This window comes from Janthinobacterium sp. GW823-FHT03B06 (assembly GCF_058796955.1).
In genome coordinates this window covers 1-56,955 of sequence record NZ_JBXAJE010000001.1, presented here as the reverse complement: position 1 = coordinate 56,955, position 56,955 = coordinate 1, and the positions used below count along the sequence as shown (strand labels likewise).

The following is a 56,955-nucleotide window of genomic DNA, read 5'->3' as shown; positions in this document are numbered from 1 at the left end:
TCGGCCACCAGTTCTTCCAGGTGATGGCGGTGGCGCAGCAGTTCCAGTTCCGCCTCGCGGTGCGCCGTGATGTCGTAGTTCGAGCCCACCAGGCGCATGGGGCGGCCCTGGCCGTCGCGGAAGATCACGGCATCGGCCTTGATGTAGCGGATGGCGCCATCGGGCCACAGGATGCGGTATTCGTGCGTGAACGCCTGGCCGGCACCCAGCGCGGCGCGCAGGGCCTCCTTGGCGGCGGGCACGTCGTCCGGCACCAGCGCCCTGCGCCAGATCGCCGCCGGCGCCATGCCGCTTTCCGCGTCGGCCTTGAACTGCGCATACATCTGCTCATCCCACTGCAAGGCATCGCTGCTGACGTTCCAGTCCCAGATGCCGATGCTGGCCGCGCCGGTGGCCATCTGCACGCGCTCCTCGCTGCGCTGCAGGGCGCGGTAGCGGCTGTCGAGCAGCGCCACCATGTCGCGGATGGAACGGTACAAGGTGCGCAGCTCGCCCAGGAACCACGCTTTCGGCGGCGTGCCGGGCGCTTCGCCCTGCCCCGCCTGGATGCCGGCCGCATACTGGCCGATCGCCTTCAGGGGCTTGAGCATCAGACACCACATCAGCAGCCAGATGCTGGCCACGAGGATCACGTCGAGCGCCACGATCATGGCGCCGATGCCCAGCGCGCGCTGGCGCAGCTGCGCGTGCAGCAGGGCCGGCGTCGCATACACGGCCACGCTGCCGATGACCTGTCCGCCCATCGTCACGGGGCGCCGCTGCACCAGCCAGCCGGGTTCCGCGGACAGCGAAGAAAAGCTGCCGATGGCGCCGGACGCAGTGCGGCGCAGGACCAGCGCTTCCTTGCCGATGCCCGGCGTGAGGGAACTGGCCACCAGGTCGCGCTTGCCCAGCATGCTGCGCATGATGGCCTGCATCTGCTTTTCATCGAGATTCCACAATGGCAGTTCGATGGCCACGGCCAGCTGGTCCGCGCTCACGGACAGGCTGCCCTGCAGCTGCTGCCAGCGCTGCTCGCGTTCGGACTGGTAAAACAGCACGGCAAACACCAGCAGCAGCGCGGTGACGACAAAGGTCAGCGCTACGCTGACGGCCAGCACGATGGAGACGCCGCCCAGGCGCGCATCTTTGGGGGCGTATGGCGTCATGCGCCTTCGCCCTGCGGCTCGCTGGTTGGCTGCGCCAGCAGGGCGCACAGCGGCTGGTACTGGTGCTGCTCCAGCATGGCGGCGATGTGCGCGGTCAGCTGCGGCAGGCTGGTCGCCACGCCGGCCAGCACGATGGCGCTGCGCCGCAAATCGAGGGCTTGCACGGATTCGAGCAGCGCCTGCCGCTGGGCGGCGCTCAGCTGGCCCAGCGCCTGTTGCAGGTCGAAGGCGGCGGCCGGCACGCGCGGCGCTTGGGCGGCAGTGCGCTGGAAGCGCAGGCCCAGTTGCTGCTCCAGCATGGCGAACAGATGTTCCTGCTCGATCGGTTTGCGCAGGAAGCCGTCGGCGCCGGCCGCCAGCGCCTCCTGCTTTTCTTCCTCGAAGGCTGAGGCGGTCATGATCACCAGGCGCGGCTGCACCAGCGCCGGCTGCGCGCGCAGCCAGCGCGTCAGCGCCAAACCGTCCAGGTCCGGCATGCGCCAGTCGCTGAGCACGATGTCGTAGCGCTGCGCCGCCAGCATCGCTTGCGCCTGCACGCCGCCCGCCGCTTCTTGGAGCTGAAAGCCCAGCGGCGCCAGCAAGCCGGCCAGCAGCTTGCGGCAGTTGTCGTCATCGTCGACCAGCAGCACCATGCGCCCGCGCTGGGATGGCGGCAGGCGCGCCACGCGGCCCGGCGCCTGCACTGCGAGGGCCGGCTGCCGCAGCGCGGGCGCGTGCAGCTCGAAACTGAAGCGGGAACCGGCGCCCAAGGTCGATTCGACGCGCAACTCGCCGCCCATCAGGCGCACGAATTCGCGCGAAATGGTCAGCCCCAGTCCCGTGCCCGCCTGCGCCACGGCGCTGTCGGCCTGCACGAACGGTTCAAAGATGCGTTCCAGGTCCTCTTCCGCGATGCCGCTGCCCGTATCGCGCACGGCAAACGCCAGCGCCATCTGCCCGTCGCCGTCCGCCTGGCAGCTCAGCGACAGGGTCACGCTGCCCTGCTCGATGAACTTGAGCGCGTTCGACAGCAAATTGAGCAGCACCTGGCGCAGCTTGGCGCCGTCGAGGCGCACCAGCGGGGGCACGCCGTCGCGCTCGAGCCGCAGCGCGATGCCCTGGTCGCCCGAGCGCATGCGCACCATCTCGAGCACCTCGTCGAGCAAGCCATTCAAGTCCACGGGCCCCGCCTGCAGCTGCATGCGGCCCGCCTCGATTTTCGACAATTCCAGGATATCGTTGATCAAAGTCAGCAAATGGTGGCCGGCGCGGTTGATGATGGCCAGGTTGTGTTTTTCTTCCTCGAACATGCTGCTCGAATCGGCCATCATCTGCGAAAAGCCGATCACGGAATTCAAGGGCGTGCGCAATTCGTGGCTCATGTTGGCGAGAAAAACGCTTTTCGCGCGGTTCGCCGATTCGGCCTCGGTGACGGCCACCGACAGGGCGGCCGTGCGCTGCTGCACCAGTTCTTCCAGGTGGTCGCGGTAGCCGAGCAGCTCCTGCTCGCTTTGCTTGCGCTCGGAAATGTCGACGATGCCGCTGCGCACCAGGCGCCGCCCTTCCATCGGCAAGCGCACCAGCCGCACTTCGCAGGGAAAGACGCTGCCGTCGGCGCGCCGCACATGGCGCTCGACCAGGATGGGTTCACCGAGCATGGCGCGGCGCAGATGCTCTTCCATCATCAGGCCCAAAGGCATGCCGTCGGGCTGCTCCGTGCTATACAGGTCGAACGGCCCGCGCGCCAGCAGCGCTTCGCGCGACATGCCCAGCATGCGTTGCGCGCTGCTGTTGGCGTCGATGAAGCGGTCCTGGTCCAGGTCATACACGACGATCGCTTCAGGCGCATGCTCGACGAGGATGCGGAAGCGCTGTTCGCTTTCGCGCGCCTCGCTCTCTGCGCGGCGCAAACGCCGCCGCTGCAGCAGCAGTGCGCTCAGCAAGCCGGCCATCACGATGAAGACGCCGGCCGCCAGCAGCACGGCGGCGCGGTGTTCGTGCCACAGCTGCGGCGGGCGGTTGAAGAACAGCGTGTCCGGCGGCAGCTGGCTGCTGTCGGCATCCCAGCGCTGCAGCTGCTCCCAGTCGTACATGGGCACGGGGCGGACCGGCGGCAGCAAGGCACCCGGCGCGGCAGGCGCCTTGCCGGCCAACACGGCCAGCGACATCTGCGCCACCTGCTGCGCAGCCCCTTCGATGTGCAGGAGGGAGCCGCCCAGGATGCCCTTGCCCACGTTCGTGTTATACATGCCGAAGGCGGGCACGTTCGCCAGCCGCGCCAGTTCGCCGGCAAACTGCACGGGTGTGGCGATGGCGCCGGCCACGTCGCGGTTGACATTGCCGGCCACCAGCAACGTATCGGCGGGCAGGTGCGCCACCTTCACGCGCATCTGCTCCAGGGTCAGGCCGTCGAGATACTCGATGTAAACCCTGCCCTGCCACGCCTGCGCCGCCTGCTGCAGGCTGCGCTTCAAGGCCTGGTCGGCCTCGCTGACGCCAACGGCCATGACGATGGTTTTGGTCTCCGGGAACAGCGCCATCGCTTGCGCCAGGGTGCCGGGAAAATCGACGTTCGCCTTTTGCTGCCAGATGGCCAGCGGACTGCCGGCCGGCAAGGCCTTGCCCGAGGTGTTAATCGCCAGCACGGGCACGCCGCGCGCCAGCGGCGCCAGGTCGGACAACAAAAAATCGAGCGCCGGCTGCTGCATGGCGATGATCAGGTCGGCCTTGCGCCCCATCATCTGGGTGTATCTTAAAAGCAACAAATCACGCATCTCGTTGCGCAGCGCCGGGTCGCCCTGGGTATTGAGGTTCAGGTGCTCGACCATGATGTCTTCGCTGGCCAGGCCCGCGGCGGCCATGGCGGCCACGTAGGTGCGCGTGTACGATTCCACGCCGGCGCGGCCGTAATCGTAGGCGTTGAGGACCAGCACGCGCTGGCCCTGGTGCGGCGGCGCAGCGGCTGGCGCCGCTGCCGGCACGGCGGCCGGGGCCGCGGCGACACAGAATGCCAGCAGCAATGCGCGGCCGCAGCGGTACACCGCTGCCCTGCTCGTCCCGCCGCCAGGCACATCACGCATCATTCGCCATGCCCATGCTCACCCTCGCCTGTCACCATGTTTCAACTATGCGCCGGCCATTCAGCCACCGACACTTACAAAAACATGATAACGTCAACTGCCGGGGCAAGTCTATTCCTTAGGGCAATCTTTTGACAATACCCCGGCGCGTCAGGCCAAGCATCATTACGCGGCGGCGCTACTGATACCGAACAATTCCAGCTTCAGCCCTTTTATGCCAGACGGCACATAAATCGCAATCGCCTGGGCCTTGATCATGCTGTCATAGATACTGCCCTTGTTATCGATCGAAAAGTAATACGTATTGGGCCGTACTGGCACCTCGGCGGGAACCTGGGCCATATGGCGCAACTCGGCACCCGGCAGCGCCCTGCCCAGTAGCAGTTCGATATTGTCCGGAGATGAAATCTTGAACTGCAACGGCACCGTGGCGACCAGTTCCAGCGCCGGCATATCGGCGTTTACCGCAAGACAGAGTTCGGTCTGACGGTCAATCCGCTTGGCATCGAGCAAGCCGTAATAGTGGGTGTTCTGTTGCGCGTCGTTCGATAGCGCGATCGGGAAATAGCGCGACAGGAGCACAGTATCGATCAGGTCACGAATGATGCCATCGAGCTTGCCGAAGCCGGCAGCCGCGTCATCGTGACAATAAGCGGGCAAGTCGCTCAGTGTGTATTTCTTCGAAAACGTCATCAAGCCACCGGCCAACGCCATCAATTTTTCAAACAAATACACGGGATGGTGGCGCCGGTAACTGGCGCAATGACTGAGCGTGGCGCTGGCCATGCTCAAAGTATGGAGCATCCAGAACGAGGCAACATCTCCGCTATGAAATTCCACCGTATTGTTACCAGGCTGACGGTGGCGGCTGTACAGCGCCTCAATTTTCGCCCCCACGCGATCGATCAGCGAATCGAGCATTTTCTGCAGCGAGGACTCTGCACTGATGGTCAGGCCAGGTGGGATGAAGGAGGCATCGATGTCAAAGCCGCCATTGCCAGCGCGGTACAAACGGATCACCGGGATGGCAAGGTAATCATTCAGAGGGTCCAGTTGGGACAGCAGATACACGCGTTTCTTCAGGTAAGCCACGTCTATGCTGACTGCCTCGCTGTACAGATCCGGTGTTTCGATATCCGCCTGGACATAGCGCGCACCGGCAGAGCTCACATTGCCGCCATGTGCCTGCAGCGCGGGCAGCGCGGCATAAAAAGTAAAACTATGTTCGCTGGAAGGGAGTTTGGACAGGTCAACCGCACTGGGCAATACATCGCCCAGCGGCGCTTCAAACAGCTCTCCATCCTGAAAGACGAGCGACATGGCATCTGCCCGCAGGCTATTGTTGGCCAGCGCATCCGCATTCCAGCTGACGCCATGCACGCCCCATAAATGTGGATTGATGAGTGAGGCCAGGCGTTGCAGGCGCGCTTCATGGTAGCGGTCCAGTTGCTGGAATTGCTGGGGACCGATGGCCAGCCCCTCGGACCAAAGTAATTTGGATGGCAATGTCATTGCATTCTCCATATTGGCTGTTGAAATCTTGCTTCCTTGCCAGTCTGATGTTGCCAGTTTGAAAGTCCTTGATGTTGCGCAGCATCCCTGTTCAATTATTTGCGCAAACGCAATTTTCCTTGGAGCAAACGCTCGGATACTGGCCATTCCGCCGCGAAGACACAGGAAAAGAAAGATGGAAGACTTGCTGCCGTATTTCGAACGCGAACTGGTGATGCTGCGGCGACATTGCCGTGAATTCTCCGAGCGCTATCCGAGAATCGCCGGCAAATTGCATATGTCCGGCGAGTCTTGCGAAGATCCGCATGTGGAACATTTGATCGAATCGGTGGCCATGCTGGCGGCACGCATCTCAAAACGGCTCGATGACGACTATCCGCAATTTACCGAAGCCTTGTTCGAAGCCCTGTTCCCGCATTACCTGCGTCCTTTTCCATCCTGCAGCATCGTGCGCCAGTGCGCCCCGGCGGCCGGAGCGGGTGCTTTGCAGCTGCCTGCCGGCAGTGAAATGGATACAGCGCCCGTGCGCGGCGTACGCTGCCGCTTCAAGACGGCCTACGATATGACGACCGGCGCATCGTTACTGGACAGCGCCGTTTTCGATGCGATGATCAAGGCGCCACCGGGAGTACGCCTGCCAGCATCGGCCAGCGCCTCGCTGAACATCGGCATCCGGCATCCCGGTGCGGCGCCCGCGTCGCTGCGCGTTTTCATCGATGGCGAGGCTTCTTTTTCCGCCGCATTGCGCGATGCCCTGTTCATGCATGCAATCTGCGCTTTTGTGTCCATCGACGCGATGCAGTGGATGGCATTGCCCGCCGTTCCCTTGACCCCCGTCGGCTTCGCCGACGCGGATGCCTTGATACCGTTCGGTGCCCGTTCGCAGCCGGCATACCGCATCCTGAGCGAGTATTTTGCGTATCCGGAAAAATTCAATTTCTTTGATATCGATATCGCGGCGCTGAGTGCGGCCCTGCCGCCTGGCAGCCAGCGCTTTACCCTGCATCTGTGCATGGCCGGTTTGCGGCCCGATTCCGCTACGGCGCGCATGTTGTCCAGCATTTCCAGCGAAAACTTAAGGCTGGGCTGCAGTCCGGCGGTCAATCTCTTCCGCCAGGAAGGCGTACCGATCTCCGTCACCCGGCAGAAAACCGACTATCCCGTGCTGGCCCATGCCACCCATGCGCATGGTTACGAAGTCGTCTCCATCGACTCCGTGCGTTTGCTGCGCCAACGCGGCGGCGAAAGCACGCTGACCGAATTCCGCCCGCTGTACAGCCTGCGGCATGGCGAGGGTACGTCTCAACAGGGCCATTACTGGATCATGCGCCACGATACGGCGTTGGCCATCAAAAGCCCTGGTCATGAAAAGAAAATCACGCTGGTCGACAGCGACTTCAATCCCCTGATCCATGAAAAGGCCAGCTTGTCGCTGTCGCTGACATGCAGTAACCGCGATCTTCCCCTTGCACTCAAATACGGCCAGCCGCAAGGAGACTTGCAACCGTGCGCTGGCGGACCCGCGCTGCACATGCTGCGACGCCCCAGCCAGCCGCGACGCTTTTCGCCAGGCGCAGGTCTGCACTGGCGCCTGATTTCGCATCTGGCGCTGAATCATCACGCACTGGTCCAGGAGGGACTGCCGGCGCTGCGCGAAATGCTGACGCTGTACGACCTGTCCCAATCGGCAAGTTCGCAACGCCAGATAGGCGGCATCGTCGCGCTGGCGCACTCGCCAACCACGACATGGCTGCGGCACAGGCGCGGCACCTCGCTGGCGCATGGCGTGGAAGTGCGCATCACGCTGGACGAGGAAGCCTTTATCGGCAGCGGCATGCACCTGTTTGTGCAGGTGATCGACCACTTTCTTGGCCTGTATGTGCAAATCAACAGTTTCATCGAACTGGTGGTGCTGTCACTGCAAAGCGGAGAGGAGCTGATCCGATGCAAACCAAGAAGCGGATTGCAGAATCTGGTGTAATGCAACACTTGCTCGCCGAGCCTTACCGCTACCAGTTCGTGCAGGCGGTGCGTATTCTGCTGTGCTGGCTACGTCAGCAGAACGTGTCCCATGCACAAGCCTTCAGCCAGGTGTTGCGCTTCAAGAACAGCCTGTCCTTGAATTTTCCAGCCAGCGAAATCGAGCAGCTCTCGCTCGACGAGCATGAACAACTGATCCTGACACCGACTTTCATGCGTTTTCTGGGCGCCAGCGGCACCTTACCCTTGCATCACTCGGAACGCATCGCCGCCTGCCGTTTGTCGAGCAAGGACGCCGGCGTCTCGGCCTTCCTCGACATCTTTTCGCACCGCATGGTCTCGCTGTATTGCCAGGCATGGGAAAAATATCGCCTGGAGTCCGCACGCGAGACCCATGCAAAAGATGCGCAACTGCCCTTGCTGACGGCGCTCGCTGGCGTACCGCGCGATGCGCTGCCATCGAACGGCGAGGCCGGCGCCGTGACGCAGGACGTCGCAGCCTGGTACGCTGGCCTGCTGCGCTGCCGCCCCGTTTCAGCTCAGGCGATAGGCCCCGTGCTGGCCGAATACTGCGGCGTACCTGTCACCCTGCAACAATTTGTCGGGGGCTGGGACTATCTGGAAAAAAACCGGCGCAGCCTGCTGGGCAGTGTCAACTTCGTTCTGGCGCGCGGCGCAACGCTTGGCCTGCGGCTGTGGCGCCAGGACATGCGCGTCTGCCTGCATATCGGCCCGCTGGATACTGCCGGCCTGCAACGCTTCCTGCCGCACAGCGCAGGTGCGGCGGCACTGGCAAAGATGCTGGCGCTGTTTGGCGTGCCGGATGTGCAATATGAAGTGCGGCTGATACTGAGTCCGCCATGCATCCGGCCCCTGCTCCTGAGTTCCAAGCCTTCGGAAAGAAGGCGCCTTGGCTGGACGACGTTCTTGCAGACGGCACAGGGCAAGGTACGCGGCGCGCAGGTGCGTTATTTGCTGCAACTGGCTTGAGCAGTTTATCCCTGAAAGCGAGGCAAGCATGAAACATGCGGGACGCGGCGTCATCCGGCTAGGAGACGCAACCGATCACGGCGGCAAGGTCACCAGTGCATCGTCGGGCAGCACCGTGATGGGGAAGACGGCGGCGCTGGCCGACGACATGACTTTCTGCCCCAAGTGCAAGGGCAGCTTTCCCATCACGCCAGACGGCGCCGGCGCAAAGCACATGGGCAAGCCGTACGCCTATGACGGCGATGCCACCGCCTGCGGCGCCCGCCTGATCACATCGCTATAAGGGAGGCAGGCCATGCATGCAAGCATACAGGCGGCGTTATCGGCCTTCGACCTCGCCGCGCAAGAGCGGCGCCTGCTGAAGATCGACTTCCCCCATGACGATGGGCCGGCCGGCGCCATCCTGCTGGTCAATTCGCTGACCGCCAGGGAAGAAGTATCGCGCGACTTCCGTTTCGAAGCCGAGCTGCTGTCGGACGACGCACACATCGCGCTCAAGGCCATGATGGGCCGCATGGTCACCATTTCCATGGTGCGCGACGATGGCACGCTGCGCCACTTTAACGGCTATGTGGGCGAATTCTGCCTGCTGCGCGCAGACGGCGGCTTCGCCTGGTACCGGATGGTGCTGCAACCGTGGCTGGCCTTTGCCCGGCTGCGCCAGGACAACGTCTCCTTTCATGGCCAAAGCGTCATACAGCTGACCGAAACAACGTTTGCGCATTACGAGCAGCGCGACTGGAAAACCAGCATCCATGGCGACGATCCACAGATTACCTGCGCCAACCAGCACAATGAAACCGATTACAACCACCTGCACCGGCGCTGGGAAGCCCTCGGCTGGCATTACTGGTACGAGCACCGCGCCGATGGCCACACCTTGTGGCTCGCAGACAACAGCACCCTGGCGGACATGATCGCCACGGTAGCCGGCGACGGCGCCATGCGCTTTCACGCCGAGTCGGGTTCCCTGGAAGACGATGGCCTGCAACAATGGCAAGCCGTGCGCCGGATCGGCTCGGGACAGCTGACCTTGGCCAGTTTCGACTATAAAAATCCGCAGCCACGCCTTGCCAGCGGCTACTCGCTGAATCGCCAGGGCGACGTATTTGCCCACGAGTTGTATGAAGATACGGGCGCCTACGGCTACAGCAATGTTGATGATGGAGAATCTCTGGCACAGCGCCGCATGGAAGAAAGCGACCATCTGCGCCAGTATTTCGAGGCGGCAGGCAATCACCGTGGCGCGCAGCCCGGCCTTTGCTTCCGGCTCGATGGACATTTCAGCGCCGAGGAAAAGCGCTATCAGCCTGGCCAGGAACGCCCGGACAGTATTGCCGAACGCGAGTACCTGATCCTGTCAGCCGAGCATATCGCCAGCAACAATTATCAGGTTGGCCCCAGCGCGCCATCGGATTATGCGAACACGCTGGTGTGCGTGCGGCGGGACATCCGCTGGCGCCCGGGCCGTGGCTACAACAGCACGCCGTGCGTGGTTGCCGGCGTGCAGACGGCACTGGTGGTCGGGCCGGCCGGGGAAGAAATCCATACCGATGCCCTGGGACGCATCCGCCTGCAATTTCACTGGGACCGCCTGGGCAAATTCGATGAGCGCAGCTCGCCATGGATACGGGTCATGATGCCGATGGCGGGAGCGCAAATGGGACAGATCGCCTTGCCCCGCGTGGGACAGGAAGTGGTCGTGCAATTTCAGGACGGCAATATCGACCATCCCATCGTCATCGGCGTCGTCTACAACAGCGCCAATCCGCCGCCGTGGCAATTGCCGCAGCAACGTGCCCTGTCCGGCGTGCGCAGCCGCGAGCTGGGCGCGCGCAGCGCCAACCATCTGGTACTCGACGACACCAAGGGCGCGATCCAGGCACAGCTGCGCAGCGAGCACCAGGACAGCAGGCTTTCATTGGGCAACATCACCCGCATCGACGACAACGCCGGCCGCAAGGAAGCGCGCGGCGCGGGCTTTGAATTGGCCAGCAATGCCTGGGGCGCCCTGCGCGCCGCCAAAGGCATGCTGATCACCACGGAAACATCAGCAGGAACGGGATCGGTCAAACAGCTCGACGAAACACAGTCCCGTCTGGCGCAGGCACGCCAACTGCATGAGGGACTGGCCGGCATGGCCGTCGATGCGGGCGCGCAGGACAGTACCGCACAGCAAGGCGCCGTGGCCGACGCCATCCAACGGCAAAACGCCGCCATCAAAGGCGCCGGCGGCGATTTCCCGGAGCTGTCCGAACCACATTTGCTGCTGGCCAGCCCGGCCGGCATCGAGCTGAGCACGGGCCAGTCCATCCACCTGGCCGCCAGCGAGCATGTGGCACTCAGCAGCAGCAAGCATATTTCACTCGCCAGCGGCGACAGCATGTTTGCCAGCATCGCCAAAACCTTCAGCCTGTTCGTGCACAAGGCCGGCATGAAGCTGATCGCCGCCAGCGGCAAGGTGTCCATCGAGGCCCAGAGCGACGAGGTGGAAATCCTCGCCCGGAAAGTGCTGTCGCTGATCAGCGAAGCGGACTGGGTCAACATCAAGGGCAAGAAAGGCGTGCGCCTGCACGGCGCCAACCACATGCTGGAAATCAGCGACAAGGTGCAGTTCTTCACCTCCTCCCCCGTGCTCTTCAACGGCAACCTGGAAACCCTGGCGCCGAAGAGCGTGTCGCAGGAATTTAATGAACGGCCACACAGCAGTTTTGACCAGGAAGTGTTGCTGGTGAATGTCGACGATACACCGGCCGTTGGCCTTGCTTTTGAAATCCTGCGCGATGACGGCAACATGGCCGGCAAAAGCGCGGAAGACGGTTCCACGCAACTACAAAAATCTACGGGCATGGACAGCTACATCATTCGCTATAAGGGAGAACTGCCATGAGCAAATGTGACGACTTGAATAACCGTGGCAATCATCCTGCAAAATTTAGTCAGGGCGTGGGAGGCTGGGCGGAACTCGCCGTTTCGATGACGGAAACAAAAGATACTGCCCGACACGACGTCACTGTGCCGCCAGGCAAAGTCATTCCTGTCATCTTCCTGCCAGGCGTGATGGGGAGCAATCTAAGGATGAGCAAGGTTCGCCAGGAGGAATTGCGCCGTCCAGACAATCGGGCTTGGCGGCCAGACGATATGATGGGTGCGGGAGGCAAGGCAGCTGTCCTCACAAGCAATGGCCTGGGTGGCTGGTTCAAAGATGCGTCGCCACGGCAGCGTCAATTGGTGTTTGATCCCACTGAAACCGAAGTCGAGTATTACCACTATACCGAGAGCAATAGCCGCTTCGATCCAGATGGTGCGGAAACCAAAGCCGCGGATGCGCGGCATCAAAATGTGCCTGACAGCTTTACGCCCATTCCTCCTCTGATGGGAACGAACAGGATAGCGACAACATCACGCCCGAATCAAGGTAAAGCCTGCTCATATCAAAGCCCAGCACAAATAGCCCGTTGGCGAGGATGGAGTGAAGTGTTATTTGCTGGTGCGTACGGAACAATGTTGCGGGCTGCCGAATTGCATCTCAATAACATGATTTCCGACGGTAAGCCACATCCTGTCTGGCGTCAAACAAGTGGCCTTGGCGCACTGCTTTTGCAAGATCCAGAAAATTTTGGCGCGTCATCTGGGAAAGCCATTACCGTCAGCGATTTAAAGAAAATTTCTCCTTGCTGGTATCCAGTGCATGCGATGGGTTATAACTTTATCAAGAGCAATGGGGTATCCGCCGTCACTATTGCAGAGCGACTACGCGGCCTGGTCAAAGGCTACCAGGAACGCGGATTCAAATGTAACGAAGTCATCATCGTTACCCATAGCATGGGGGGCTTGCTGGCCCGTGCATTAATACACCCCAGCTATGGAAATATGTTAGACGATAAAGATGTAAAAATTCTGGGCATTTATCACAACGTGATGCCGACCATTGGCGCCGCAGGAGCGTATAAACGCATGCGTTTTGGATTTCAGGAAAGAGAAGGTTCGATAGCAAAAATAGAGGCCAGCATTCTAGGGATCGACGGTGAATACGCCACCGCCATTCTGGCAAATGCACCAGCGCCACTGGAAATGTTGCCAGGTGCGGCATATGGCCAGAATTGGCTGAAAATTGTAGATGCACAGGATAAAGTTTTATGGAGCTGGCCTCGCGATAAGGCCACTGCACTGGAAAGCATTTACCTTCAACCCGCCAATGCGTGGTGGAGGCTAATCAATCCAAAATGGGTAAACCCCGCAGACCTTCCTTATGAAAAAGGTGGGGGTATAGAAAGAACAATGGAGAGAATAACATCCGCCTCAAAATTTCTATCGTCCATAGAAAAAAAATTCCATCCAAAGACTTATGCAAGCTATTGCGCTTCCCGAAATTTTTTAAGTTACGGCGACGTCGTATTTAAATTAATTGAAGGTCTTCATAGTGGCTCAAATGATCCGTGGAATAAATTCGAGCCGTTACCTGAAAAATGGAAGTTACTTGAAGATGATGCAAAGGGACAACTCCTGGTCCAGGCCGGAGGTAAATTCTTAAAGTTAAGGCTACAAGCAGCTAATGCACGCGGTGATGGAACGGTGCCGTCAGACCGTTCTGCCCAGCATATCACAGGCACACTTTTCGTACATGGCACGGCGGAAGCGAACGGTTATGAACACCAGAACAGCTACGCCGATACAAATGTAATGGCATCCATGCTGTATTCCATCGTACAAATTGCCAAGACGGCAAAATGGGAGTAAGCCATGAACAATAAGATCGAGAAAACAATTTTCCTCACGATTACGGTTATTGCGATGGTATTCCTATCCGCCTACGCGAAAAAAAATTCAGCCAAGGAGATCATAATGCTTGAAAATTTCAAAATCAGCAAACGCCTGGAAACACTATTTTTAAAAACAAAAATAGTATGCTTCGGGCGCTATGCCCTAGAGATTCCGCAAGAAGCACAACTCATATCAGGAGGGACAACAATTCTTTCGGAAATCAAGACCATACCAGGCGGAATACCAGAAAAAAACGAACGCATAGCAGAAGAAATTGAAAAAATAAAAAAAAATGACCCAACCTCTGAAATTACATACAATGGAAAAGGTCCAATAGAAAATAGCTGGCAACTTCAATACTATGATGGAGAATTCTCCAAAAAAGGTGGGCGTTTAATCTTCAAAACCTACATCACAAAAGGAAACCATATATTCATTCTTGACGGATCAACACGAAAAGGTGAAACAATAGCAGATTCCATAGAAAATCAAATGGTTCGCGCTAATAACTTACGTCTGCGCGATGAAAATGAAGTTCCCAAGGAACCTGGCTATTGCGTCAAAAGTAGTTTCATGACCGACAACAAATATGATAGTCAGGAAATGGCAGATGCAGGCCTGTATTTCCCCAGCTTTCCAGACGTGACTTTTTCCATCACATCAAATAAAAATGCCTACGGTGACTATCCTCCTGCCGAATATGATGCAAAAGTACGTGGGAAATTATCATTACTTGCTCGCATCCAGGAAGCGAAAGACCAGCAAGGCAAGAATTATCCCGCTCGCACACTGCTACGCGAAGGCAAGCGTGACGTGCAGCACTGGCACGGCGAGGAATCGTTGATACGGCGTACCGATGGCGTGCATGATTTTGAATGGACGCTGGTCGGTACGCCGCGCGATATCGCCTATCCAGCGGTATTGGAAGCATCCATGTACACCAAAGTCGCCCACAACATGGTCGGCGCCGCCGAAGCCGCGTCGCTGACGGACGAAGAGGCCATCGCCTTGTGGGACAAGCTGCTGTCCGGCCTGAAGTTCCGCGTGAAAGTGCCGGGTGCGCCGCCGGGTTCGTATTACTTCGATCCGGACAAGCCGGCGCAGTGACAATTGACAAACTCATGCTGGCGCCGTGCAAGCCATTGCGCTAGCATGCTCCTTTTACCCGGAAAGCCCCCGTGCCCATCACCCTGCGCCCCGCCCTGCCAGCCGACATCGACGCCCTGTGGGCCCTGCGCACGGTGGCCGTGCGCGTCAGTTGCGCCACGCACTATGCGCCGGAGCAAATTGCTGTTTGGACCGCCTCGCCCGTGCCGGCATCGTATGGCGCCATGCTGGCTGCCGGTGGCGGCATCGTGGCCATGCAGGACGAGGCCATCGCCGGCTATGCCATGCTCGATGCGGACAAGCAGGAAGTCGATGCCGTCTTCGTCGACCCGGCGCGCGCGGGACTCGGTATCGGCAAGCGCCTGCTGGCGGCGCTGGAGCAGCTGGCGCGCCAGCGCGGCATCGTGCGCCTGCACCTGTCCGCCTCGCTCAATGCGGAACCGTTTTACCGGGCCGCCGGTTTTGTTGCCTTGCGCGCGGAAGCCTATGCGCACCCGAGCGGCATCAGCCTGGCCAGCGTGGCGATGGAAAAAGCGCTGGCGGCCGCCTGAATTTTCAGTCAGGCACCGCGCCTGCCTCGGACTCGGCCAGGCATTGCTGCAGCTTGGCGATCAGGGCGCGCACTTCGTCGTCGCCCAGGTCCAGCGGGTCGCCATGCGCGCCAACGGCGATCAGACAGATGGCCGAGCCGTCGTACCAGGCGTCGAGGCGATCCTTGTCTTCACTCATATTGTTCCGCCTCATGTTGCAAATCCCTCCGTAAATCGTCCGGCGCCGCGATGCTGGCGCGGCCTTGCGGCACGGGAAAAACGGACGCCAGCTGGCCGTTGCCCGCCATGCCTGGCAGCCATTTATGCAAAAAATCGCCCAGCGCGATGGCGCGCGGCTGGAAATGTTCCCACTCGCCGCCGGCGCACGCTTGCGCGTATGCCGCTTCCGGCCAGAACGGTATAGCCACCTTGGCGTCGGCTTGCGCCGTGGCCCAGCCCTCACGGTACAAGCCCCACACTTCTTGCGTATCGGCTACCTTGCGCACAAAATAGCCATGGCGTTCGGCGGACGGCAGACCCATCACCTGCTTGAACTTTTCAGGATGCACGGTTTTCCCCTGCCTCGTCCCATACCCGCAGCTGCGGCGCGCACCAGCCCGTCACCAGGTCGAGGGCATCCAGTATCACGTCTTCCCGCGCCTCATCCTGCGCGCCGTCCTGCGCAGACGGGCGCAATTCCTGCAGCAAGCCGGCCACTTGCGCCGCCGTCACGCCGCTGGCCTTGTAGCGCAGCAGGATGGCGCGCAGCGTCAATAAACCTGCCCTGGCGTCGAGTGCGGCCAGCAAGTCTCTGTCGATGTCGGCGATGATGGTGTGCGGCATGTCAATCCGCCTCCCAAGCGATGGCGGCCGGCCGCGCGCCGCCCGTCCTGAAAAATGCGGCAAAGGCACGCTGGCAGTGTTCCACATCAATGCACCAGGCTTCCGGATACTCATCCACCTGGCCATTGGCCAGCAGATAGCTGCAAACGCCGTCTGCCTCCTCGTCGCCCAGCGAGTGAAAACTCAAGTCTTCCTGGCCCGACAGATACATCAGCCAGGCGTTGCCGCCATTGCGCAGCATGCACAGGGCCGGGCCCTGCTCCGCATCGCTCGCCATGGTCAGCCACAGCTCGCACTGGGCCAGGGCGCGCGCTTCCATCAGCGCCTGTTCCAGCGCAGCGATGGTGTCGACGGCGCGCGCCTCCCCATGCAGATTCAATTCCATCGTCATGTTGTGCTCCCGCTCAAATCGTTCGTCGCCAGGGCCGTACTCAGATACAGCTTGCCGCTGAGGTCTTGCAGCAGGCTGCTCTGGCGCAGGCGGTCCATCACGGGGCCCTTTACTTCGGCCAGGTTCAGGCTGATGCCGCGCTTGGCCAGCGTGCTGTTGAGCTCGATCAAGCCCAGCAAGGCGGTGCTGTCGATCTGGTTGACGGCCGACAGCACCAGCACCAGATGGCGCGCCGTCGGGTGGCCGCGCAGCTCGTCTTCCACGCGCTCCGTGACGGCTTCCACGTTGCCAAAGAACAGGCCCGCATCGATGCGCAGCAGCAAGACGTCGGGCAAGGTCTGCGCCTCGTAGCGCTCCACGTTGCGGAAGTGCTCGCTATTCGGAATACGCCCCAGCACCGCGATATGCGGGCGGCTGGCGCGCCAGATCAGCGTCCCCATCGACAGCAGCACGCCGATCACCACGCCCGCTTCCACGCCCAGCACCAGCACGCCGGCCGTCGTCGCCAGCAGGGCCAGCGCATCGCTGCGGTCGTAGCGCCACGACAATTTCAAGGTATCCCAGTCCAGCAAGCTGCTGACGGCAAAGATGATGGTGGCGGCCAGCACGGGCAGCGGCAGCAGGGCCAGCCAGCCCGTGGGCGCCACCAGCGCCAGCGCCAGCAGGCTCGCCGTGATGATGCTGGCCAGGGGCGTGTTGGCGCCCGCCTGGAAATTGACGGCCGAACGCGAAATCGAGCCCGTGACGGGAAAGCCGCCCGACAGTGCGCTGGCCACGTTGGCCGCGCCCAGGCCCAGCAGTTCGCGGTTCGTATGCAGCTTTTCACCGCGCTTTTGCGCCAGGGTCTGGGCGGCGGACATGCTCATCAGAAAGATGATGAAGGCGATCAGCAACGCCGGCGACAGCAAGGTGCGCCAATGGGCGCCCGAGGTGGCCAGATTCAGCCCCGGCAAGCCGCTGGGCACGTGGCCCGTCGTCTGCACGCCCATCGCTTCCAGGCCGCCATAGGCGACGAGCGCGATGCCGGCCAGCACCAGCGCCATAGGCGCCAGGCGCGCGCCCACGTCGGCGGCCACCTTGTTCAGCCCGCAGCGCTGCAGCAGGCGCGATGCGTAGCGCTTGGCCAGCCACAGGAACAGCAGGCCGGACAGCCCCAGCACGAGGCTGGGCGTGTGCCAGTGTGGCCAGGTGGCCCCCAGCAGGGGCGTGATCTGGCCCCAGATGATCAGGATGGCGGCGCCATTGCTGAAACCGCTGATCACGGGACGCGACAAAAAGCTGGCCATGAAGCCCAGCCGCAGCACGCCGCACAGCAACAGGACGAGGCCGCTGATGAAGGCCAGCTGGGCGGCCAGCACGATGTACAGCGAGGAGCCGGGGTCGGCCAGCGGCGCCAGGGCCGCGGCCGTCATTAGCGAGACGATGGCCATGGGGCCCACCGATTGCGTCATGCTGCTGCCGAACAAGGCATACAGCACGGGCGGCAAGATGCTGGCGTAGATGCCGACCACGGGCGGCAAACCGGCCACCAAGGCGTAAGCCATGCCTTGCGGCACCATCATCATGGCGACAACGATACCGGCGGTGATGTCTCCGGCCAACAGAGGACGCCGGTATTGCCTGAGCCAGAGCAGCATGGATGATCCCAAAATCTGAAAACCGAAGCCTATCATGCGACGAGGCCGGCTGACAGGGGGAACGCGATCAGTCTGGCAGCAATTGCGCCTTCACGGCATCGAGGATTTCCGCCGACAGCGCTTCGTCATCGACGGAACGGGCCAGCACCATGGCGCCCACCATGGCGGCAAACGTGGCAATGGCCTGCTGGCGCCGCCGCTCCGGCGCACCATCGGGCGCGCCGTCGGGCAGCAAGCCTTCCAGCAGCGCGAACTGCTGCCGCGTGGCTTGCGTAAACGCGGGGCGCGCGCCGGGCGACATGCGCGCCACGTCGACGCCCATGGCCGCCGCCGGGCAGCCGCCGCCCGGCTGGTCGCGGTGCCGGGCGGTCAGATAGCTGTCGATGATGGCCGGCAGCGCCCGCTGCGGGTCGCTGGCAACCTTCGCCCGCCAGCCTTCCAGCGACTTATTCAAGGCATGCTGGCACGCCTCGATCATCAAGTCTTCCTTGGACGCGAAATGGCCGTAGAAGCCGCCATGCGTGAGGCCCGCGTTCTTCATCAGGTCGGCCACGCCGATGCCGTCATAGCCCTTTTCGCGGAACAATCTTGCCGCCACGTCGACGATGCGCTCGCGGTTCAGCGCCGCCTGCTCCCTGCTCACTTTCATGCTGCCCTCCTACATTTATGTCAATCATCATATAACTTTACGCCCGTTTGCGCCACTCTGTTAGCAAGCGCACCGTTTGATGCCGGCGCCGCGCCGATACTGGGTCTTCGTTTCCAGGGAGGCCAGCATGAACGAAAACAAAGACCAGTCCGCCGGCAACTTGCAGCGCGCCATCCAGCAGGAGCAGGATGGCCGTGATGCCGTAGCAAAAGGCAAACAGGACAGCAAGCCCCCCGTGCAGACGGGCAGCCGCAGCCAGCCAGGCACACCCCTGCCCGCCCAGCACCTGGACAAACCGGGCATCGAGGGGCAAATGCAGTTGAAACCGCGCTTCCTGGCGCCCGATTACTGTGGCAGCGGCAAGCTGGCCGGCATGGTGGCCGTCATCACGGGCGGCGATTCGGGCATCGGGCGCGCCGTGGCCGTGCTGTACGCGCGCGAAGGGGCCGATGTCGCCATCATTTACCTGAACGAACACGCGGACGCCAACGAAACGAAGCGCTACGTGGAAGCGGAAGGCCAAAGCTGTCTTTTGATCCCCGGCGACGTGCGCGACCAGGGCTTTTGCCAGCAAGCCATCAGCCAGGTGCTGGAACGCTTCACGCACATCGATGTGCTGGTGAACAACGCCGCCTTCCAGGAGCACGCCGAATCCTTGCTGGACCTGAGCGAAGAACGCTTCGACCTGACCATGAAAACGAATGTCTACGGCTACTTTCACATGGCCAAGGCCGTGCTGCCCCATTTGCAGCGGGGCGCGTCCATCATCAACACGGGTTCCGTGACGGGTTTGCAGGGCTCGAAACACCTGCTCGACTATTCCACCACCAAAGGCGCCATCCATGCGTTCACTATGGCGCTGGCCGGCAACCTGCTCGACAAGGGCATCCGCGTGAACGCCATCGCACCCGGCCCCGTGTGGACGCCGCTCAATCCGGCCGACAAGTCGCCCGAGGAGATCGAGAAATTCGGCCAAGACACGGACATGCGCCGCCCGGCCCAGCCCGAGGAACTGTCGCCCGCCTACGTCTTCCTGGCCTCGCCCGCCTGTTCCAGCTACATCAGCGGCATCGTCCTGCCCGTCACCGGCAGCGTGGGAGACTAGCCGATGGCGCGCGCACTCTGGAAAGGCGCCATCAGCTTCGGGCTCGTGCACATTCCCGTCGAGCTGATTTCTGCCAGCCTCGACCACGAGCTGGACTTGTCCATGCTGGACCGGCGCGACTTCGCGCCCATCGGCTACAAGCGCTACAACAAGCAGACGGGCAAGGAAGTCGAGTGGGACGACATCGTCAAGGGCTATGAATACAAGACGGACGAGTACGTGGTGCTGTCCGACGAGGATTTAAGGCAGGCGAACGTGAAGGCCACGCAAACCATCGACATCCTCACCTTCGTCGATGCGGCGGAGGTGCCGCTGACCTTTTACGAGCACCCGTATTACCTGCTGCCCGCCAAGGGCGGCGAGAAAGTCTATGCGCTGCTGCGCGAAACCTTGCGCAAGGCTAACAAAGTGGGTATCGCCAGCGTAGTCATGCGCACCAAGCAGCATTTGTGCGCGCTCGTCTGCGTGGGCGACGCCATCGTGCTCAACACCCTGCGCTACGCTGATGAAATCCGCCCCACGGATGACCTGGACTTGCCCGCCAGCACCCTGAAGGCGGCCGGCATTTCCGACAAGGAACTCAAGATGGCCCTGTCGCTCGTGGAAGGCATGAGCGAAGCGTGGGAACCGGAGCAATACCACGACAGCTACCGCGAAGACGTGCTGGCGCTGGTCAAGAAGAAAATCAAGGCGAAACAGACCAAGACCATCACGCCGCCCGCCCCCGAACCGGAAGAGGAACACGCCAGCAATGTGATCGACCTGGTCGCCCTGCTGCAGCAAAGCCTGGGCAAGAAGGCGTCCGCGGCGCCGGTCCGCAAGCGGACGGCCGCGTCCCCTGCGCGCAAAACGGCGTCCGCCAGGCGCAAGGCGGCCTGAGGCACGCCCCACGCCACCGAGAATAGTCAATACTATAAATGCATTGACTTTGATCAAGCTTCTCGCTACGTTATGCACAGGCCTGCCAGCCGGCAAGCCCTGTCTCGCGTGCGGAAAAAAATGGATGCCGAGTTAGATCAGCTTATCCTCAGCGGCGCCCCTGGCGGCGTTGTCATCACGAACGAAGAGCACGCCGTCGTGCGCTGGACGGTGGGTGCCCAGCGCATCTTCGGCTATGGCAGCGACGAAGCGCTGGGCCGCACGCTGTGGGAGCTGATCTCCTTGCCCGGACAAGCCGAGGCGGCACAGCTGATCGACGAACAGCTGACCCTGCATGGCAGCTACGACCGCGAATCGCTGCGGCGGCGCAAGGATGGCGAACTCATCCACGTCGATGTCGCGTGCCAGGTCGCACAGGCCGGGGCGGATGCCCCCCGCTACCTGATTTCCACCATGAAAGACACGACCTTGCTGAAGGCGGCACGCGACGCCCAGTTCGTCGAGGTGCGCTACCGCGTGCTGTTCGAATCGACGCCGGACAGCGTCATCATGGTCAATGCCACGGGCGCCATCGTGCTGGCCAACCAGCAGGCGCAGCGCCTGTTCGGCTACGCGGAAGGCGAATTGAACGGCAGGCAAATCGATAGTCTGCTGCCGCAACGGCTGCGCCATTCGCACGTGGCGCACCGCGCGCGCTATTTCGATCAGCCCCGCACGCGCACCATGGGCGCCGACCTGGAGTTGCTGGGCCTGCGCAAGGACAACATCGAGTTTCCCGTCGAAATCAGCCTGTCGCCCATCCAGACGGAGATCGGCACCTTCGTCATCAGCGCCATCCGCGACGTCAGCGACCGCCGCCGCGCCGAGCAGAAGTTCCGCGGCCTGCTCGAATCGGCGCCGGACGCCATCGTCATCGTCAACGGCGATGGCGAGATGGTGCTCGTCAACTCGCAGACGGAACGCCTGTTCGGCTACTCGCGCGCGGAGTTGCTCGGGCGCAATGTGGAAGTGCTGATCCCGGCCCGCTACGCGATGGACCATCCGCGCCACCGCCATGCGTTTTCCACGGCGCCGCGCGCCCGCTCCATGGGCGCAGGGCTGGAACTGTACGGCTTGCGCCGCGACGGTACCGAATTTCCCGTCGAAATCAGCCTGTCGCCGCTGGAAACAGACGAAGGCGTGCTCGTGTCGTCGGCCATCCGCGACATCTCCGAGCGCAAGCGCATCGAACGCACGCTCAACGAGCAGAAAGTCGAACTCGAGCGGGCCAGCCAGGCGAAGGACCGTTTTCTCACCAGCATGTCGCACGAGCTGCGCACACCGCTGAACGCCATCCTCGGCTTTGCCCAGCTGCTGGCCAACGAAGCCTTGCCCGCCACCGTGCTGCAAAAACGCACCTTCGTGCAAAACATCGTCACCTCGGGACGCCACCTGCTCACCCTGATCAATGAAATCCTCGACCTGGCGAAGATCGAATCAGGCAGCCTGAGCCTGTCGATGGAAGCGGTGACGCTACCCGCGCTGATCGAGGAAGTGCGCGTGATGGTGGAAGAACAGGCGCAGCAGCGCCAGATCCACCTGATCTTTCCCGCCTGCGAAGCGCTGACGCTCAGGGCCGACCATACGCGCCTCAAGCAAGTGCTGCTGAACCTGCTGTCGAACGCCATCAAGTACAACCGCCCGGCCGGCAAGGTGGAGCTGGAAATTTCGCAGCCCGATGCGCTGTGCGTGCGCATCGCCATCCGCGACACGGGCAAGGGGCTGGACGACGCGCAGATGGCCGAACTGTTCCAGCCGTTTAACCGCCTGGGGCAGGAGGCCGGCAGCGAAGAAGGCACGGGCATCGGCCTGGTCGTCACCAAGCGCCTGGTCGAACTGATGGGCGGACGCATGGGCGTGCACAGCTGCCTTGGCGAGGGCAGCGTGTTCTGGATCGAACTCGACACCATGGCCGCGCCGCCCGACAGCATGCCGCTGGATACGGAGGGGTTATCCGAGCCTGCCGGCGACGCCGGGGACGACGCCAGCGGCCAGGCGCTGCTGCTGTACGTGGAAGACAATCCGGCCAGCCTGCGCCTGGTGGAAGACATCGTCAGCTTCCTGCCGCATCTGCGCATGATCTCGGCCACCGATGCGCGCCAGGGCATCGCGCTGGCGCTGGAACGCCAGCCCGATGTCATCCTGATGGATATCAACCTGCCCGGCATGAACGGCAACCAGGCGCAACGCATTCTGCGCAACGATCCGCGCACGGCGCACATTCCCGTCATCGCCCTGACGGCCAACGCCATGAAGGGCGACATCCGGCATGGCCTGGCCGCGGGCTTTTTCCGCTACCTGACCAAACCCGTCGAGATTCCCCAGCTCAACGCCGCCATCGACGAAGCCCTGCAGCTGGCGCGCGCCACCGTGACATTCAAGCCGGAGGCGTAAAGGCCAGCTTTTTCATCGCCGCATCGAGCCCTTTCGCGCTGCGCGCATAGCCAGCCCACGGCGCGTTGCCCACGTCGAGACGGCTGTGGACATTGCCCACGTTCCATTGGTCGCCCGCCTTCAGCTGGTCGAGCTCCTCCCAGGCCAGCGGCACGGAAATGCCCAGCCCCGAACGCGTGCGGGCCGACCACGCGCACACGGTGGTGGCGCCCCGGCCATTGCGCAAATAATCGATGAAGATCTTGCCGACCCGGTTGGAGGGTCCGCTTTTCAGGACGAAACGCTGGGGAATGAGCTGCGCCATGTGCGCCACGATGGCTTGCGAAAACGCCTTGACGGTATCCCAGTCGTGTTTCGGGCGGATCGGCACGACCACGTGCAAGCCCTTGCCGCCGCTGGTTTTCAGCCAGGCGGGCAAGCCCAGTTCCGTCAAAAAGGCGCGCAGCAGCACGGCCGCTTCGCGGATGGCGGGCCAAGCCACGCCCTTGCCCGGGTCCAGGTCGAACACCAGGCGGTTCGGCGTGTCATAGGCGCTGGCCAGTGCGTTTTGCGTATGAAATTCCACCACGTTCCATTGCGCAGCCGACAACAGGCCCTGTACGCTGGCCACTTCCAGCATGCTGGCATGCTCGGGATCGAGGCCGGGATCGAGCTGTTTGACACCGGGCATGGCGGACGTGTCCGCATGCTTCTGGAAAAACAGCTCGCCGCCCACGCCGGACGGCGCGCGCACCAGCGACACGGGCCGGCCCCGCAAATGCACGAGCATCAGCTTGCCCACCAGCGCGTAGTAGCGCACCAGGTCGATCTTCCTGGCGCCGCTGTCCTTGTCGATCACCCTGTCCGCATGGCTGACCTTGAAACTGGCCGGCAAGACGCTGTCCGGCCTGGATTGGTTTGGCATCGTCTTCTCCCTGTCGATTCGCTGTGGCCGCTCGCGCACGATGGCGGCCGGCTGTTTATCCGCACGCAAGCCGTGAAACACGGCGTGGCGCACCGCGCCGCCGCTGGTCCATTGCGCAAAACCGACCTCGGCCACCAGCGCCGGCTTGACCCAGATGGGCTGGCGCACGCCGCCCGCCTTGCCCGCGAACGGACTCGTCTCGATGGTCAGGGCGTCGAGGCGGCGCCGCAAGTCGCGCAAGGCCGCATCGTCAAAGCCGCTGCCCACATTGCCCGCATAGCGCAGCTTGCCCTGGTCATCGTGTACGCCCAGCAGCAGCGAACCGATGCCTTCGCGCGCGCCTTGCGGCGCCGTATAGCCGCCGATGACGAATTCCTGGCGCAGCCCGCATTTGAGCTTGATCCAGTCGCCGGAACGCCGCGTGACGTAGGGCGAGCCGCGCCGCTTGCCAATCACCCCTTCCAGCCCCAGGCGGCAGGCGTGGGCCAGCAATTGCCGGGGCTTGGCGTCGAGCGCTTCGCTGAAGCGCAGCAGCGGCGAAGCGGGCAAGCGCTGCAGCAGCTGTTCCAGCAAGGCCCGGCGCGCTTCGACGGGCTGGCCCCGCAGATCGTGGCCGTCGAAAAACGGCACGTCGAACAGGTAATACACAATCTCGCTGGTGGTGTCCGCCTCGAAGGCGCGCTGCAAGGCGCCAAAATCCGGGTGGCCGCTGGCGTCGTTGACGACGATTTCACCGTCATACCAGCCAGGCGGCAAGCCCAGCTTTTCCAGCGCCTGGCGCAGCTTCGGCAGTTTCGCCGTCCAGTCGTTGCCATTGCGCGTGATCAAACTGACCCGTTCGCCATCGCAACGCGCGAGGATGCGGTAACCGTCGAATTTCACCTCGAACATCCAGTCTTGCGCGTCTGGCGGCGGCGCATCGACGAGCGTGGCCAGCTGCGGCGACAGGGCGGCTGGCAGCTTCGCGGCTGGCGCAGCCGCCTGCTCCGCGCTGTGTTTGCGCCTGGGCATGGCCTTGTGCTTGACGCTGTCGGGGAATTCGTCGACGACAGAAAATTCCAGCGCCGGCCGGGCATATTCATCTTTTTCCTTGATCAGCAGCCAGGCGGGCTGCTTTTCGCCCTTGCCCTTCATGCGCACGAGCACCCACTTGCCGTGCATCTTGTGGCCATGTACGGTGAATTTCAGCTCGCCGGCCGCCAGCGCCTTGCGCGCATCGGGCGTGGCCGGCTGGGGCTGCCACGTGCCCTTGTCCCAGATGATGACCTTGCCCGCGCCATACTGTTTTTCGGGGATCGTGCCTTCAAAGCTGGCGTAGGCAATCGGGTGGTCTTCCACTTGCACGGCCATGCGCTTGTCGCGCGGGTCGTAGCTGGGGCCTTTCGGCACGGCCCAGCTTTTCATCGTGCCGTCCAGTTCCAGGCGAAAGTCATAGTGCAGGCGGCTGGCCCAATGCTTCTGGATGACGAAGCTGAGCCCGCCGCCCGCCGCCTCGCCGCCCTCCGCAGGCTCGGGCGTGACGGCGAAGTTGCGCTTGGCTTGATAGGTTTTCAAGGCGGCTTTCATGGCGGACCCATGCGGTGACGATGGCATCGAGTCTAGGCCGCCAGGGGCCAAGGCGCGGTACGCCAGCTAACAGAGCGCCTGCCCCGGCAAATGTAAGTGTTTGTAATTGAGAGAAAACGTGTCAACGCAATTGCCGCACGGCGCGTTTTTGCCTCAGTGACAGGGGATTGATCTCCTGAACTACAACCCCACTTCTCGAGGAACTGCATCATGAAAAAACGCACTGTCAACATTGTCGCTACTCTGATCGCCGGCTTGTTCGCTACCGCAGCCTTTGCTCAAACCCCAGCACCAGCAGCGCCGGCCAAGGCCGAAGCCAAGCACACCAAGGAAGTGGCTAAAGCAGAAGCAAAAGAAACCAAGGCCGTCGTGAAAGCCGATGCGAAAGAAGCCGCTGTCGCTGCAGATGCCAAAGCCGACGTCGCCAGCGCCAAGGCCGATGCCGCCGTCACCAAAGCCAAAGCCCACAAAAAAGCGAAAAAAGCCAAGGCCAAGGCTGACGAAGCCAAAACTGAAGCGACCGCAGCAGCAGCCAAGTAATCCCCACAGCGCATTTTTTGCGCCACACAAAAAGACAGCTTCGGCTGTCTTTTTTCATTTTAATGCCAGCATCATGCAGCAACATCCTATAAAACACCTGATTGTAAGAAAGTGTAAACAAGGTCAACGGTAAGCTTCCGGGGCGCGTTTTATGCTCAGTGACACGGGAATCATCCCGGCACCAACAGACTTACCAGACAAACCACCACTGAGGACTGCACCATGAAAAAACGCATTTTCAACCTGAGCGCTACCCTGATCGCCGGCCTGTTCGCAACCGCTGCCTTTGCCCAGACGCCCGCAGCCCCAGCAGCTCCGGCAGTGCCCGCCAAAGTCGAAGCGGCCCACACCAAGGCCGTCGTAAAAGCCGATGCCAAGGAAGCGCAAACGGTCGTGAAAGCGGACGCCAAAGAAGCGAAAGCCGTCGTCGCCGCGAAAACGGAAGTCGCCAGCGCCAAAGCGGAAGCGGCCACCACGAAAGCCAAGGCCCACCACAAAGCCAAGAAAACCAAGGCCAAGGCTGACGAAAAGCTGGCATCGGCCACCGCTGAAGCAGCACCGGCAGCAGCCAAGTAATCACCCAGACAATCGCTTACCACTCTCCAGGACAATACAATGAAAAAAGTTATCGCCACCCTCGTCGCCAGCCTGTTCGCTACCGCCGCCTTCGCCCAAACCCCTGCCGCCCCGGCAGCACCGGTTCCCGCCAAGGCGGAAGCGGCCCACACGAAAGCCGTAGCAAAAGCGGAAGCCAAGGAAACCAAGGCCGTCGTGAAAGCCGATGCGAAAGAAGCGGCCGTCGTCGCCGATGCGAAAGCCGACGTGGCCAGCGCCAAGGCCGACGCCAAGGTCAGCAAGGCCAAGGCCCATCACAAAGCCAGCAAAGCCAAGGTAAAAGCGGATGCAACGAAAGCGGCAGAAGCCGTACCGGCAGCACCTGCGCCAGCGCCAGCGAAGTAATCGCGGCGGTAGCCACGGGAGCGCGTCCGCCGGGTCTGCGCTTCCGTGGCGGCTTCGCCCCGAATACCAAGGACAGCTTCGGCTGTCTTTTTTTTTCGCGCCCGGCATCGGCTGCGCATGACCGATACTTACGCTCGGGAGCAGGAGCTTTCCACGTAAAACCGTGTAAAGATGTAAAAAAACAACGCTTTTCAGTCACAAAAAGTCCCCATTCCGGCCCCTCCTCAAATAGAATTGAGAATTATTCTCATTCTCATCCTTGATTCAGGAGCCGTTTCAATGCCAGGTCGCATCACCCCTTCCGCCGCACCGTCCACCCCATCCTCCCCCGCCGCGCTGTCGTTGCGCCCGCTGGCCCTGGCCATTTCACTGGCGCTCGGCGCCGGCATGGCGCATGGCGCCGACGGCGCCCCCGCCGATGACGCTGGCGAAGATACGCCCGTGATGCAAACCATTACCGTCACGGGCAGCAGCGACGCGAACGCCTACACGGCGCGCAAAAGCGCCTCGGCCAGCAAGTTCGACCTGTCGCTGCGCGAGACGCCGCAGGCCGTTTCCGTGGTCACGCGCGCGCAAATGGACGATTTCAGGCTCGATAACGCCAGCAAGGTGCTGGCGCAAACGACGGGCGTGACGGTGGAAGCGGTGGAAACGGACCGCACCTATTACACGGCGCGCGGCTACGACATCACCAACTTCCAGTTCGACGGCGTCGGCATTCCTTTCGTCTTCGGCAATGTGATGGGCGACCTCGATACGGCGCTGTTCGAGCGCGTCGACATCGTGCGCGGCGCGAATGGCCTGATTTCCTCGACCGGCAATCCGTCGGCCACCGTCAACTTCGTGCGCAAGCGCCCGACCCAGGGCCTGGCCGCTGCTGCCGGCGTCACGCTCGGCTCCTGGAACACGCGCCGCGTCGATGCCGACGTCTCGACGCCGCTCGGCAGCGACGGCAAGGTGGCGGCCCGCTTCGTCGCCGCGCACGAGGAAGGCGATTCCCACCTGGACCGCTACTCGCCGCGCAAGGATGTCGCCTACGCCATCGTCGAAGCGAAACTGACGCCGGACACCCGCCTGGCCGTGGGCCACAGCTACCAGAACAACCTGGCCAGGGGCGGCATGTGGGGCGCCCTGCCCGTCGCCTACACGGACGGCATGCCCACCGACTACCCGGTTTCCGCCTCGACGTCGGCCGACTGGTCGCGCTGGAGCATCCTCAACAACAGCACCTTCGCCGAACTGGCGCACCAGTTCAATGCCGACTGGCGCGTGACGGCCACGGCCACCTACAACCGCTCCACCTCGGATTCCAAACTGTTCTACGTCTACGGCACGCCGGACAAGGCCACGGGCAACGGCTTGTTCAGCTACCCTTCGCGCTATGCCTCGGCCAACAAGCAGCGCCTGCTCGATGTCGCCGCCACGGGCACATTCACGCTGGCCGGGCGCCGGCATGACCTCAGCATGGGCCTGGCCTGGTCGAAATCCACGCTCGACGACGTGTCGTATTATGGCCGCGGCATCGGCACGGCCCTGCCGAACGGCACGGCCTTCGACGGCTCCTACCCGGAACCGCTCTTCGACGCCTCCACCGATGGCAGCGCCTACAAGGACGAACGCAAGAATGCCTACCTGGCAGCCCGCTTCAACCTGGCCGACAACGCCAAGCTGCTGGCGGGCGTGAACACCGTCAAGGCCGACAGCACGGGCAGCGCGTATGGCGTCAGCCAGGCCAAGTCGCAGAGCGACACCACGCCCTATCTCGGCCTGGTGTACGACATCGGCCGCCATGTGTCGGCCTACGGCAGCTATACGGAAATCTTCAACCCGCAAAGCAGCATCGACCGCACGGGCCAGACCCTGGCGGCGGCCACCGGCAAGAGCCTGGAAGCAGGCTTGAAAAGCGACTGGTTCGACGGCCGCCTGAACCTGTCCGGCACCCTGTTCAAGACGCGCCAGAAGAACGTGGCCGAAGCGGCCGGCACCACGCCCGACCTCAAGACCTTCTACAAGGGCGTCGATTCGGAGTCGCAGGGTTTTGAACTCGACGCCTCGGGCGAACTGGCGAAAGGCTGGCAGGCGAACGCCGGCTATGCGCAGCTGCGCATCGAAGGCGAAGACGGCCAGGATGCGCGCACCTTCATCCCGCGCAAGCGCTTCCACCTGGCCACCACCTATCACGTGCCGGCCGTGCCGGCGCTGAAGCTGGGCGCCAGCCTGACCTGGCAGGACGCCATCTACAACAAGGTCGATGACAGCACCACCCTGCACCAGGGCGCCTACGCGCAACTGGGACTGATGGCCAGCTATGCCATCAGCCGCAACGTCAGCCTGTCGCTGAACCTGAACAATGTGACGGACAAGAAGCACCTGACCAGCCTGTACTGGACCCAGTCGCTGTACGCGGCAGGCCGCAATGGCAGCGCCACCCTGAGCTGGAAATACTAGGGAGCCACCATGCGACTGCGTCCTCCCATGGTTGTTCTGCACCGCTGGTTCGGCCTGGCGGTGGCGCTCTTCCTGTTCATTTCCGGCCTGACGGGCGCCGTGATCTCGTGGGATCACGAGCTCGATGCCTGGCTCAATCCGCAGCTGTTCCACGCCGCCAGCGCCGCCGATGTCGGCCCCGCAAAATCGGGGCTGGAACTGGCGCGCCAGCTCGAGGCGCAGGACCGGCGCCTGCGCGTGAACTACGCGCTCACGGCGATCGAGCCTGGCCACACGGCGCTGATCGCGGTGGAAGGCCGGCCCGACCCGGCCACCGGCAAGCCGTTCGAGCCGGGCTTCAACCAGGTGGCCGTCGACCCGGCCACGGGCGCCATCCAGGGCACGCGCCAGTGGGGCGCGGTCTCGCTGACGCGCGAAAACCTGCTGCCCTTCCTGTATAAACTGCACTACACCATGCACATTCCCGATGGCTGGGGCATCGAACTGGGCGTGTGGTTCATGGGCATCATCGGCATCGTGTGGGTCCTTGACTGCGGCATCGCCCTGTACCTGTCGTTTCCAAACTGGCGCAGCTGGCGCAAGTCGCTGGCCTTCCGCTGGCGCGAAGGGGGCCACAGGCTGAACTTCGACCTGCACCGCTCGGGCGGCGTGTGGGTCTGGTTGCTGCTGCTGGTGCTGGCCGTCACGTCCGTGTCGATGAATCTGCAAACCCAGGTGATGCGTCCCCTGGTCGCGAAGTTGTCCACGCTCAGCCCGAACGCCTTCGACAGCCGCACGCCGCAGCCCCCCGGGAACCCCATCGAGCCGCTGCTGACGCGCGAAGAGGCCGTGGCGCTGGCGAAGACGGAAGCGGCAAGACGGGGCTGGACGCTGCCGGCCGGCGGCGTGTTCTATTCTTCCGCCTACGGCCTGTATGGCGTCGGTTTCTTCGCGGCGGACAACGACCATGGCGACGGCGGCCTGGGCAATGCATGGCTGTACTTCGACGGGCGCGACGGCAAGCCGGCGGGAGGCGTGGTGCCCGGCACGGGCAGCGCGGGCGACATCTTCCTGCAGGCGCAATTCCCCCTGCATTCGGGCCGCATCCTGGGCCTGCCCGGGCGCATCCTGATTTCCGCCATGGGCCTGGTGGTGGCCATGCTGAGCGCAACGGGCCTGATCATCTGGCTGAGAAAGCGCCGTGCCCGCGCGGCGCAGACCGGCAAGGCGCCGGCGCCGCTGCATGCCAACTTCAGCAAGCAGGTGCAGTAAAACGCCACAAAACGGCGCAACTGGGCGACACTGGCAATCCGACCATCGCCACGAAAGCTGTCCATGCGCCGCCTGTCCTCGTCCTTGCTGACTACCCTCCTCCTGTCCTGCGCCGCCCTGGCGCAGGACAGCGCCCCCGCCGCCATCGCGCAAGTCCTGCAAGCCCAGGACCGCGACAGCCATGGCGACCTGCGCGCCGTCGTCGTGCTGCGCGACGGCGCCATCGTCGCCGAACGCTATTACAACGGCGAGACGGCCGATACCCTGCACGACATCCGCTCGGCCGGCAAGAGCATCACCGCCCTGCTGGCCGGTGCGGCCGTGGCGCGCGGCCAGCTGGCGACGACAAAAACCGTGGGCGACTACTGGCCCGAAGTGGCCGGCAGCCCGGCGGGCAAGGTCGTCCTCGACGACGTGCTGACCATGCGTTCGGGCCTGGCCGCCTTCGATGAAGACGAACAGTCGCCCGGCAATGAAGACAAGCTCGATGCGGCGCCCGACCCCGCCGCCTTCGTGCGCGGCGTGCCGGCCGCAATAAAGCCGGGCAGCGCCTACCGCTACAACTCGCTGGGGGCGTACATCGCCGGCAGGGTGGTGGAAAACGCCAGCGGCGCCGACCTGGAAGACTACGCCGCCAAGGTGCTGTTCGCGCCACTGGGCATCAGGCGCTGGAGCTGGGGCCGCGACGTGGCCAACCATCCGAAGGGACAGGGCAATCTGTCGCTGCGGGCGCGCGACACGGCAAAGATCGGCCAGATGGTGCTCGACGATGGCGTAGTTGGCGGCAAGAGGGTCATCGACGCCGCCTGGCTGCACGCGGCGCTGGCGCCGCGCGTGGCCATCGGCGCCGTCGACCGCTACGCCGACAGCTACGGCTATTTCTGGTACGCGAAGACGCAGGATATCGGGGGACAGCAAATCGCCGTGTATTTCGCCTCGGGCAATGGCGGCAACAAGATCTATGTGATTCCCACGCGCCGCATGGTGGTGAGCGTGGCATCCAGCGCCTACGGCAAGGCGCATGGGCAGCGCCGTTCGGAAGACATCCTGAAAGCCGTCCTGAAAGCCGATGCCACGCAGATGTAAGCGTTTGTAATGACCGTCAACGCAAGCGTCCGGGGCCGCGTTTTATGCTCAGTGACACGGGAATCATCCCGGCACCAACAGACTTACCAGACAAACCACCACTGAGGACTGCACCATGAAAAACGTAATCGCTACCCTGATCGCCGGCCTGTTCGCAACCGCTGCCTTTGCCCAGACGCCTGCAGCTCCTGCAGCCACCCCGGCAGCCTCGGTTCCCGCCAAAGTGGAAGCGGCCCACACCAAGGCCGTCGTAAAAGCCGATGCCAAGGAAGCGCAAACGGTCGTCAAAGCGGACGCGAAAGAAGCGAAAGCCGTCGTCGCCGCCAAGACGGACGTCGCCAGCGCCAAAGCGGAAGCGGCCACCACCAAGGCCAAAGCCCACCACAAAGCCAAGAAAACCAAGGCCAAGGCTGACGAAAAGCTGGCATCGGCCACCGCTGAAGCGGCTCCAGCGAAGTAATTTCTTCCCACTGCATTCACCCGAAAAAACACCAAGGATCTCATCATGAAAAAAGTTATCGCCACCCTGATCGCCAGCCTGTTCGCCACCGCCGCTTTCGCCCAGACGCCAGCCGTCGCGCCAGTCGCTCCAGTGGCACCGATTCCTGTCGTCGCCCCTGTCGTCAAGGCCGAAGCCCCGGCAGCAGCCGTCAAGCCGGCCGCGCACAAGAAAGCCAAGCATCACAAGGCGAAGAAAGCGGCACCAGCAACGCCAGCAACTCCGGCCGCACCAGCAGCTTCCGCACCAGCAGCAGCGCCAGCCAAGTAATCGCGGCCGCGCAAGCCAAAAAGACAGGGTTTTCCCTGTCTTTTTTTTCGTCCGCTTATTGTGGCATCAGCACCGTGTCGATGACATTGATCACGCCATTCGACTGGTACACGTCATAGGTGCCGATGTTGGCGCTGTTGCCGCCTTCATCCATCACCACGATGTTGTGCATGCCGTTCATGGCGAACATCAGCTTGCCACCGCTCGCCGTGGGCAAGCTGGCTTTACCGTCATGCATCTTGATTTCCCTGGCCAGCGCCTTGAAGTCGTATTTGCCGGGCACCACGTGGTAGGTGAGGATTTTCGTCAGGGTCGCCTTGTTTCCGGCTTGACCAGGGTGTCGACCAGGCCAGCCGCCTTCACGGCGGCGACCAGGGTCGTGTGGTCGGCCGAATTGACGGCGTTGTCGACGATGTCCCTGGACGGATACATGCTCTGGCCACCGACCATGGTCGCCATGTCGGCGGCAAAGGGGGCGCTGGCGGCCAGCATGGACGTAATGAACAGGGTATTGTCGGCTTACGCGCTGCGCGCTAAGCCGACCTACAGCGCTGAGCCGACCTGCGCCAACCATAAAAAAACGGCGCCGTGCAATGCACGACGCCGTTCTTGACTGGCTTATCGCCGGGATACTAGTTGGCCGCGACTTGCGGCTCCGTCTCGCCCCAGCCGCCGCCCAGGGCGCGGATCAGCGCCACCGTGGTGACGGCGCGGTTGCCGCGCAGCTGCACGGCATTGCGCTCGATGGCCGCCAGGTTGCGCTGCGCGTCGAGCAGATCAAGGTAGCTGGAACGGCCCGCGTCGTACAGCTTTTGCGCCAGGTCGGCCGAGCGGCGCGCCGAGACGACGGCTTCGTCGATCTGCTGCGTCTGGCCCGACAGGATGCGCAGGCCGGCCAGGTTGTCTTCCACCTCGGCGAAGGCCACCAGCACGCTCTGGCGATACGTCGCCACCGATTCTTCCAGCTGCGCTTCGCTGCGGCTCACGGCCGCCTTGTTGCGGCCACCGTCGATGATGGGCATCGACATCAGGGCGCCCAGCAGCCAGGAGCGGCTGCTCCACTTGAAGATGTCCGAGAAGGTATCGGACGCGCCGCCGCCGGAAGCGTTCAGGCTCAAGGCGGGGAACATGGCCGACTTGGCCACGCCGATGCGCGCATTCGACGCTTCCATGGTGCGCTGCGCCGACGCGATGTCGGGACGGCGTTCCAGCAGGGACGACGGCATGCCGGCCGGGATCACGGGCAGGAAGCCGCTGTCCTGCAGGGGGTTGACGCCGGCCGTGAAGCTGGCGGCAGGTTTGCCCAGCAGGACGGCCAGCGCATGCTCGCTGGTGGCGCGCTGGCGCTGCAGGCCGATGGCTTCGGCGCGCACGGTCGACAGCTCCGTGCGGGCACGGGACAGGTCAAATTCGCCGATGTCGCCCAGGTCGTAACGGCGCTGGTTCACATGCACGCTCTCCTCGCGCAGGCGCACCGTCTGTTCCAGGGTCGCCAGTTCGGCGTCCGTGGCGCGCAGCTGGAAGTAGGTTTGCGCCACGTCGGCCTGCAAGGACAGCAGCACCGAGCGGTAAGTCGCTTCCACGGCCAGCGCATCGCTGCGCGAGGCGCTGACGTTCGATGCCACCCTGCCGAACAGATCGACTTCGTAGCTGGCCGTCAGGTTGGCCTGGTAGACGTTGGTCGCCGCCACCGGCGCGCCGTTCGGCAAGCCGAGCGACACGGCGGAAGCGCGGTTGCGCTGGCCGCCCACGTTCACGCCCACTTGCGGAATGCGGTCCGCTTCGGCGATGCCGGCAATCGCCCTCGCCTGCTTGACGCGGGCGGCGGCGACCGCCAGGTTGGCGTTCGCCTGCGTGGCCTCGTTGATCAGGCCAGTCAAAGCCGGATCATTGAACGCCAGCCACCACTCGCCGCGCGCCTGGCGCTCGGCCGGCACGCCCTGCTTCCAGCGCGTGCCGTCGGCTGCCGTCTGCACGGCAGGCAAGGTTTGTGCTTCCTTGAACGCCGCCGGCGTCTCGATCTGCGGCTGCTTGAACTCGGGCGCCGCGCAGGCGGCCAGCAGGACTGCGGCGGCCATGGCGCTCAAGACGGGCGCCGCGCGCCGGATGATTGCATTGGTTTTCAATATATATCTCCTTCCAGGTCCAGCGCTGGCGCGGCGACAGGCTTGGCGGCAGCGGCGGCTGGTTTTTTCTCAAAACGCTGCGCCAGGGTGCGCAGCAGTACGTAGAACACGGGCGTCAGGAACAGGCCGAAGAAGGTCACGCCCAGCATGCCGGCGAATACCGCCACGCCCATCGCATGGCGCATTTCCGAACCGGCGCCGTGCGAGAACACCAGGGGCACCACGCCCATGATGAAGGCGATCGACGTCATCAGGATCGGACGCAGACGCAGACGGCACGCTTCCAGCGCCGCTTGCACGACGGTGCGGCCATGCTCTTCCAGTTCGCGGGCAAATTCCACGATCAGGATGGCATTTTTTGATGCCAGCCCCACCAGCACGAACAGCGCGATCTGGGTGAACACGTTGTTGTCGCCGCCGGTCAATTTGACGCCCAACAGCGCGCAGAGGATCGACATCGGCACGATCAGGATCACGGCCAGCGGCAGGGTCCAGCTTTCATACTGGGCAGCGAGCACCAGGAACACCAGCAGCACGCACAGCGGGAAGACATAGATCATCGTATTGCCGGACAAGATGTCCTGGTAGGTCAGCTCCGTCCACTCATACGAAATCCCCTGCGGCAGCACTTCCTTGGCGATGCGCTCCAGCGCGACTTGCGCCTGGCCGCTCGATACGCCAGGGGCTGCGCCGCCGTTGAAATCGGCTGCGGCATAGGCGTTGTAGCGCTGCACGCGGTCAGGACCATAGCTGTCCTTGACGCGCATCAGCGACGACAGCGGGATCATCTCGCCCTTGTCATTGCGTACCTTCAGCTGCGCGATGTCCTGCGCATGCGAACGGAATGCCGCATCGGCCTGCACGCGCACCTGGTAGGTGCGGCCAAACTGGTTGAAGTCATTCACGTACAGCGAACCGAGGTTGATCTGCAAGGTCTGGTAAATCGTTTGCAGCTGCACGCCCATCTGCTTGGCTTTCACGCGGTCGACGTCGGCGAACAGCTGCGGCACGTTGATCTGGTAACCCGAGAACACGCCCGCCAGTTCCGGCGTCTGGTACGCTTTCGCGGCCAGTGCCTGGGTGGCGTTGTACAGCGCGTCGTAACCGAGGTTGCCGCGGTCTTCGATCATCATCTTGAAGCCGCCGATGGTACCGAGGCCGTTGACGGGCGGTGGCGGGAAGACCATGATGAAGGCGTCCTGGATACCGCCCAGGCGCTTGTTGATCTCGGCCGCGATGGCGCCGCCGGACAGCTCCTTGGTCGTACGCTCGTCGAACGGCTTCAGGGTGGCGAAGACGATGCCGGCGTTTGGCGCGTTGGTAAAGTCGTTGATCGACAGGCCGGGGAAGGCGATGGTCGATTCGACGCCCGGCACCGACTTGATGACGTCGGACATGCGGCGCACGACATCTTCCGTGCGGTCCAGCGAGGCGGCGTCAGGCAATTGCGCAAAGCCCACCAGGTATTGCTTGTCCTGCGCTGGCACGAAGCCGGCAGGCACAGACTTGAAGGTGAAGATGGCGGCAACGACCAGCAGCGCATACACGCCCAGCGAGGCGCTCTTGCGGCCCAACACGCCCTTCACGCCCGCTTCGTAGCGGTGCGAGGCGCGGCCGAAGAAGCGGTTGAACCAGGCGAAGAAGCGGCCGAAGACCATGTCCATGCCGCGCGTCAGCGCGTCTTTCGGCGCATCGTGCGGTTTCAGCAAAGCGGCCGACAGGGCCGGCGCCAGGGTCAGCGAGCTGAAAGCGGAGATCACGGTCGAAATGGCGATCGTCAGCGCGAACTGGCGGTAGAACTCGCCCGACAGGCCGGGCACGAAGGCGATCGGCACGAACACGGCGCACAGCACCAGGGCGATGGCGACGATGGGACCGCTGACCTCTTTCATGGCCTGGATGGTGGCGTCGCGCGGCGAGAGGCCTTCCTCGATGTTGCGCTCGACGTTTTCCACCACGACGATGGCGTCATCGACGACGATACCGATGGCCAGCACGAGGCCGAACAGCGACAGGGTGTTGATCGAGAAGCCAAAGCCCAGCATCACGGCAAAGGTGCCGACGATCGAGACGGGAACGGCCAGCAGCGGGATGATCGATGCGCGCCAGGTTTGCAGGAAGATGATCACCACCAGCACCACCAGGGCGATGGCTTCCAGCAGTGTGTGGATTACGGCTTCGATGGACGAACGCACGAACTGCGTGGGGTCGTACTCGATGCGGTATTCCACGCCTTGCGGGAAGTCTTTTTTCAGTTCGTCCATCTTGGCGCGCACGTCGGAAGACAATTGCAGCGCGTTGGCGTTCGGCGCTTCGAAAATACCCATGCCGACGGCAGGATTGTTGTTCAGCAGCGAACGCAGCGAGTAGCTGTTTGCGCCCATTTCCACGCGCGCCACGTCCTTCAGGTGCGTCACGGCGCCGTCGGCATTGGTGCGCACGATGATGGCGCCGAATTCCTCGGGCGTCTGCAGACGACCCTGCGTGTTGACGGTCAACTGGAAGTCCGAGTTCTTCGCTGGCGAGGCGCCGATCACGCCGGCAGCCACCTGCACGTTCTGCTCGCGGATCGCGTCGACGACGTCATTGGCCGTCATGCCGCGCGCCGCTACCTTTTGCGGGTCGAGCCAGATGCGCATCGCATAGTCGCCGGCGCCGAAGATCTGGATGTCGCCCATGCCGGGCAAACGGGCCAATTGGTCCTTGACGTTCAGCACCGCGTAGTTACGCAGGTACATATCGTCATAGCGCTTGTTGGGCGACACCAGATGCACGACCATGGTCAGATTCGGCGACGATTTCACCGTCGTCACGCCGATCTGGCGCACTTCCTCGGGCAGGCGCGGCAAGGCGCGCTGCACGCGGTTCTGCACCTGCGTCTCGGCCTGCTCGACGTTGGTGCCGATCTTGAAGGTCACGGTCAGCATCATCGCGCCGTCGGACGTGTTTTGCGAGGACATGTAGAGCATGTTCTCGACGCCGTTGATCTGCTCTTCGAGCGGCGCGGCCACGGTTTCGGCGATCACTTTCGGGTTGGCGCCCGGGTATTGCGCGCGCACCACCACCGAAGGCGGCACGACGTCGGGATATTCGGAGATGGGCAGGCCGAATATCGACAGCAGCCCGGCCACGAATATGACGATCGACAGCACCGCCGCGAAAATCGGCTTGTCGATGAAAAAGCGGGAAAAATTCATGTTTATTCCTTGGAAGTCGATGCTGCTTTCGCGGCGATCTTGGCGTCTTTTGCTTCAGGTTTTGCGGGAGCGACGGGCGCGGTCGGGTCGAAATCCATCGCCACCATCTGCGGCGTCACGGGCGCGCCGGGGCGCACGCGCTGCAAGCCGTTGACGACGATTTTTTCGCCCGCTTTCAAGCCTTCTCGCACCACGCGCAAGCCGTCCGAGGTCGGGCCCAGCTTGACGGCGCGGTATTCGGCCTTGTTGTCGGCGCCCACCACGTAGACGTATTTGCGGCTTTGATCCGTGCCGACGGCGCGGTCGGAGATCAACAGCGCCGTGCTTTGCGCGTGCGGGCCGTTGCCGCCGTCGAGCTGGATGCGCGCGAACAGGCCCGGCACCAGCTGGCGCTCGGCGTTGGCGAAGGTGGCGCGCATGCGCACGCTGCCCGTGGCCGGGTCGAGCTGGTTGTCGACGAATTCCAGCTTGCCTTCGTGCGGGAAGCCCGTTTCATTGGCCAGGCCCACCTTGACGGTGACGGGCGTGCCCTTTTGCGCCGTGCCGGCCACGCGCAGGTAGGTATCTTCATCGCCATCGAAGCTGGCGTAGATGCGGTCCGTCGACACCACCGACGTCAAAATGGCGGAAGCGTCGATCAGGTTGCCGACGGTGATTTCCGCCTTGCTGACGCGGCCGCTGATCGGCGCCTGCACCTGCGTGTACGACAGGTTCAGCCTGGCCGCTTCATACGCGGCTTGCGCCGAGCGGACATTCGCGTCCAGCTCTTTCAGGCCCGAGGCCTTTTCATCGAATTCGCGCTGGGCGATGGCTTTTTCGGCCAGCAGCTTTTCAGCGCGCGACAGTTCCAGCTTGGCCAGTTCCGCCTTGGCGCGGGCCGAGGCGGCCGTGCCTTCGGCGCGCGACACTTCAGCCTGAAATGGACGCGGATCGATGACGAACAGCACATCGCCCTTCTTCACTTCGCTGCCCGGCTTGAAGTTGACGGCCGTGATGAAGCCGCCGACGCGCGAGCGGATTTCCACGCGCTCGATCGCTTCCAGGCGGCCCGAGAATTCCTGCGTTTCCGTGATCTGTTTTTCAACGACGGCGGCGGCCGAGATGGGCGGGCCGCCGGCCGCTGGCGCGTCGGGCACCTTGCTATTGGCCGAATCGCAGCCGGCCAGGCTCACGGCCACCAGTCCCGCCAGCGCGAGCGAGGCCGCCAGGGGCTTGATGAGTGTACCTAAGGTGGAAAATTGTTGAACGTTTTTCATTTTATTTCCCTGTTTTATGAAAATTTCTAATGATATGGGCGGCAGAAAGCAACCCAGCTGAAAAAGTGAATGGTGGTGCCATGGCGCCCGACGGCGCTCGATCAAAGGTAAACAGGCCGCCAGCTGCTTGAAAGCGGACGGGGACGACGAAGCTGGCTGTGCGAACGCACAACGCAGACAGGAAGGGAACTACACTGCGTAGTGTAGCAACCGAAACTCAAAAAGTAAACTGATTAGTGTAATTTTTTTGCAGTGCCGCAGATGGCGGCTTTATGACTCGGGCTCCTGCCCCAGTCCGGCGACGAAACTGCTAATTTCGCTCAATACCTGCACCTTGCAGGCGCATTCATTACGGGCGGTCGCGTCTTGCAGCGGCGCGGCGGCCATGCGCCGCACGGTGGTCTTGATGCCGCAGGCGATCAATTTACTGCCGTATTGTTCAGCCTCGTCGCGCAATGGGTCATCTTCGCTGGACAAGATCAAGGCTGGCGGCAGGTTCTTCAGGCGGCTCGACTGCAATGGCGACGCGTACGGATGGGTACGGTCAGCGGCATTCGGCAGGTAGCCGCGGTAGGCGGCGGCGCACTGGTCGGCCACTTCGGCCAGGTCCGGACAGGTCGGCAAGGAGCGCATCGAGCAGGTCGACAGGCCGGGGTCGAGCATGGGCATGATCAGCACCTGGCCCGCGAGGGGCGGCCCGCCCCGGTCGCGCGACATCATGGCGCACACGGCGGCCAGGTTGGCGCCCGCTTCGATGCCCGACACCACCATCTGCTTGCCCGTCCAGCCCAGCTTGGACTTGTTCTTTTTCGCCCACAGCAGCACGGCATGCGCGTCTTCCACGGCGGCGGGGAATGGCCGCACCTTCGCCAGCGTGTAGTTCGCGGCCAGCACCACGTGGTCGGGATTGCTCAGCACGAGGCAGCGCAGGAAGTCGTCCGCGTCGTCCAGGTCGCCGGCCACAAAGCCGCCGCCATGGAAGAAGACCATCAGGTTCGGCTGCTTGGCACCCGGCACGCCGGCCGTGTAGACGCGCGCGCCGAGCGCATCCTGCGCGCCCTGCACTTGGATGTCGCGTATCTTCAGCGCCTGGCCAGGTGCCAGTTCGGCCGTGGTGTCGGCAATGCTCATTGCGCCACCACCGGCTGCACCGCCACATCGCGTACCGCGTCGTTCAGGCACAACAGGGCGACGCCGCCCACTTCATGGGTCAGGGCGCTATAAGCGCTGGCTTCGCTTTGCGCCGCCAGCGAGTAGGCATCCGTCGATACCATCGCGGCCAGAGCAAGCAGGCTCGCCGCCAAGGCGAATACTGCAAAGTTTCCATTCCGATGACCCATGATGTTTCTCCTGTTGTACTTCCTGCGGCATCACATTTATGCTGCAGTACAACAACTATAGACTTGATCTACAATCTGATAAAGAGTGCAATGCCGAATTGATTGTTCAGGATTCTGAATAATCACGCAGAAAGTGATAGGAAATCAAGTGAACAAGCTGCAAGCCATGGAAGTTTTCATCCAAGTCGTCGATGCGGGCGGTTTTACGCGCGCGGCGGAAAACATGCAGTTGCCCAAAGCCACCGTGTCGACCCTGATCCAGTCGCTGGAAGCGAGCCTGTCGGTCAAGTTGCTCAACCGCACCACGCGCCACGTCAGCATCACCTCCGACGGCGCCGCGTATTACGAACGCTGCGTGCGCATCCTGTCGGACGTGCGCGAAGCCGAGGAATCGCTGTCGCGCACGCGCTTGAGCCCCAGCGGACGGCTGCGCGTGGATGCGCCCACGGCCCTGGCCAGCGAACTGATCATCCCCGCCCTGCCCGACTTCTTCGCCCGCTACCCCGATATCTCGCTGGAACTCGGCTGCAGCGACCGCCCCGTCGACCTGATCGAGGAAGGCGTCGACTGCGCCGTGCGCGGCGGCGAACTGGGCGATTTGAACCTGATCGCGCGCCGGGTCGGCGTGCTGCATTTCATCACCTGTGCCGCGCCCGGCTACCTGGCGCGCTATGGCACGCCGCTGCACCCGAACGATCTGGCGCAGCACCGGGGCGTGAATTTTTTCTCCGCCAAGACGGGCAAGACCTTTGACTGGGATTTCACGCGTGCCGGCGAACGCATCCAGATGTCCATGCCCAGCCATATCGCCCTGAACGACTCGAACGCCTACGCGGCGGCCGGCCTGGCGGGCCTGGGCATCGTGCAAATGACGCATTTCATGCTTGCGCCCCTGATGGAACAGGGCAAAATGGTGGAATTGCTGGGCGATTGGGAATCCGACCCGCTGCCCATCCACGTGATCTATCCGCCCAACCGCCACCTGTCCGCCAAGGTGCGCGTATTCGTCGAATGGGTCGCCGACATGTTTACCAACCACCCGGCCACGCAGCTGAAGGGCAAGAGCACCCTTCCCGCGCGTGCCGCCCTGACCGAGGCCCAGCCATGACCGCAGCAAGCACACCGCCGCACCCGCACCGCATCGTCTTTCTCGACCGCGACAGCCTGATCGCCACCGTGCGCCCGCCCGCCTTTGCCCACAGCTGGGAAGAATATCCGCATACCAAGGGCAGCGAGCAGACGGTAGCCCGCCTGCAAGGCGCCAGCATCGCCATCACCAATAAAGTGCCGCTGCGCGCGGCAGAACTGGCGCAGCTGCCCGACCTGAAAATGATCGCCGTGGCCGCCACGGGCACGGATATCCTCGACCTGGCCGCCTGCCGCGCGCGGGGCATTATCGTCGCGAATATCCGCGACTATGCGCGCGCCACCGTGCCCGAGCACACCTTGGCCCTGATGCTGGCCCTGCGCCGCCAGCTCATCGCCTACCGCGCGGACGTGGAAGCGGGCCTGTGGCAGAAGTCCGACCGCTTCTGCCTGTTCGGCCACCCGATCCGCGACCTGGCCGGCAGCCGCCTGGGTTTGCTCGGCTACGGCGCGCTGGGCAAGTCCGTGGCCCAGCTGGGACGCGCCTTCGGCATGCAGGTGATCGTCCACAACCGTTCCCCGATCGAGGAAGACGGCGTAAAGGAAGTGAGCTTCGACGAACTGCTGGCCAGCTCCGACGTGCTGAGCATGCATCTGCCGCTGACGGACAAGACGCGCAACATCATCGGAGAGCAAGAGCTGGCGCGCATGCAGCCCACGTCGCTGCTGATCAACACGGCGCGGGGCGGCCTCGTCGATGAAGCGGCGCTGGCCGACGCATTGACCCGTGGCGTGATCGCCGGCGCCGGCTTCGACGTGCTGTCGAAGGAACCGCCGTCGCCCGACAACCCGCTGTTGAACTTGCGCCTACCCAACTTCATCCTCACCCCGCACACGGCCTGGGCCAGCGGCGAGGCCATGCAAAAGCTGGCCGACATTCTGATCGGCAATATCGAAGCGTTCGAGCGCGGCGCTCCCGTGAACGTGGTGGCATGAACGTCTTGCACGAACTCGATGAACTGCTGGGGCTGGACGGCGACGAATACGACCGCCTCGACCTGTTTCAGGAGGCGGACGAACTGATCGGGCAACTGCGGACGGCCGACGTGCCCGCGCTGCTGGCGCTGTGGCAAGCGCGCAACCTGTGCTGGCAGCAGCGTTTCACGCAAGCGAGTACCAACATCGACGGTGCCGTGCTGCGCGCGCTGCTGGCCGGTTTGCTGCAGATCAGGGAGACGACGCACGGCGTGTTCGAACTGATGTCGCGACTGCCGCCCGTGGCCGACCATTCCCCGCTCAGCGAGGCACTGCTCGATTACGCCGAGCGAGCCTGGCATGCGGACCAGGGGCGGCACCGGCAAATCCAGATCAGTTGCTGGAGCTGCGGGCTGTCGGGCCGGCTGCTGAAGCGGCTGGGGCTGTCTGCCTGGAAGGAAGCGGGGCTGTAGGCCTTACGGCGCGGCGGGACGCTCAAAACTGAAACCCGGCGCATACGCATGATAGCCATCGAAATCGCCCTTGCCGATGGCCGCGCCGCCGCTGCGGGCAATCGCATACGCCATGCTGAAGTGAAAGTAGAAATTCGGCAAGATGTACAAATTCAAATACTCGCCGGCCGGCAGCGCGATGTCGGCAAAGCCGGCGCGGTCGCGGCAGATGCGCTCAAGCGGCCCGTCGAAGCGCTCCACGGGAATCGCCTTGAGATAACGCATGGTCTGCGCGATCTGTTCCTGCAGGCTGGCGGCGCCGCTGAAATCGGCCACCTCCAGCCCCGCCAGCGGGCAGCAGCCGCGCAGCGAAAAGCTTACGGCCGCGCGCACTTGCTGGGCGAACGGCAGCATGTCCGGGTGCAGCCGCGCGGCCAGGATCTGCGGCTGGGCCTCGAGCTTGTCCAGCATGGCCGACAACTGACCCAGCGAGCGGCAAAAGATGGCGACGGGGTGGCTGTTCATCATTTCCTTGTGCAAGATTCAAGATGACAAGAGTGTGCCACAGGCACCCGCGTCCCCGCAGCGTTATCGCCGGTGCTTGCTGAAAAATTCCCACATCACCTCATTCGCATCGACGGCGCGCGTGGTCTTGCCGATGGGCAGGCCAACATTGAAAGCGTCGGCACCGGGCCACGTGTGGCCACCGTCCTTGACGGCAAGCAAGGCCACCTTGGCGCCGCCCGCACCCTGCTCCAGCCAACTCACTTGCGTGGCGTCGCCCGCAGGCCCGGGAATCAGGCGCGGCTGCGGCGTGGCGCCGTCGATGCCGTTGTGCCTGCGCCAGTAATCGTACGTGCCTTCGGCCGACAGGTAGCCGGCGGCCTTGCCCTCAAACAGCACGACCTTGTCGGCCATGCCCTGTATCAGCAGCATGCCGACCTTGTCCTTCTGCTTGTGATGCTGCAGCACGGGTTCCGGCATGGGAGCGCCCACCGAGGCGACGGCGGCGAAATGCTGAGGCAGTTCCGCCGCCAGGCGCAGGGCAAAGAAACCGCCGCGCGACAGGCCCGTCGCATACACGCGCTTGTCATCGATGCGGTAATCCTGCTTGAGCTTGCTCAATATCGCTTGCGTAAAACCGACGTCATCGGTGCCGGCCAGGTAATCCATGCCGAAGCCCACGTTCCAGTCCTGCTTGATGCCTTGCGGATAGACGACGATGAACCGGTACCGCTCGGCCGCCTTGTTCATTTGCGTGTACAGCATCTGTTCCGCCATGCTCATGCCGCCGCCATGGAAATTGAAGACGACGGGAAAGGTCTGCTGGGGCTGGCTTTGATACGCCTCCGGCGTATAGACGATGTAGCGGCGCTTTTCCTCCTTGTGGACGAGGCTGCTCACTTGCGCCAGTGCGGGGAGGCTGGTGCACGCCAGCACCAGCAGGCTGATAAGAAACTTCATGCGGTTTTCTCCATTCATCAAGAGCTTGCAGCTTACGCAGGCGCCGGTGAAATCGCGGTGAAATCTCCCTGCTTTTTATCGTATCTGGAGGGGAATGATGTCGACGCGATAGTGCGCCTCGCCCGGATGGAAACGGATATCCCAGCGCATGGCTTGCGCCACGCGCCCCAGCAAACTTTGTCCGTGCGCAAATCCCTGGACGCGCCGCAGCTGCCCCGCCGGCACGGTATTGCCGATGCTCAGACGGCCTTGCGCAAACGCAATGTTGATGCGGCAAGCGGGGCCGCCATGGAACAGGGCATTTGCCAGGCAATTATTGATGAGCAACATCGTCAACTGCGGATTGCCGACGACCTCCAGGCGCTCGGGCAAGTCCAGGGTCAGCAGACTGGCGTCCCACGGATGTTCGTCGAGCAGGCGCAGCAGGCATTGCTCGATGCAGGCGCGCAGCTCCATCACGTCGCCGGGCAGTTGCTCGGCCCGCGCCAGCGCGAACAGCACCTCGATGGTGGCGCGCATGTCGTCGACACCCTGGTGCAGCTGCGCCTGCCCGTCTGCCGTCAAAGGCTGCGCGCCGGCCAGCGCCAAGCCGTTGTGCATCAAGGTCAGCGGCGTGCGCAGTTCGTGGCTGACGTCGCGCGCGAATGCCTGTTCGCGCCGCAACACCGTTTGCAGTTCGGCAAACGCGGTTTCCAGGCGGCGCGCCAGGAAACCGATCTCGTCGGGACGATCGCGCTCGCTGAAATGGACGGCGCCGCCGGGCGCCAGCTGGCGCGCTTCCCGGGCCAGGCGCTGCAGGGGCAGCACGAGGCGCCGCGCCAGCCAGTATGCCAGCAGCAAGGCCAGGGCGATCAGCGCCAGCGCCACGCCAGCGACGACACCGCCCACCTCCCGCACCAGGCGCTGCACTACCAGCACGGGCGCCACGTCGGCCAGCAGATACGCGCGCTGCGGCTGGCCGGCGGCAACGAGGTCCAGCGCCAGCACGTGATAATGCTGGCCCGTCGTCGTGAACACTTCCCCGTGCGGGGCAGACGGCGGCACGTGTGCGCGCACCGCTTGAGGCAAGTCAAGGTAGCGGCCATAAACCGTGATGAGGTCGCTGCCAGACGGCGTAAGCTCACCGTGCTGGCGCAAGCGCTGGCTGACCACCGCCGCTTCGCGCTCGAGCAGGCGCTGCACCAGCATGTCTTCCGTCACGTAGGCGATCACCAGCGCCAGGCCCGTGTAGCACAGGCACAGCAGGACGGTGAAGCCGGCCAGGGCCGCAAACAGGCGCTGCCGGATCGACCTAACCATCGCCGGCCGCCGCATCGAAGGCCAGGCGGTAGCCCAGTTGCGGGATGGTCACGAGTACACCCGCCGCGCCAAGCAACTCCAGTTGCTTGCGCAACGCGTAGATATGCGATTTGAGCGCGTCGCTGTCGGGCGGCTGGCTGCCCCACAGGGCTTGCAGCAAGGCCGAGCGCGATACGGCATGCGGATGTTCTCGGCACAGCAGCAGCAAAATTTTAAAAACCGTCTGCGTCAGCGGCAGCGGTACGTCGCCGACCAAGGCGCGCCCTGCGCGCGTCTGCAAGGTGAAGGGCCCCACGCGCATTTCCTGGTGCACGTGCAGCTGCTGCCGTCGCGCCAGCGCTTCGCAGCGCAAGGCCACTTCGCGCAAGTCGAAGGGCTTGGTCAGATAGTCGTCGGCGCCGTCGCGAAAGCCGCGTGCCTTGTCTTCATAAGAGTCGCGCGCCGTCAGCATCAGAATCGGCACATTGCTGGGCGCGGCCGCCTTGATGGCGCGGCACACCTGCAAGCCATCGATATCGGGCAGGTTCAGGTCCAGCAGCACCACGTCATAAGTGTTGCGCGTGGCCAGCGCGACACCGAGCGCGCCCGTGCCCGCATGGTCCGTCTGCCAGCCCAGGCCGTCGAGGAAGTCGACCACCTGGCGCGCGATGGCCAGGTGGTCTTCCACCAGCAGGATGCTCAAGGGCGCTTTGCTCATGGAATACCGGCAAGGCGCGCATACAGCCAGAAGTTGCCCGATCTTCCGCGGATTTGCCGGTAGCAGCGCAAATAGCCTTCCCGCTCGAAAGCGCAGCGTTCGAGCACGCGCAGCGAACGCTCGTTGCTTTCCAGCACGGTCGCCTGGATGCGCAGCAAGCCCAGGCGTTGAAAACCCCAGCCCAGCATGGACTGGACAATGGACGTGGCCACGCCCTGCCCCCACACGGCGGGCGCCAGGTCGTAGGCGATTTCGGCCGTGCGGTGCTGCGGAGAAATCGCATTCAAGCCGATGGTGCCCACCAGTTGGCCGCCGTCGCGCAGCACGACGGCCAGGCGCATGGGCGAAGCCGGCTGGGCCGACGCGTAATCATCGAAATTGGCTTGCAAATCGTCGATGCCGCGCACGTCCCAGCTCGTGTGCTCGACGACGACAGGGTCGGCCAGGTAGGCATACCAGGCGGGCGCGTCGCTGCGTTCCAGTGGGCGCAAGGTCACGAGGGGATGGGTGGAACAGGGCAAATCAGCCGGTTTCATCGTTTACTCATGGAATAGTCAATCGACGGGGCAATCGGCGGCCAGCCAGGCGGCGAAATCATCGGCGGCCCGCTCGAAATCGCCGCGCTGCATCGAGCCATGGTCCACCAGGTACACGGCGCGGTCAACGCCATCGAGCGCCAGCATGACGGCGCGCCCGCCGCTGTCGTCGCCGATGGTCATGTAGCCGGGGCAAAATTGCTGCGTCTCATACGTTTCATTGCGTTCCCGTAAGCTGTCCACGCCGTACAGCAATACCTGTTCGCCGCGTATGCTCTCTTGCCCATGCTGCAGAAAACGCAGGTAATACGCCGGCAAGGGGGCACCCAGCCAGCGTTCAAGCGCGTCGATCGCTTGCCCGCTCACGCGGCATCCTTGCGCCGCGCTTCCCACTCGCGCCGCAGCAAGCCGTACAGTGCCGAATCGCTGACATGGCCGCCGACGATCCAGCGCTCCGGCAAAAAGCCTTCCCTGTTAAAACCCTGGCGCTCGAGGGCACTGGCCGAACCGGCGTTGAGCGGGTCGATATCGGCTTCCAGGCGGTTCAGGTCGCGCTCGACAAACGCGTACTCGATCAGCGCCGACAGCGCTTCGTGCATATAGCCACGGCCCCAGTGCGGACGCGCCAGCGCGTAGCCGATCTCGGCGCGGCGGTTCTGGCGGTGCACGGAAAACAGCGTGCAGCTGCCCACATATTCGCCCGTCTGCTGCAGTTCGATGGCGAAGCGGAAGAACTCTTCGTTCTCGAAGGCGGCGCTGTCCTCGGCGATCTGGCGCGCGGCGCGGCCGGCATCGTCCCAGGGCGGCTCGCTGAAATAGCGCATCACGTCGGGATCGGCATGCATGGCGAACAGGGCCGCCTCATCGGATGGCTGCGGCTTGCGCAGGATCAGGCGTTCGGTGGTGATGGTCTTGCTGTAAGTCATGGCGCTCCAGTCTGGCGGCAAACGGACGAATGCTTATTATTCCATGCAACTATAACGAAGTGGCAATTTTGTGACGGTGCTTTTAATGTAATATGGCAATATTTCGACCATATCATTGATGCAACTTCATGATCCGCTCATGCACGCAGTAAAACACGCAGCCAACACCGAAGCCGACCATGTCCATCCCTAAAATCCACCTCACCATGCCGCTTGCCCTGGGCGCACTGTCCGTCTGGCTGGGCTTGAGCATGGGCGGCCGCTGGCTGGAATCGGCCGGCTACGCCTTGCCGGGCGCCGCCGTCACCGGCCGTATCGGCCTGTCGTGGGCGCTGGCCGCCGTGTTCGCACTGGCGCTGCTGCTGGCATCCAGCCGGCCCCGCGAAGCGGGCCTGTGCGCGCCGCAGCCGTGGAAAACGGTGTGGCTCGCCTCGCCGCCCCTGCTGTATGCGCTGCTGATGCTGTTGCTGGCCTGGGCCGGCGGCTGGCCGCAACCGCGCGTGCTGCTGATCGTCGCCTGCAATGCGGCGCTGGTGGCCGTCTCGGAAGAGCTGATGTTCCGCGCCATCTTGCTGCAAGGAATGCTGGACCGCTACGCCGTCTGGCCCGCCGTCCTGATGTCCTCGGCGCTGTTCGGCCTGGCCCATACGGCCAACGGCCTGGCCACGGGCGACGTCAGCGGCGCCCTGTGGCAAGCCGTGGCCGCCACCCTGCAAGGCGTCGGCTATGCGGCCATCCGCCTGCGCACCCGCTCCATCTGGCCCATGGTGCTCGTGCATGGACTGTGGGATTACGCGCTGGTGACGGCCACCTTGCCGCACCCGGCCGAGGATGGCGCATCGATCCTGCCGTATATCGCCCTGCTGGCCGTGCTGCCCCTGTGCCTGTACGGCGTCTACCTGCTGCGCCCCAGCCAGCGGGCCGCCATATCTCAACTGCAACGATAAGGACTGTGCATGGCGTTTTTTTCACGTGATTACGAGGTATTCCTGCTGCTGGCCGCGCCCGATGCCATACCGCTATGGGATGCGGCGCAATGGACGCCGTTTGCCGCCAGCCTCGACGGCCTGATGGCGCAGGCGCGGGGCAAGGCCGGCGTGCGCAGCCATCAGTACAATCCCAAGGGCAAGCCGATTCCCTTTGGCCGCCTGGGCTGGGACGCCAAATCGCACGCGAAGTGGACGCACACGCCGGCCACGACGCAAGCGCGCTTCATGAGCCTGGAAGCATGGGCGCCCACCTGGACCGTCTGCGAAAAGGACGACCAGGCGCCCGATGTGTTCCTGGCCCTGGCCAATGAATCGCTGCTGGGACTGGCAGGCAAGCCCTTGCAGTTCACCCAGCGCCTGGTGTGCGCCATCGCCACGGACATGGGCCCGGAAGCGGCCGCCACCTTGCGGCAAGCGCTGGCACAACTGGCCGCGCAGCAAGGTGCCGTCGTCTTCGCCCATACGCACCGTCAGTGGGGACGCGCCTCGCCGTATGGCGGTTTCACGGGTGCCATCCAGGACATGCTGATCGGCGGCCTGTTCCAGGCAGACGACCCGCATGCGCGGCTGCTCGATGACACCGCGTTCCAAGATGTATGGAGCAAACTCGACATCCACCATGCATGAACGGACTCCCATGCCACGCCTGAGCTTTGCCATCCTGCTGTGCTGGAGCGTCCATGCGGGCGCCTTCGAACTGAGCGGCACCATCCGCAGCAACGGCCCGCCGCTGCCGCAAGCCATCAGCATCGTTGCCGAGCGCATGCACGGCGAGCCGCAGATACATGGCACGGTCGAAAATGGCCGCTACCGCATTGATGTACCGGAAGGCGGCACACTGGCACTGCTTTTGCAATCGCCCGGCTGGGAAGCGGAACCCAAGCTCATCTTCAGCGTGGCCACGGCGGGCGCGCTGGACTTCCTGCTGTATCCGGCCGCGGTGCCCGAGGCGGCGCTGGCAGCCGAATTGCGGACCATGGAACAGGAAGACCAGGCCCTGCGCGCGGGATTCCCGCCAACGGGGCCGGACCTGGCCACGCGCCAGCGCATGCTGGCCACGGATGAAGCACGCGAGCAACGCTTGCGGCACATCATCGCCAGCAAGGGCTGGCCCACGCAAACGATGGTCGGCTACAAGGCGGCGGGCAGCGCCTGGCTGATCGCCCAGCATGGCTCCAGTGCCTTCCTCAAAAGCAGCCTGCCGCTGATGCGCGCGGCAGCGGCACGGGGAGAGATCACGCCCTCGAAGCTGGCACTGGCGATCGACCGCGACTTGAGCAATGACAAGCTGCCGCAGCTGTACGGCAGCCAGTTCCGCACGGATAGCACCGGCAAGACGGTGCCCTTCCCCATCGACGATCCGCAGCGCCTGGAGCAGCGCCGCGCCAGCATGGGCATGGAACCGTATGCGCAGTACCGACAGTTATTCGAAAAGGACAATTGACAACGCCAACCGTCGCATGGCATCGTTGCGCCATGCCATCGCCATTCCCGCCCCTGCCATCGATTATTGCCGCCATTTCACACATGGTGGCTGGACAGGAATGACATTGACCAAGCCGCCTGCAAGGCGGCTTTGATCGGCAACAAACAATCAAGACGTCTCGCAGGCTTTGTTTTCACTTTCAGCGAGCGACCATGCACACCACTTCCAGCACCCCCGTTATCCCCACCTTGCACCTCGTGTGCGGCAAGATTGCCTCGGGCAAATCCACCTTGACCAGCCAGCTTGCGCAAGCGCCGCATACCGTGCGCATCAGCGAAGACACCCTGCTGGCGCAGCTGTATCCGGGCCAGATCGCCAGCCTGGCCGACTATGTGGCCTGCGCGGCGCGGCTGCGCGCGGCCATCGCGCCTCTGGCCCTGCAGATGCTGCGGGCGGGCGTGTCCGTCGTGCTCGATTTCCCCGCGAATACGCCCGCCAGCCGCGCCTGGATGCGCGAGCTGTTCCAGCAGGCGCGCGTGCCGCACGTGCTGCACTACCTCGACGTGACGGATGAAGAATGCAAGGCGCGCTTGCGCCGGCGCAATGACAGCGGCTTGCACCCGTTCTCCACCAGCGACGCGCAATTTGATGAAATCACGCGCCACTTCACGCCGCCCGACGCCTCGGAAGGCTTTGATATCGTGCGGATTGCCGCTTAAAACGTCCCCGGCAGCAGGATTTTTTTATCCACCTGCTGCAGGTCGCGCAAGCCGCAAAACGCCATCGTCAGATCGAGTTCATTGCGGATGATGTCCAGGCATTTGGTCACGCCCGGGCCGCCCATGGCGCCCAGGCCGTATAAGAATGGGCGGCCGATGTACACGCCTTTCGCGCCCAAGGCCACGGCCTTGATCACGTCCTGGCCCGAGCGGATGCCGCCGTCCATGTGCACTTCGATCTGGCTGCCGACGGCGTCGACGATGGCGGGCAAGGCTTCGATCGACGATTGCGCGCCATCGAGCTGGCGCCCGCCATGGTTCGAGACGATCAGCGCGTCGGCACCGCTGTTGACGGCCAGGCGCGCGTCTTCGGGGTCCATGATGCCCTTGATGATCAGTTTTCCGCCCCAGCGCTGCTTGATCCATTCCACGTCCGCCCACGACAGGCTCAGGTCGAACTGCTGCTGCGTCCAGGCCGACAGCGACGACATGTCGGACACGGACGTGGCGTGGCCGACGATGTTGCCGAAGCCGCGGCGTTTCGTGCCCAGCATGCCCGCCACCCAGCGCGGCTTGGTGGCCATGTTGAGGATATTCGGTATGGTCAGTTTCGGCGGCGCCGACAGGCCGTTGCGCAAGTCCTTGTGACGCTGGCCCAGCACCTGCAAGTCCAGCGTCAGCACGAGCGCGCCGCACTTGGCCGCCTTGGCGCGGTCGATCAGGCGGTTGATGAATTCGCGGTCCTTCATCACGTACAGCTGGAACCAGAACGGTTTGCTCGTGTTCGCCGCCACGTCCTCGATCGAGCAAATGCTCATCGTCGACAGGGTGAACGGCACGCCGAAGCGCTCGGCCGCCTGGGCCGCGAGGATTTCGCCATCCGCATGCTGCATGCCCGTCAAGCCCGTGGGCGACAGGGCCACCGGCATCGAGACGGCCTGCCCCACCATGGTCGAGGCCAGGCTGCGGTTTTCCAGGTTGACGGCCACGCGCTGGCGGAATTTGATCTTGGCAAAATCGCTGTTGTTGGCGCGGTACGTCGATTCCGTCCAGGAGCCGGAATCGGCGTAGTCGTAAAACATGCGTGGCACCCGTTTCTGGGCCAGCACGCGCAAGTCTTCGATGCAGGTGATGATACTCATGCGTTTCCTCGGTCGATGGCTAGTCGGACCATGATCGTGCATTTACCGGTAATTGTCTATCCGGCAGGCAAGCCTGCCGGATGGCGCTTCGCTTACCAGTCGCGCGCGCCGAGGATCTTCTCGCCCAGTTCGCTCAAGCGCGCCTGCGGATAGCGCAGCTTTTCCTTGTCCTCGGGGTCGCCGGGAAACGCATAGCCCTGCGGTGCGCTGCGTTCGCGCCAGCTTTGCACCCGCCAGTCGCGCAAGGCCTGGTTGTCTTGCTGGGCGGGCGTAAAGGAAATATATTGCGCCAGGCGCACTTGGTCCGTCGACGTGTTCGGGCGGATGCCGTGCGCCAGCAGGCTGTTGAAGATCAGCAGTTCTCCCTTCTGCATGGCGATGAATTCCATCGGGTACGGCACCGTCGCCAGGTCCGGCTGCCACGGGTTGCGATCCGCCGGCACGGTCTTGCGCCATGCGAGCAAGTTGTTGAACAGCTCCGGATAGCACTGGAAACCGCCGCTCTCGGGCGAGGTGTCGGACAGGGCCAGCACGCCCTGCACGTTGACGGGCAGCGGGTCGAGCGTGGTGTCCGCATCCCAGTGGATGAAGCCGCCAAACTTGCGCTTGCCATGGTTGGGCGTGTTCAGGTTGGCGCGGTCGATCGTCACCCACAAATCCTGACGGTCCCAGATGTCGACAAAGGCGTCGTAGACGCGCTGGGTCTGGCGGTTATCCCACAGCGTCTGGTTGTGATAGGCCTCGACCATGCCGGAGCCGTTGAGTTCCTTCATCGCATGGTCGCGCAATTGCTCCCGGTTCCAGGTGGCGGGGTCATGCTGGTCGAGTCCCTGGAATTCCCACAGGAAATCTGTCGTGCGCCGCACTTGCTCGGGCGACACCGCATCCTTGACGATGACGTAGCCATAGGTTTGCCAGTGCAGGAAATCGCTGTCGGACAGCACGCGCAGGGGCAGCTGTTTTTGTATGTCGCGCAGCTGGGTCTGTTCCGTGTAGGCCACGGACGGGTTGCCGGGACGGTCTTCGCCGTATTGATATCGATCTTCTTGCATCGCTGTCTCCTGTGTTGGTGTGAGACAGATTGTGCGATGGCATGGCAGGCTGAAATGCGCGCCAAGCGGCCAATACTGATACTATCCTGACTATTCATACGCTTCAAACGTCACAATGACGCCTTTATTTGAACAAGTCACGATCCCGGCCGGCCACTCCTGGGGCTTGCTGTGGCGCGAACTCGACACCATTCCCTTCATCTGGCATTACCACCCGCAGTTCGAGCTGACCCTGACGATCAATGCGCGGGGGCAGCGCTACATCGGCGACCACCTCGGCGACTTCGAACCGGGCGACCTGGTGCTGCTGGGACCGAATTTGCCGCACACGTGGTCGGCCAGCGAGCGCATCGACAGCAGCCAGCCGATGCTGGCCGTCGTCGTATGGTTTTCATTGGAGTGGCTGGAGCGGCTGGCGGCCTGTTTTCCCGAGTTGCTCAGCTTGCGGCAACTGGCGGCACGCGCCGGCCCTGCCCTGCATTTTTCAGCGGACACGAGCGCGCGCAGCGCTGATAAACTGCTGCAACTGAACGCCCTGCCCGTGCCGCAGCGCTTGCCGCTGCTGCTCGACGTGCTGCTGGACCTGGCGGGCGATACGGGCGCGCGGCCGCTGGCCTCGACGGCGCAGGCGCCGCTGCCCGATGGGCAGCAAAAACGCATGGCCGGCGTGTTCGATTTCATGCACGCGCATTTCCGGGAAGAGATCGCACTGGAGAGCCTGGCGCAGCGGGCGGCCCTGTCGCTGGGCGCGTTTCACCGCTGTTTCAAGCGCCACGCGCATTGCACGCCGGGCGCGTACCTGGCGCGGCTGCGCATCGGCCGCGCCTGCCAACAGCTGATCGAGAGCAATCTCGCCATCGCCGTCATCGCGCAAGAGGCGGGCTACCGCAACCTCGCCCATTTCAACCGCCAGTTCCGCGCCGCCAAGCACGTCACGCCGCGCGCGTTTCGCCTGCAATACCGGCGCGGCGTCAAAGACCTATCGTAAATCCGTTCGGAAACGAAAAAGGGGATCAGATTTTACAATCTGATCCCCGATATTCTGGTGCGGCTGGCAGGAATTGAACCCACGACCCCTTGGTTCGTAGCCAAGTACTCTATCCAGCTGAGCTACAGCCGCCTAAGACAAGATTATAGCAGGGCTTTGCAGAATGGCAAAGGGCGTGGCGGCGATATTTCACAATTGACGCCCTCCCCGGTTTTTCACCGGCCGCCCCGCCACTTGCATTTTTAATCACATTGATGTTCTGATTGCGGCGCAAAACCGACACGCTGATGACTGATTGGCCATTATGAACGCATTCAAGAAAAATAAATTGCAATTCATGGAAAACTTTGAGAATGTTTACTAGCAGTAATTCCAAAAAAAATACCAAGGGGATGTCATGAAAATAAACTTGCATAAATTGCCTCTGGCCGCCGCCTGCGCGGCCACCCTCCTTCTTGCCGCCTGTGGCGGCGGCAGTAGCAGCAGCCCCGCCGACCCGGCTCCGCCCGTCGTGCCGCCGCCGGCAACGACGCTCAGCGGCACTGCCGCCGTCGGCGCGCCCATCTCGGGCAGCGTGGTGGCCATCGACAGCAAGGGCAAAGTCTCCACGGCGGTCAATACCGGCGCCGGCGGGGCATTTACGGTGGACGTGGCCGGCATGACGGCGCCGTTTTTCCTCAGCATCACCGGCTCGTCCGGCGGCAAGCAGGTGACGCTCAATTCCATCGCCACCGCGGCGGGACAAACCGTCAACATCACGCCGCTGACCGACCTGATCGTCTCCACGGCGTCGGGCCAGCCCGGCGGCACGGCCCTGGCCGCCGTCTGCGCCCCCGTCGCCAATACGGTATCGGCCGCCTGCACCTCGGCCCTGGCCAATGCCGCGACGCAGCAACGGCTCGATGCGGCCGTGGCCGCCGTCGTCGCCATGATCAAACCGATTAATACCGGCAATACCAATCCGCTGACGGGTGCCTTTGTTGCCAACGGCACGGGCATGGACGCCGTGCTGGACCAGATCCTCGTCGCGCCCGCGGAAGCGCAGGGCGCCATGGCCACCGTCACCCTGATCGCCACCAACAGCGCGCTGGGCAGCGTGACCCTGCCGGCCGCCGCCGGCGGCGCGCCGACGATACCGGCAGCGACGCCGCCATCGGACGCCGACCTGGCCAAGGCGACGGCCGCGGCCACTGTCTTGCCGGAAATCCGCGCCTGCATGGCCTCACTCAGCGCCCTGTATCCGAAGACGGGCTTCGTCGTGCCGTCGGCGGCGGCCGTGTCGCCGTTCATCGACAGCAGCTTCAACATGGGCGCGGCGGTGGGCAAGGCCGACATTGTGTCCGCCCTGAGCAGCGCGGACCAGGCTGCCCATGCGGGCCTGACGATCGAGGCGCTGGGCCTGGCCAGCGTCAGCATGCAGCCTTTGAGCGCCGATGAAATCGCCACGCTGACGTCCGCGAGCAGCACTTCGACGACGCGCGTCGCCGACTTCATCGGCAATCGCCTCGGTGCCGGGGCGACGGCCATCGCCTTTACTTCAGGCAAGCCCAGCAGCGCATGGGTACAGTTACGCATAGGAACAGATGCGGGCATGCTCAACTGGAAGCTGGTCAAGACGGGCGACACCAGCGGCTGCGCCGGCGGCTGGAAACTGGCCGGCAGCGGCCACCTGGACATGCACATGAATGCGCGCATCCAGCGCAACTTCGATGCTGCAGGCACGGCCAGCTTTGCGCGCGAATGGGCAGCCCACGTCGAGCTCGACACCGTGCTGCAGGAAAATCCGGCCGTCAACAAGATCGACGTGCGGGGACCGGGCCTGACGACGTTCGGCGACTTCCAGATACCGGGCACGGCCGGCAGCAAACTGCAGCTGATCCTGCCGGCCACCGGCTACACCCACATGCGGGTGGCCGACAGCAATGGCGCCGCCAGCACTTTCTACAATAACGCGGAAGCGATCCAGAGCTGCCAGGACCTGGCCAGCCTGCCCGCCAATACGCCGGGCCTGGGCGCGGGTACGGCTTGCATCGACGAAACGAAAGTGGCGCCTGGAAAAATCTACGTGTGGACCCTGAAAACGCCGAATGGCGCCGTCAGCGCCTTCCCGTTCCAGATCAATGCCGTGCCCCTGTCGAAAGCGTTTGCCAAGGCCAACCAGGCCAGCCTGTTCGCCACGCTCACCAGCATCACGCCGGCGAAACTGTCGTCCATCCCGGCCGCCGCCCTGCTCGATGGCGCGGTGACCTTCAATTACACGCAGTCGGCCACCTACGGCTCGAAAATGGATAATTGCGGCCTGTATCTGTTCAATAACACCACGCCGGTGCTGAACGCGGAGCAAAATGCAGTTGGACAAGAAACCTCGTGCACGTTCACGACCTCGGGGCTCAATGCGCTGGCCTCGAACGTGGCGGACCCGGCGCAATCCGGCGCCTCGCTGTTCCAGTTCACCGGTCCCGTGACAAGCGGCGGATTGTGGGTGACCACCATCGTCCTGGGCAACCAGGCGTCGTCGGGCCAGCCTTACCCGAATTGACGGGGCCCGGCCACTGCAGCGCGCCGCGATGGGGGCGGCGCGCTGCAGGCTTGCCTTTCGCTGGACGAAAAAAAACCCGGAAAGCGAACTTTCCGGGTTTTTTTCACTACTGCTGATACTGGTGCGGCTGGCAGGAATTGAACCCACGACCCCTTGGTTCGTAGCCAAGTACTCTATCCAGCTGAGCTACAGCCG

52 protein-coding genes, 1 tRNA gene and 1 pseudogene (1 of these 54 only partly in view) are annotated in these 56,955 nt (G+C 63.3%); 27 read left to right on the top strand and 27 right to left on the bottom strand.

Features of this window, described 5'->3' with window-relative positions; translation table 11 throughout:
• The 3 genes from AC1RBA_RS00270 to tssK all read right to left on the bottom strand — a co-directional run.
• Positions 1–1,148, bottom strand: partial view of a sensor histidine kinase gene (locus AC1RBA_RS00270; RefSeq protein ID WP_121669904.1) — the 5' portion only. 1,018 nt of this gene lie to the left of the window's left edge; the window shows 1,148 of its 2,166 coding nt (coding positions 1–1,148); its start codon is at positions 1,146–1,148; the stop codon falls past the left edge of the window.
• A complete protein-coding gene (locus AC1RBA_RS00265; protein WP_121669905.1) occupies positions 1,145–4,210 on the bottom strand; it encodes a sensor histidine kinase in 3,066 nt (1,021 codons plus the stop codon). The genes AC1RBA_RS00270 and AC1RBA_RS00265 overlap by 4 nt, the downstream gene beginning before the upstream one ends.
• Positions 4,211–4,372: 162 nt before the next feature.
• Complete coding sequence (gene tssK, locus AC1RBA_RS00260; RefSeq protein WP_121669906.1) at positions 4,373–5,719, bottom strand: type VI secretion system baseplate subunit TssK; 1,347 nt, start codon at positions 5,717–5,719, stop codon at positions 4,373–4,375.
• Positions 5,720–5,894: 175 nt separating this feature from the next.
• Between tssK and tssF the strand changes: the two genes are divergently transcribed.
• From tssF to AC1RBA_RS00225, 7 genes are all read left to right on the top strand, one after another.
• The gene (gene tssF, locus AC1RBA_RS00255) at positions 5,895–7,700 is read left to right on the top strand and encodes a type VI secretion system baseplate subunit TssF (RefSeq protein WP_492417150.1); all 1,806 of its coding nucleotides are present in this window, start codon (positions 5,895–5,897) and stop codon (positions 7,698–7,700) included.
• On the top strand, positions 7,700–8,689 hold the full coding sequence (tssG, locus tag AC1RBA_RS00250) for a type VI secretion system baseplate subunit TssG (protein ID WP_492415967.1): 990 nt from the start codon (positions 7,700–7,702) through the stop codon (positions 8,687–8,689). The genes tssF and tssG overlap by 1 nt, the downstream gene beginning before the upstream one ends.
• Before the next feature lie 28 nt (positions 8,690–8,717).
• Entirely contained in the window at positions 8,718–8,972 is a 255-nt protein-coding gene (locus tag AC1RBA_RS00245) for a PAAR domain-containing protein (protein ID WP_070219429.1), read from the top strand.
• 12 nt (positions 8,973–8,984) lie between these two features.
• Complete coding sequence (locus AC1RBA_RS00240; protein ID WP_492415966.1) at positions 8,985–11,579, top strand: type VI secretion system Vgr family protein; 2,595 nt, start codon at positions 8,985–8,987, stop codon at positions 11,577–11,579.
• Positions 11,576–13,429, top strand: coding sequence for an esterase/lipase family protein (locus AC1RBA_RS00235; protein ID WP_492402628.1), 1,854 nt, complete (start codon positions 11,576–11,578; stop codon positions 13,427–13,429). The genes AC1RBA_RS00240 and AC1RBA_RS00235 overlap by 4 nt, the downstream gene beginning before the upstream one ends.
• A gap of 3 nt (positions 13,430–13,432) precedes the next feature.
• Entirely contained in the window at positions 13,433–14,560 is a 1,128-nt protein-coding gene (locus AC1RBA_RS00230) for a T6SS immunity protein Tli4 family protein (RefSeq protein ID WP_492415965.1), read from the top strand.
• A gap of 71 nt (positions 14,561–14,631) precedes the next feature.
• On the top strand, positions 14,632–15,111 hold the full coding sequence (locus AC1RBA_RS00225; protein ID WP_492415963.1) for a GNAT family N-acetyltransferase: 480 nt from the start codon (positions 14,632–14,634) through the stop codon (positions 15,109–15,111).
• 4 nt (positions 15,112–15,115) lie between these two features.
• Here the strand turns inward: AC1RBA_RS00225 and AC1RBA_RS00220 are convergent, their stop codons facing one another.
• The 6 genes from AC1RBA_RS00220 to AC1RBA_RS00195 form a co-directional block, all read right to left on the bottom strand.
• Complete coding sequence (locus AC1RBA_RS00220; protein ID WP_175445173.1) at positions 15,116–15,289, bottom strand: hypothetical protein; 174 nt, start codon at positions 15,287–15,289, stop codon at positions 15,116–15,118.
• On the bottom strand, positions 15,282–15,659 hold the full coding sequence (locus tag AC1RBA_RS00215) for a DUF2750 domain-containing protein (protein WP_492415961.1): 378 nt from the start codon (positions 15,657–15,659) through the stop codon (positions 15,282–15,284). Before AC1RBA_RS00215 ends, AC1RBA_RS00220 begins: the two co-directional genes overlap by 8 nt.
• Positions 15,649–15,933 (bottom strand): hypothetical protein, encoded by a 285-nt coding sequence (locus AC1RBA_RS00210; protein WP_492415960.1) that lies wholly within the window; start codon positions 15,931–15,933, stop codon positions 15,649–15,651. Before AC1RBA_RS00210 ends, AC1RBA_RS00215 begins: the two co-directional genes overlap by 11 nt.
• Position 15,934: 1 nt before the next feature.
• A complete protein-coding gene (locus tag AC1RBA_RS00205; protein ID WP_492415959.1) occupies positions 15,935–16,324 on the bottom strand; it encodes an Imm1 family immunity protein in 390 nt (129 codons plus the stop codon).
• Positions 16,321–17,961 (bottom strand): SulP family inorganic anion transporter, encoded by a 1,641-nt coding sequence (locus AC1RBA_RS00200; RefSeq protein ID WP_492415958.1) that lies wholly within the window; start codon positions 17,959–17,961, stop codon positions 16,321–16,323. The genes AC1RBA_RS00205 and AC1RBA_RS00200 overlap by 4 nt, the downstream gene beginning before the upstream one ends.
• 67 nt (positions 17,962–18,028) lie before the next feature.
• Positions 18,029–18,610, bottom strand: a complete 582-nt coding sequence (locus AC1RBA_RS00195) for a TetR/AcrR family transcriptional regulator (RefSeq protein ID WP_492415957.1) — start codon at positions 18,608–18,610, stop codon at positions 18,029–18,031.
• A 127-nt stretch (positions 18,611–18,737) separates the two neighbouring features.
• Between AC1RBA_RS00195 and AC1RBA_RS00190 the strand changes: the two genes are divergently transcribed.
• The 3 genes from AC1RBA_RS00190 (at position 18,738) to AC1RBA_RS00180 (ending at position 23,027) form a co-directional block, all read left to right on the top strand.
• Entirely contained in the window at positions 18,738–19,715 is a 978-nt protein-coding gene (locus AC1RBA_RS00190) for an SDR family oxidoreductase (RefSeq protein WP_492415955.1), read from the top strand.
• Between the two features lie 3 nt (positions 19,716–19,718).
• Positions 19,719–20,594 (top strand): non-homologous end joining protein Ku, encoded by an 876-nt coding sequence (gene ku / locus AC1RBA_RS00185; protein ID WP_070313447.1) that lies wholly within the window; start codon positions 19,719–19,721, stop codon positions 20,592–20,594.
• Positions 20,595–20,714: 120 nt separating this feature from the next.
• Positions 20,715–23,027 (top strand): PAS domain S-box protein, encoded by a 2,313-nt coding sequence (locus tag AC1RBA_RS00180; RefSeq protein ID WP_492415953.1) that lies wholly within the window; start codon positions 20,715–20,717, stop codon positions 23,025–23,027.
• On the opposite strand, the gene ligD is transcribed toward AC1RBA_RS00180, so the two are convergent.
• On the bottom strand, positions 23,011–25,497 hold the full coding sequence (gene ligD / locus AC1RBA_RS00175) for a DNA ligase D (protein WP_492415951.1): 2,487 nt from the start codon (positions 25,495–25,497) through the stop codon (positions 23,011–23,013). The two genes, AC1RBA_RS00180 and ligD, sit on opposite strands and share 17 nt — an antisense overlap.
• A 210-nt stretch (positions 25,498–25,707) precedes the next feature.
• Here ligD and AC1RBA_RS00170 point away from each other — a divergent pair, with 210 nt between their 5' ends.
• The 8 genes from AC1RBA_RS00170 (at position 25,708) to AC1RBA_RS00135 (ending at position 32,551) form a co-directional block, all read left to right on the top strand.
• The gene (locus tag AC1RBA_RS00170; RefSeq protein ID WP_070289293.1) at positions 25,708–26,037 is read left to right on the top strand and encodes a hypothetical protein; all 330 of its coding nucleotides are present in this window, start codon (positions 25,708–25,710) and stop codon (positions 26,035–26,037) included.
• A gap of 222 nt (positions 26,038–26,259) precedes the next feature.
• Complete coding sequence (locus tag AC1RBA_RS00165) at positions 26,260–26,613, top strand: hypothetical protein (RefSeq protein WP_492415949.1); 354 nt, start codon at positions 26,260–26,262, stop codon at positions 26,611–26,613.
• Positions 26,614–26,652: 39 nt separating this feature from the next.
• Positions 26,653–26,997 carry a hypothetical protein gene (locus tag AC1RBA_RS00160; RefSeq protein ID WP_230504669.1) on the top strand — a complete coding sequence of 115 codons (345 nt, stop codon included), beginning with the start codon at positions 26,653–26,655 and terminating at the stop codon, positions 26,995–26,997.
• A gap of 279 nt (positions 26,998–27,276) precedes the next feature.
• Positions 27,277–29,445, top strand: coding sequence for a TonB-dependent siderophore receptor (locus AC1RBA_RS00155; RefSeq protein ID WP_492415947.1), 2,169 nt, complete (start codon positions 27,277–27,279; stop codon positions 29,443–29,445).
• Between the two features lie 15 nt (positions 29,446–29,460).
• On the top strand, positions 29,461–30,696 hold the full coding sequence (locus tag AC1RBA_RS00150) for a PepSY-associated TM helix domain-containing protein (RefSeq protein WP_492417148.1): 1,236 nt from the start codon (positions 29,461–29,463) through the stop codon (positions 30,694–30,696).
• Positions 30,697–30,759: 63 nt separating this feature from the next.
• Entirely contained in the window at positions 30,760–31,782 is a 1,023-nt protein-coding gene (locus AC1RBA_RS00145) for a serine hydrolase domain-containing protein (protein WP_492415946.1), read from the top strand.
• A 115-nt stretch (positions 31,783–31,897) separates the two neighbouring features.
• A complete protein-coding gene (locus AC1RBA_RS00140; protein WP_230504663.1) occupies positions 31,898–32,242 on the top strand; it encodes a hypothetical protein in 345 nt (114 codons plus the stop codon).
• Between the two features lie 45 nt (positions 32,243–32,287).
• Positions 32,288–32,551: a hypothetical protein gene (locus tag AC1RBA_RS00135; protein ID WP_492415945.1), complete on the top strand. Its 264-nt coding sequence runs from the start codon at positions 32,288–32,290 to the stop codon at positions 32,549–32,551.
• Positions 32,552–32,606: 55 nt separating this feature from the next.
• Here the strand turns inward: AC1RBA_RS00135 and AC1RBA_RS00130 are convergent.
• The 6 genes and pseudogenes from AC1RBA_RS00130 to AC1RBA_RS00105 form a co-directional block, all read right to left on the bottom strand.
• Positions 32,607–33,043, bottom strand: a pseudogene (locus AC1RBA_RS00130) (fasciclin domain-containing protein).
• Positions 33,044–33,183: 140 nt separating this feature from the next.
• Entirely contained in the window at positions 33,184–34,629 is a 1,446-nt protein-coding gene (locus AC1RBA_RS00125; protein WP_070219510.1) for an efflux transporter outer membrane subunit, read from the bottom strand.
• 44 nt (positions 34,630–34,673) lie between these two features.
• Positions 34,674–37,874, bottom strand: coding sequence for an efflux RND transporter permease subunit (locus AC1RBA_RS00120; protein ID WP_070219500.1), 3,201 nt, complete (start codon positions 37,872–37,874; stop codon positions 34,674–34,676).
• Positions 37,875–37,876: 2 nt separating this feature from the next.
• Entirely contained in the window at positions 37,877–39,130 is a 1,254-nt protein-coding gene (locus AC1RBA_RS00115) for an efflux RND transporter periplasmic adaptor subunit (RefSeq protein WP_121669927.1), read from the bottom strand.
• A gap of 270 nt (positions 39,131–39,400) precedes the next feature.
• Positions 39,401–40,261 carry an alpha/beta hydrolase gene (locus AC1RBA_RS00110; RefSeq protein ID WP_230504654.1) on the bottom strand — a complete coding sequence of 287 codons (861 nt, stop codon included), beginning with the start codon at positions 40,259–40,261 and terminating at the stop codon, positions 39,401–39,403.
• Positions 40,258–40,470, bottom strand: coding sequence for a hypothetical protein (locus AC1RBA_RS00105; protein ID WP_162995731.1), 213 nt, complete (start codon positions 40,468–40,470; stop codon positions 40,258–40,260). The genes AC1RBA_RS00110 and AC1RBA_RS00105 overlap by 4 nt, the downstream gene beginning before the upstream one ends.
• 148 nt (positions 40,471–40,618) lie before the next feature.
• On the opposite strand from AC1RBA_RS00105, the gene AC1RBA_RS00100 reads away from it, so the two are divergent.
• From AC1RBA_RS00100 to AC1RBA_RS00090, 3 genes are read left to right on the top strand one after another with little or no spacing between them, the layout of a single operon-like run.
• Complete coding sequence (locus AC1RBA_RS00100; protein ID WP_070289287.1) at positions 40,619–41,578, top strand: LysR family transcriptional regulator; 960 nt, start codon at positions 40,619–40,621, stop codon at positions 41,576–41,578.
• Entirely contained in the window at positions 41,575–42,552 is a 978-nt protein-coding gene (locus AC1RBA_RS00095) for a D-2-hydroxyacid dehydrogenase (protein WP_492415944.1), read from the top strand. Before AC1RBA_RS00100 ends, AC1RBA_RS00095 begins: the two co-directional genes overlap by 4 nt.
• Complete coding sequence (locus tag AC1RBA_RS00090; RefSeq protein WP_492415942.1) at positions 42,549–43,004, top strand: hypothetical protein; 456 nt, start codon at positions 42,549–42,551, stop codon at positions 43,002–43,004. The genes AC1RBA_RS00095 and AC1RBA_RS00090 overlap by 4 nt, the downstream gene beginning before the upstream one ends.
• 3 nt (positions 43,005–43,007) lie before the next feature.
• Here the strand turns inward: AC1RBA_RS00090 and AC1RBA_RS00085 are convergent, their stop codons facing one another.
• The 7 genes from AC1RBA_RS00085 to AC1RBA_RS00055 form a co-directional block, all read right to left on the bottom strand.
• Positions 43,008–43,511, bottom strand: a complete 504-nt coding sequence (locus AC1RBA_RS00085; protein WP_492415940.1) for a DUF1993 family protein — start codon at positions 43,509–43,511, stop codon at positions 43,008–43,010.
• 60 nt (positions 43,512–43,571) lie between these two features.
• Positions 43,572–44,447, bottom strand: coding sequence for a CE1 family esterase (locus tag AC1RBA_RS00080; RefSeq protein ID WP_492415938.1), 876 nt, complete (start codon positions 44,445–44,447; stop codon positions 43,572–43,574).
• Between the two features lie 75 nt (positions 44,448–44,522).
• Positions 44,523–45,746: a sensor histidine kinase gene (locus AC1RBA_RS00075; protein ID WP_492415936.1), complete on the bottom strand. Its 1,224-nt coding sequence runs from the start codon at positions 45,744–45,746 to the stop codon at positions 44,523–44,525.
• Complete coding sequence (locus tag AC1RBA_RS00070; RefSeq protein WP_492415934.1) at positions 45,739–46,443, bottom strand: response regulator transcription factor; 705 nt, start codon at positions 46,441–46,443, stop codon at positions 45,739–45,741. The genes AC1RBA_RS00075 and AC1RBA_RS00070 overlap by 8 nt, the downstream gene beginning before the upstream one ends.
• On the bottom strand, positions 46,440–46,979 hold the full coding sequence (locus tag AC1RBA_RS00065) for a GNAT family N-acetyltransferase (protein WP_492415932.1): 540 nt from the start codon (positions 46,977–46,979) through the stop codon (positions 46,440–46,442). Before AC1RBA_RS00065 ends, AC1RBA_RS00070 begins: the two co-directional genes overlap by 4 nt.
• An 18-nt stretch (positions 46,980–46,997) precedes the next feature.
• Entirely contained in the window at positions 46,998–47,345 is a 348-nt protein-coding gene (locus tag AC1RBA_RS00060) for an SMI1/KNR4 family protein (protein WP_492415930.1), read from the bottom strand.
• On the bottom strand, positions 47,342–47,905 hold the full coding sequence (locus AC1RBA_RS00055; RefSeq protein WP_492415929.1) for a GNAT family N-acetyltransferase: 564 nt from the start codon (positions 47,903–47,905) through the stop codon (positions 47,342–47,344). The genes AC1RBA_RS00060 and AC1RBA_RS00055 overlap by 4 nt, the downstream gene beginning before the upstream one ends.
• A 179-nt stretch (positions 47,906–48,084) precedes the next feature.
• Here AC1RBA_RS00055 and AC1RBA_RS00050 point away from each other — a divergent pair, with 179 nt between their 5' ends.
• From AC1RBA_RS00050 to AC1RBA_RS00035, 4 genes are all read left to right on the top strand, one after another.
• Positions 48,085–48,852: a CPBP family intramembrane glutamic endopeptidase gene (locus AC1RBA_RS00050; protein ID WP_230504636.1), complete on the top strand. Its 768-nt coding sequence runs from the start codon at positions 48,085–48,087 to the stop codon at positions 48,850–48,852.
• Positions 48,853–48,861: 9 nt separating this feature from the next.
• Positions 48,862–49,521 carry a hypothetical protein gene (locus tag AC1RBA_RS00045; RefSeq protein ID WP_492415927.1) on the top strand — a complete coding sequence of 220 codons (660 nt, stop codon included), beginning with the start codon at positions 48,862–48,864 and terminating at the stop codon, positions 49,519–49,521.
• Between the two features lie 10 nt (positions 49,522–49,531).
• Complete coding sequence (locus AC1RBA_RS00040) at positions 49,532–50,338, top strand: DUF6624 domain-containing protein (protein WP_492415925.1); 807 nt, start codon at positions 49,532–49,534, stop codon at positions 50,336–50,338.
• Positions 50,339–50,532: 194 nt separating this feature from the next.
• Positions 50,533–51,039: a P-loop nucleotide/nucleoside kinase family protein gene (locus AC1RBA_RS00035; RefSeq protein WP_070289277.1), complete on the top strand. Its 507-nt coding sequence runs from the start codon at positions 50,533–50,535 to the stop codon at positions 51,037–51,039.
• Here the strand turns inward: AC1RBA_RS00035 and AC1RBA_RS00030 are convergent.
• Both AC1RBA_RS00030 and AC1RBA_RS00025 read right to left on the bottom strand, forming a co-directional pair.
• Positions 51,036–52,181 carry an alpha-hydroxy acid oxidase gene (locus tag AC1RBA_RS00030; protein WP_070289276.1) on the bottom strand — a complete coding sequence of 382 codons (1,146 nt, stop codon included), beginning with the start codon at positions 52,179–52,181 and terminating at the stop codon, positions 51,036–51,038. The two genes, AC1RBA_RS00035 and AC1RBA_RS00030, sit on opposite strands and share 4 nt — an antisense overlap.
• 92 nt (positions 52,182–52,273) lie before the next feature.
• Positions 52,274–53,233 carry a phytanoyl-CoA dioxygenase family protein gene (locus AC1RBA_RS00025; protein WP_070289275.1) on the bottom strand — a complete coding sequence of 320 codons (960 nt, stop codon included), beginning with the start codon at positions 53,231–53,233 and terminating at the stop codon, positions 52,274–52,276.
• 115 nt (positions 53,234–53,348) lie between these two features.
• Between AC1RBA_RS00025 and AC1RBA_RS00020 the strand changes: the two genes are divergently transcribed.
• On the top strand, positions 53,349–54,221 hold the full coding sequence (locus AC1RBA_RS00020; protein WP_492415924.1) for a helix-turn-helix domain-containing protein: 873 nt from the start codon (positions 53,349–53,351) through the stop codon (positions 54,219–54,221).
• A gap of 55 nt (positions 54,222–54,276) precedes the next feature.
• Here the strand turns inward: AC1RBA_RS00020 and AC1RBA_RS00015 are convergent.
• Both AC1RBA_RS00015 and AC1RBA_RS00010 read right to left on the bottom strand, forming a co-directional pair.
• A tRNA-Arg gene (locus AC1RBA_RS00015) sits at positions 54,277–54,353 on the bottom strand.
• Positions 54,331–54,636, bottom strand: a complete 306-nt coding sequence (locus tag AC1RBA_RS00010; RefSeq protein ID WP_139142988.1) for a hypothetical protein — start codon at positions 54,634–54,636, stop codon at positions 54,331–54,333. The genes AC1RBA_RS00015 and AC1RBA_RS00010 overlap by 23 nt, the downstream gene beginning before the upstream one ends.
• Between AC1RBA_RS00010 and AC1RBA_RS00005 the strand changes: the two genes are divergently transcribed.
• On the top strand, positions 54,631–56,760 hold the full coding sequence (locus tag AC1RBA_RS00005) for a hypothetical protein (RefSeq protein ID WP_070289273.1): 2,130 nt from the start codon (positions 54,631–54,633) through the stop codon (positions 56,758–56,760). The genes AC1RBA_RS00010 and AC1RBA_RS00005 overlap by 6 nt on opposite strands.
• Positions 56,761–56,955: the final 195 nt, after the last annotated feature.

Coding starts and splice junctions, on each gene's coding strand:
- AC1RBA_RS00170 (WP_070289293.1), top strand. CDS start 25,708: ATGAAAAAACGCACTGTCAACATTGTCGCTACTCTGATCGCCGGCTTG.
- AC1RBA_RS00070 (WP_492415934.1), bottom strand. CDS start 46,443: ATGAGCAAAGCGCCCTTGAGCATCCTGCTGGTGGAAGACCACCTGGCC.
- AC1RBA_RS00230 (WP_492415965.1), top strand. CDS start 13,433: ATGAACAATAAGATCGAGAAAACAATTTTCCTCACGATTACGGTTATT.
- AC1RBA_RS00125 (WP_070219510.1), bottom strand. CDS start 34,629: ATGGCCGCCGCAGTCCTGCTGGCCGCCTGCGCGGCGCCCGAGTTCAAG.
- AC1RBA_RS00190 (WP_492415955.1), top strand. CDS start 18,738: ATGAACGAAAACAAAGACCAGTCCGCCGGCAACTTGCAGCGCGCCATC.
- AC1RBA_RS00120 (WP_070219500.1), bottom strand. CDS start 37,874: ATGAATTTTTCCCGCTTTTTCATCGACAAGCCGATTTTCGCGGCGGTG.
- AC1RBA_RS00115 (WP_121669927.1), bottom strand. CDS start 39,130: ATGAAAAACGTTCAACAATTTTCCACCTTAGGTACACTCATCAAGCCC.
- ku (WP_070313447.1), top strand. CDS start 19,719: ATGGCGCGCGCACTCTGGAAAGGCGCCATCAGCTTCGGGCTCGTGCAC.
- AC1RBA_RS00195 (WP_492415957.1), bottom strand. CDS start 18,610: ATGAAAGTGAGCAGGGAGCAGGCGGCGCTGAACCGCGAGCGCATCGTC.
- tssK (WP_121669906.1), bottom strand. CDS start 5,719: ATGACATTGCCATCCAAATTACTTTGGTCCGAGGGGCTGGCCATCGGT.
- AC1RBA_RS00145 (WP_492415946.1), top strand. CDS start 30,760: ATGCGCCGCCTGTCCTCGTCCTTGCTGACTACCCTCCTCCTGTCCTGC.
- AC1RBA_RS00200 (WP_492415958.1), bottom strand. CDS start 17,961: ATGCTGCTCTGGCTCAGGCAATACCGGCGTCCTCTGTTGGCCGGAGAC.
- AC1RBA_RS00180 (WP_492415953.1), top strand. CDS start 20,715: ATGGATGCCGAGTTAGATCAGCTTATCCTCAGCGGCGCCCCTGGCGGC.
- AC1RBA_RS00160 (WP_230504669.1), top strand. CDS start 26,653: ATGAAAAAAGTTATCGCCACCCTCGTCGCCAGCCTGTTCGCTACCGCC.
- AC1RBA_RS00055 (WP_492415929.1), bottom strand. CDS start 47,905: ATGACTTACAGCAAGACCATCACCACCGAACGCCTGATCCTGCGCAAG.
- AC1RBA_RS00095 (WP_492415944.1), top strand. CDS start 41,575: ATGACCGCAGCAAGCACACCGCCGCACCCGCACCGCATCGTCTTTCTC.
- AC1RBA_RS00135 (WP_492415945.1), top strand. CDS start 32,288: ATGAAAAAAGTTATCGCCACCCTGATCGCCAGCCTGTTCGCCACCGCC.
- AC1RBA_RS00140 (WP_230504663.1), top strand. CDS start 31,898: ATGAAAAACGTAATCGCTACCCTGATCGCCGGCCTGTTCGCAACCGCT.
- AC1RBA_RS00020 (WP_492415924.1), top strand. CDS start 53,349: ATGACGCCTTTATTTGAACAAGTCACGATCCCGGCCGGCCACTCCTGG.
- AC1RBA_RS00205 (WP_492415959.1), bottom strand. CDS start 16,324: ATGACGATGGAATTGAATCTGCATGGGGAGGCGCGCGCCGTCGACACC.
- AC1RBA_RS00030 (WP_070289276.1), bottom strand. CDS start 52,181: ATGAGTATCATCACCTGCATCGAAGACTTGCGCGTGCTGGCCCAGAAA.
- AC1RBA_RS00090 (WP_492415942.1), top strand. CDS start 42,549: ATGAACGTCTTGCACGAACTCGATGAACTGCTGGGGCTGGACGGCGAC.
- AC1RBA_RS00210 (WP_492415960.1), bottom strand. CDS start 15,933: ATGCCGCACACCATCATCGCCGACATCGACAGAGACTTGCTGGCCGCA.
- AC1RBA_RS00040 (WP_492415925.1), top strand. CDS start 49,532: ATGCCACGCCTGAGCTTTGCCATCCTGCTGTGCTGGAGCGTCCATGCG.
- AC1RBA_RS00035 (WP_070289277.1), top strand. CDS start 50,533: ATGCACACCACTTCCAGCACCCCCGTTATCCCCACCTTGCACCTCGTG.
- AC1RBA_RS00010 (WP_139142988.1), bottom strand. CDS start 54,636: ATGCAAGTTTATTTTCATGACATCCCCTTGGTATTTTTTTTGGAATTA.
- tssG (WP_492415967.1), top strand. CDS start 7,700: ATGCAACACTTGCTCGCCGAGCCTTACCGCTACCAGTTCGTGCAGGCG.
- AC1RBA_RS00240 (WP_492415966.1), top strand. CDS start 8,985: ATGCATGCAAGCATACAGGCGGCGTTATCGGCCTTCGACCTCGCCGCG.
- AC1RBA_RS00085 (WP_492415940.1), bottom strand. CDS start 43,511: ATGATGAACAGCCACCCCGTCGCCATCTTTTGCCGCTCGCTGGGTCAG.
- AC1RBA_RS00105 (WP_162995731.1), bottom strand. CDS start 40,470: ATGGGTCATCGGAATGGAAACTTTGCAGTATTCGCCTTGGCGGCGAGC.
- AC1RBA_RS00110 (WP_230504654.1), bottom strand. CDS start 40,261: ATGAGCATTGCCGACACCACGGCCGAACTGGCACCTGGCCAGGCGCTG.
- AC1RBA_RS00265 (WP_121669905.1), bottom strand. CDS start 4,210: ATGATGCGTGATGTGCCTGGCGGCGGGACGAGCAGGGCAGCGGTGTAC.
- AC1RBA_RS00165 (WP_492415949.1), top strand. CDS start 26,260: ATGAAAAAACGCATTTTCAACCTGAGCGCTACCCTGATCGCCGGCCTG.
- AC1RBA_RS00075 (WP_492415936.1), bottom strand. CDS start 45,746: ATGGTTAGGTCGATCCGGCAGCGCCTGTTTGCGGCCCTGGCCGGCTTC.
- AC1RBA_RS00220 (WP_175445173.1), bottom strand. CDS start 15,289: ATGAGTGAAGACAAGGATCGCCTCGACGCCTGGTACGACGGCTCGGCC.
- AC1RBA_RS00155 (WP_492415947.1), top strand. CDS start 27,277: ATGCCAGGTCGCATCACCCCTTCCGCCGCACCGTCCACCCCATCCTCC.
- ligD (WP_492415951.1), bottom strand. CDS start 25,497: ATGAAAGCCGCCTTGAAAACCTATCAAGCCAAGCGCAACTTCGCCGTC.
- AC1RBA_RS00050 (WP_230504636.1), top strand. CDS start 48,085: ATGTCCATCCCTAAAATCCACCTCACCATGCCGCTTGCCCTGGGCGCA.
- AC1RBA_RS00065 (WP_492415932.1), bottom strand. CDS start 46,979: ATGAAACCGGCTGATTTGCCCTGTTCCACCCATCCCCTCGTGACCTTG.
- AC1RBA_RS00080 (WP_492415938.1), bottom strand. CDS start 44,447: ATGAAGTTTCTTATCAGCCTGCTGGTGCTGGCGTGCACCAGCCTCCCC.
- AC1RBA_RS00045 (WP_492415927.1), top strand. CDS start 48,862: ATGGCGTTTTTTTCACGTGATTACGAGGTATTCCTGCTGCTGGCCGCG.
- AC1RBA_RS00235 (WP_492402628.1), top strand. CDS start 11,576: ATGAGCAAATGTGACGACTTGAATAACCGTGGCAATCATCCTGCAAAA.
- AC1RBA_RS00245 (WP_070219429.1), top strand. CDS start 8,718: ATGAAACATGCGGGACGCGGCGTCATCCGGCTAGGAGACGCAACCGAT.
- tssF (WP_492417150.1), top strand. CDS start 5,895: ATGGAAGACTTGCTGCCGTATTTCGAACGCGAACTGGTGATGCTGCGG.
- AC1RBA_RS00025 (WP_070289275.1), bottom strand. CDS start 53,233: ATGCAAGAAGATCGATATCAATACGGCGAAGACCGTCCCGGCAACCCG.